We start from the raw sequence: 57,671 nt of genomic DNA on the forward strand, positions 1-57,671 counted from the left end.
CATTCTGATTATTTGATGCTAACTTTGCTGTTCCGTCACCTTGATGTACATCAGCATCAAATATTAGTACCTTGCTGATATTATCATTTTGTAACATGGTTAATGCGGCTAAATATAAATCGTTAATCATGCAAAACCCAGAGCCAAAATTAGCAAAAGCATGATGATAACCACCCGTTAAATTTAGTGATTTTCCATGTTGTAAGGCTAATTGTGCGGTCAATATAGTGCCACCAACAGCTGTTAGTGTTCGTTCAATCAATTGTTGAGACCAAGGGAAACCTATCCTTCTCATCGCTTTAGGATCTAATTGATTATTAATCAACTGATGTATATAGGTGGGATCATAAACGGTTTTAACATTATCGGGATTAACAGGTGTTGGTTTTTTAAACCAATTATTAGGAACTCCATTTGCGACAAGTGCATTTCGTATTCCAACATATTTTTCTATTGGAAATCGATGTCTAATGGGTAATTCAAGTTGGCTATAAATAGGGTGAAATACTAGTGGTGTCATAATTTAACATGCTTATGTAGTTGGCTCAGGAGTTCATTAATTTCGTCATCTTCGAAGTGTCTAGTCGAAGATCCATTGTCTGGCGTTTTGGATTCCCGACAAGACATCTCGGGAATGACGGTATTTTCTCTTTCTTGATTGATCTACATAGGCATGTAATTTAATTTATAGAAGATTTAAAAAGCTATAATGATAATAACTTAAATATCGAGCATTTAACCTTATTTTCGATATCTATCACATTTTATCTTAAATACAGGTATCCATTTCCTTCGCAGATGCTTTTTGAAGATGACATTTATAAATAGAGCCAATTTAAAAGGAAGGAAAGTGTTACCCACATGAGTAAAATCAACGGAATACCCACACGCATAAAATCAGAAAACTGATAACCACCAGCATTCATCACCAATAAATTAGTTTTATATGCCATTGGTGTTGCGTAACTTAAGTTGGCACCAAATAGAACGGCTAAAATAAATGGCTCGGGTGAAAGGTTAAGTTGACTAGCAACAGAAATAGCAATGGGAGTGCCAATAACCGCAGCCGCATTGTTAGAAACGATATTGGTTAATATGGCTAATAACAGCATTAAAGCCGATAAAATTCCTCCCGGAGGCAGTCCATACGATAAAGCGACAAAAACCTGTGCTATATATTCAGCGCCTCCTGTTGTCATCATCGCGGAGCCTAAAGCCAGTGACGCGGCAACAATTAATATAACTTGAGTACTTAAGGCTGATGCGGCTTCTTCCCAATTTAAACATTTAGTGAGTAATAATATGAGTACACCGCATACTGAACTAATCTCAATAGGCAAAATCCCCAATGCTGAAGATAAAACGACGGCGAGTAATGTGCCTAATGCCACCGGCGCTTTGCTCGTTTGAGGTAACGATTCAGCGCCATCTATTATTAACATGCCTTGTTTAGCTTTTAATAAATCAATTTGCTCTGTTTCTCCTTGTACGAGTAATACATCACCAATCTTCAAACGCGTATTTCCAATGCTATTTCGCCCCGTTTCCATTGCTTTACCGGCTCTATGTAATGCAACTACTGAAATAGCATATTTGCGAATGAAATTTGCTTGTTGTAAGGTTTTTCCTTCAATACCAGAGCCCGCAATGATGACAATCTCTGCTAAGGTTTGTTTGTCAGCATTTAATGGATGTTCTTCATCAACTTTATGCAGCCCAGAAAATAAGGTTGCGCCTAACACTGTCTCGAATTCTTTAAGGCGATCAGGGTAATCGTGAACCTTCAATCGATCACCAGTAACAAGTACCGTATCAGGTAAAGGTATGATATTTCGATAGTCTGGACCGCGTTGAATACATTCTATTTTGAGCTGTCCATCGGTCAATTTAATTATTTCGGCAATGGTTTTATCGTTAACATCACTTTCTTCGTTTATATTAAGATAAGCACTAAATAATCGAGGAGACGTATCAGGCATTGATGGTGTTCTATTCGGTAAAAGTTTAGGCGCAATTAGCCATAAATAAAGTACAGCTACCACAGAGGCAATAAGTGCTGGCTGAATAAAGTCAAATAATCCAAATTCAACTGCCCCCATATTTTTTGCAATACTCACGACTAATAAATTAGTTGAGGTGCCTATTGTGGTGGTCATTCCACCCACCAAGGTTGCTAATCCCATTGGGAGTAACATGGGGGATGAGTCTGTTTGAGTGCGTAAAGATACGTTGATTAAAATAGGCAGTAATAGCACAACAACGGGTGTGTTGTTTATAAAGGCACTTAACCCTCCACCAAGAATAAGTGTTAACAATAATGACAAGCTAGGGCTTATTTTCCATAACTTAGCCAAATATCGACCAATAGGCTCCAAAGCCCCTGTACTGACAATACCATGACCAATAATCATTAATGAGCAAACGGTAACTAAGGCCTCATGGCCAAAACCAAAAAACAATGAGCTTGGTTCGAAATGGTTGCCATCGACATAAAATGGAAACAGTGCAAACAGTAAACACAGTATTGTTATAACAGCCAACGAAGAGGTTTCTAAAGGGGTATCTTCTCGGCGAAATAAATACAACGCAAATACGGTAATCAATAAAACGGCTAATGCGTGGTTATTGGGTAGGTCTGGAATACTCAAAAGGGATACCAAGTTGATTAAATTATTTAGCCTATACGGTCAGTAATTATACCCGTTACCAATCAAGTGGAGCGGGTATAGAAGCCAGTATAGACCCAAAATCTATTTAACATACAGACTCTTGTTTTAATAATAGATAATTTGTGAATAACTAAGCAATACAATAAGCATGAACGCTTAGTTAAAATTAACCTACCTATGCGCTTGGCTCAGGTTGATTTTACCTGTGATACAAAAATAACTATTCGTAGTTTATAATACTATGAAATTATGGGATATTGCTGATAAGAGACCATACTAAGCTATTATCGCTTTATCTATGGTCATCGTATGAATTAAAGGAGCTAATTTGTCTTTTACAATTGAGCAGTTACATCTAGGTCAAAAAGATCATTTCGAAAAAACCTTCTCCAATTCCGATGTGATGTTATTTGCGGAAATTTCAGGAGATAGGAATCCCGTACATATTAATGACATTGCAGCGAAAAATAGTGTCTTTGGGCAACGTGTTGTTCATGGCGCGTTTGTATTAAGTACTATTTCGGCATTGTTAGGGGAAAAGCTGCCAGGTGAAGGCACGATATATCTGGGGCAAGAAAGTAAATTTATAGCGCCAGTTTTTATCGGTGATACGGTAATAGCAACCTGTGAAGTGGTTGAACTGATCAAAGAAAAAAACATTGTTAAATTACATTGCACCTTAGTTAATCAAGATGGCAATGTGGTCGCTGAAGGGAAGGCAACCGTGATGCCGCCTAAATTTCAGCATTCATAAAATGCCTGAAATGACAAACGCTACCTTAATGTAAATAGTAGCGTTTGTGATAGAGCAAATGTGTTTTGGGGCTTATTCCATTAACCACATTCTCGCTTTACGCCCTGGTAAGTAAAACTTATGCCATTGGCTATTAATGTTTTGTACATCAACACCTTCAACTACATCACGGTAATTTTTATTCCACCATAAATTGTGTTCTGCGGTATTAACCCACACATCTTGGCCGTTATCACACTTGTTAATACCCACCACACCAATGTGGTCACGTTTGAATAAAATAATACAGTCGTTAAAGCTCATCACTTGCATACCATGGCCTTGCGCGGTGTTATGAAACTTCACCATGCCAGCAACGTCTGAACGTTTGTATAAATCTAACCAACGGTTGTTGTCGTTACTTTCGTTATGATCTGAGTACATCATCGGCGTACCGCCATCACGGCCCATTATGTAGGCGTTGGCTAACACTTCATCGGTGGCATTCAATATTTGATACCTAAAACCTTCATTGGTTGGAATATCATGGGTTATTGAAAAGGTTACCGCTTTATCAGGTGTTAATGCTTGTCCATAGGCTGCTGGGTCAACAAGTTGATTCATTGAACCACCAAAACCAAGGGCACCACGCAGTGAGGCAAATAATGGGAAGTCATAAGCACTATGGCCAGTGTCATTTAAATAAGGCGCTAAGAATGCGTCGTAGCTATTGTCGCCGGCGCCGCCAGAGGTAATGATTTCACCAAAAACATGTACGCCATTTTTGATGTCGTTATTAAAGACCGCATTAATGTGATAGTTGCTCATGTGTTTTGCTGCATCAACACGAAAACCAGTAACACCGATAGTTTTTAACGCTTTTAAGTAAGCTTGTTGCTGAGATACTACCCAGTTATTCGGGTCTAAATCAGGTAATCCAACATCGCCATTGCCACCACAAAGTCGCCAATATTGTACATGGCCTGGGTTGCCCCAGTCTGTAATACAGCCTGCGGGATGAAAGTCATTTGCGCCATAGCTACCCGTTTGTAAATCGCCGAATAACTTAATTGAATTGTAATAAGTGCTATCAGCTGCATAGGTAGCGAGTACTGCTGTGCCTGGATAGTTTAAATCTGAGCGCTGAGATGATTCATTCGCCATATGGTTGAATACGATGTCGGCGTAGGTTTCAACTCCTTTAGCTTTTAGGGCATTAACCATATCTTTAAAGTCGTTGGTATCGCCTAAAGGGCTATGAATAACTCTGAAGTCTTGTGGCTGATAACGAGCCCACCACTGATCGCCTGAAGATTTATATGCTGGCGAAACAAGGACTTTTTTGTAGCCTAAATCAGCAATCTCTTGCGCTTTGGTCGCAACGTCATCATAGGTCCAATTAAAAGCGTGCAGTATGGTATCAGCGTACGAACCTTGACTGAATAATAGTGAACTGGCGATGATTGATGCTTGGGTAAATTTATTCAATAGGGGGGTAGTTTTCATGCATTCCTCGTTTATATTATTTTTATTGTTGTAAACTTTTAGGGCTGAAAGTTACTACTGATTAAGCAACTAAATTGAGCGTAAATTAAGAGAAGATAGTTATCAATCCCCCTACATACGTATTCATAAGAGAATTTAAGTTGCTCAGCGAAACGTGGACACCAGCACTTTTGCTTAATTATTCTGCGGAACAATTTGCTTAGCAAGGTCAGTTTTCGCATAAGTTTGATAGTCACTCTATACTTCTTTTATTACTTTCTCTGTTGCAAGGAATGGCGAACATATGGATAAAACAGATAGCATTGATATTGATAAACAAGTCAATACAGATGAATTATTTGGTCACCCTAAAGGTTTGTATATTTGTTTTGCTACTGAACTATGGGAGCGATTTTCATTCTATGGCATGAAGTATTTGCTGCTCTTATATTTAACTAAATACCATTTGTTCTCTGACGGAGAAGGCCTGGAAGTATTAGGCTCATATGCTGGTTTAGTTTACACCTTGCCCGTTATAGGCGGCATGTTAGCCGATCGCTATCTTGGCATGAAAAAGTCAGTGATATTCGGTGGAATCCTACTCTGTTTGGGGCATTTATTGATGGCGGTAGAAGGCCATCAAGCGGTCCAATATGCGGCAGGTACCATGTTAACGTCAGATATCACCCTAAATAATGGCGCGGTACTTACTGCAGGTACTTTATTAACACAAACGATTAAAATTCAAGATTTAGCGGCGCTGAATGTTTTCTACTTTGCACTATCGCTTATTGTTGTTGGGGTTGGTTTTTTAAAACCCAATATTTCTACCATAGTAGGTCAACTTTATAGTAAAGATGATCCCCGTCGAGACTCGGGTTTTACCATTTTTTATATGGGCATTAACCTTGGCTCTTTTGCCGCCACTATTATTTGTGTTTACTTAGGGGAAACCTACGGCTGGCGTTACGGTTTTGGCGCTGCGGGCATAGGTATGTTGTTTGGTTTGGTGACGTTTACTAAGGGCCTTAAATATTTACGTGGTTTGGCAGAGCCGCCAGATGTTGCCGTATTGAGCGAGAAAGTTTGGGGTTTGATCAGTAGAGAGTACTTAATCTATTTTACGGCTATTTTAAGTTTGTCGGTATTTTGGCTCGTTATTCAACATGAACCCGTAGTTTTTGCGGCTCAGCAGATTTTATTGATTGTTTCTGGCGTAGGGTTAATCGCTTATGCGGCATTAAAAGGTAGTAGAGAAGAGTTCCATCAAATGCTGGTGCTGATGGTGTTAATCGGTTCTACCATTGTTTTTTGGGCCTTGTTTGAGCAAGCTGCTGGGTCGATGACGTTATTTGCCGATAGAGTTGTTGAAAGAAATATTGCTGGCATTGAAATATCTGCTGGTCAATTTGGCTCTCTCAATGCGGGTTTTATTATTATGTTGGCCTTACCTTTTGCTGCATTGTGGGTATGGTTAGAGAAGTTTCGGCTAAATCCAAATCTTCCGATAAAATTTGCTTTAGGTATTATTCAAGCAGGTTTAGGTTTTGGTGTTTTGGTGTTCGGGGCACAATTTCCCGATGAGGCTGGGAAAATCAGTTTATGGTGGTTAGTTTTAGCTTATCTAATTCATACTACGGGTGAGTTGTGTCTTTCTCCGGTAGGTCTTTCGGCAGTGACTAAGCTTGCGATACACCGTGTGGTAGGTTTATCAATGGGCGTGTGGTTTTTGGCTACGGCGCTGTCTGAAACGCTGGCCATGCGTTTAGGAAAATTAGCGGCCATTGATACCCAAGGTGGAGAGCTTAATAGTGTGAGTGATAATCTTATTATTTATACACAGCTGTTTGAGTTTTTAATGTGGATTGGTATTGGTACAGGCGTAGTGGTTTTACTGATATCACCGCTATTAAAGCGTGGTATGCATGGCGTTCGCTAATGTGCTTTAGCGATAGGACTATCGGTAGTAACGAATTAATGGTGCTTAAAGTAGTGATAATAAGCATGAACCGAATACCCTATGATAAGTGCTATTGCACATAATCCAACGACCAAGGAAAGTGTTGTCATAATTGCCTCTGCTTTACGCTTTTGTCTCTAGGATTAAGTATAGCAAAGATGGAAATAGTTAATGAAATGACGAGAGAATTTATTGTTGTTTGAACGCTATGTGAGCATTGTCAGCCCTGCAGTAAGATTAACCTCACATCTTAGTACAGGGCAGAGAATGACCATTGAAACATTTACTATTAACTTAACGTAAGACTTAACGTAAAACTGAAGGTAATTTTAAGACTATTACCTTGCTTTGAATTCCAATACCGTGGCGTTAATACAAAATCTTGGTTGTCCATTCGGACCATCTGGAAATACGTGGCCCAAATGAATACCTGAGGTTTTAGAGCGAATTTCTGTGCGTACCATACCGTAACGGTTATCAGGTTTTTCAATAACTGAACCGTCAACTGCTTTAGTAAAAGATAACCAACCAGAAGCAGAGTTAAAACGGTCGTCAGTATCAAATAATGGTGCACCACTTAGCTTATCTATAAAAACGCCATCAGGAGTGTTCTTGAATATTTCATATTCTTTACAAAAACGTCCATCAGTACCTTCGTCAAACGCGACATTAAAGGCTTCACTTTTCCCTAATTTAAAAGCGCCTAATGCTTTATAGAAATAGTCAGGGCTCATGTATCCTTGCTTACCAAATACCTCTTCACCGTCTTCAATAAATATAATAGTGGGAGTCGCCCAAGTTTCAGTCTTAATCGTTAGGCCTTTAAGTTGGCTAGCTAAACGAAAGTTTATTGCAATCGAACCTTTGTAATCATTAGCGACGTTCTTTTTGAATTTCTCACAATAAGGGCAATAATTTTCTGATTCAATGACAATAATATGTTTGCCAGTTAGTAAGGGCGTATTATCAATTTTTTGACTGGCTAGTCCCGTTTTACTGGCATCAGCATCAAACTTAACGCCAGTAGAGTGATCTGGACAATAACCATTTGGGTTCTTGGCTAAATAATCCTGATGATATTGCTCAGCTTCAAAAAACTTACTAAGTGAACTTATTTTTGTGGCGATATTTCCAAAATCTGCGTCATTTAATAATGTTTGATACTGAGCCGTTACTTTTAGCGCAATGTTATTTTGTTGCTCATTACTCGTTAATATAGTTGAACGATATTGCGTGCCAATATCATTGCCTTGACGGTTAAGCTGCGTTGGATCGTGTCCCTCATAGTAACTTTGTAAAATAGTTTCCAAACTAACCTTTGCGCTATTAAAAATAACCTTAACGACTTCTGCATGGTTATCTTCATTGTATTTATTTTTTCTCTGCGTAATTTCTCGATAACTAGCGCTGACATTCTTACCATCGGCATAACCTGAGATAGCATCAACAACACCTGGAATTGCCTGATATCTTTTTTCAGCGCCCCAGAAACAACCAGCACCAAGTACGATGCTATCTAAATGCGTGGTTGCAGGCATTTCTTTTGTTGAGTTTGATGATTTTGGCATCATGTTTTCGATATCACTTTGCGTATTGGTTGAGTTAACCGTTGAGTTTGTTGTTGAATACTCAGTGGATTTTGGTGCCACAGCATAAACGGTAAGTATCGAGATTAATGCGAGAGCTATGATGAACAATATATTTTTCATAATTTTATCCTGACTCAACCAGTGAAGAGCGATTGATTTGTTAAACTTAACCTAAAGTATAAATGACTGATATCGCTATATGGTCACTGAATTATCACAATTTCATCACAATGGTGAGATAACAGCTCAAAGTGTATAAAAGTGTAAACCTATGCTGGAATTAGCCGCGCCAAAGGCCGTGCGCTAGGTTACAATAGGCAGCGAATAATGAACTTGATGTATTCAAAATTTCGTTCAGTCAGAACATCAATACGTAACAATAATAATAAAAGATTAGAATTCAATAAATGATTAAACAATTTTCCTCTATACCGCGTGTGTTAGTCGCATCATTCAAGCTATTCGCTGTGATTGCATTTTTGTCTACGTGTTCTTTGGCTCAAGCAAAGACAGCTAAATCAGGGAAATGGCATGAAGCAGACTTTGTTGATGCTTATTGTCAGGGAGAGGTTGAGCATGTCTTAGCGGATAAAACGCTGGTTGATTGTTTAACGGCTACCCACGCGATTGAATATGATTGGGGAAAAAATGGGCTGAGTCTTTAGGGCAGGCGTTATTTTATTCAGCCATGACAGGCAAAAAAGCGGGCATTGTTTTAATTGTTAATCCAAGAACCAAAGATAGATTTTTAAAGCGTTTAAACAAAGCTATTGCTGACAATAACCTTGATGTTGATGTCTGGACCATTACCAACCAAAGAACTTAGTAATACCAATCAGACTAACTAAGTGATCTCTTTAAATGGTCTAAATATTCAATAACATCGTTGCTTTCAATCCCAATAGCCAGCTATTACTCAATCAAGCGCCTTATTCTTGAAAATTTACCCTCATTAAAATTTGAACCATTAATTAATCTGATTGGTATAAAGCTCACGTTTTTGCTATGAATCACATTGTTTAGAAAAGTGAGATAACCAGACTACTGGAGAAAATATCATATCCAATTCTGCCTTGACCAGTTGATGGTCATGTTGACTCGAAAACCATAAAACGATATTTTCATGTTCTCCTACTTCAACCACTTTAGTTGTTGTTATTTCCCCCCACTTTTCATGCACAATGATTTCCTGTCCGGTTACTTCAAATTGATAACGTTCAATTCTTTTACTCCCTTGGCGAAATAAGGTAAAGCGTGACTTTCCTTGCAGTAAATTGAGCCGAATTTGTGCACCTAAGGTATCTAGGTCATATAAAGGATTATTCTCATTTTCGTTTTTATGTTGGTAGTGAGAAACTTCAGCATCTAACGTTACCGTTGATGAAAGCCCGTTATCAGACATCTCAGCGATCATTTCTCTTGATTTAAGGCCAGTTAGTTTTTGTGAAAAACTGGGGGTTAAAAAGTGATTAGACTGAGGTGAGTAGTACATAGCGCTTTGTTGTTGGTAGCTTGAATCAAGCCAAAAAAAAGTCACTTCACCGAATGACGTTACGGTTGCTTTTCTAGCCGCTGCGCTGTTATCCCACATTATTTTTCGGTGTAAATAACCCACTTTTCCCCCAAGAAAGTAAACATCATATTCAAACGTTTTATCACACTGATGAAAGTCACTAAATGCTTTTGTAGTAAATGGACTAATCACACTGGCTTGTATTTGGGCTGTAAAGCCAAACAAACAAAAAACCAAGAGAGGTAAAGCGGGTAATGCTTTTAATAACGGGACTGTTTTGTTAGTTAAGTTACCTAAGTCTTTTAATTTTATCAGCTTGTTCAATTCAGTCATCATTATTGGTTAGTACTAATTTAGAAAATATAGGCGATGTAGATGCTTATATTAACGCGAGTTATGTACTGATTAATTGTTTCATTTTGCAATTTGCATTTTCATATCGCAAAACCTCAGTAACTTGCTACTCAGTTAATACATACTTACTATGTAAGTGTTTGAATTTTATAGTTATGTATTATTGGTGCACTTTTTGCTCTCTACATAGATAGCAATAATAAATTTTATGTAGAGGTGAAGTTCACTATGTTAAATTCAGTCAGAAAAAACACAGTTAAAGGCATTATTCTTGCCATAGGTATGACCAACGTTGGCTTACAGGCACAATCTTTTACTGAGTGCCCAGCAGAAGCTTTTTTAATTCAGGATAAGTTAGCAAACTTATATAGTGTTCAGCTTGCTACGGGATTTTACGAGAAATCGTCACCTGTTGACTGGAACCAACAAAAAATGAATGCACTGGCATTTAGTGTGCATGACCGCTATTTATACGCATTCAATTACTACTACGGCACTATCGTTCGTATTGGTTCTGATTTTCAGGTCGACCCTATCCCGCTAGCTAATCTTCCTGATAAAGGTTTCTATGTGGGTGATATTGCTGTGGTAGAAGATGCTTATTATCTATATCGCCCTGGTGGTAATTATGGTTTGTATCGCGTTTCATTAGATGAAGGCAGTGACGATTATTTGCAAATGGAGAATATTGTTAGCGGCACTAGCCTCAATCTCGCTATTTATGATTTGGCTTTTCATCCGGATAACGGCTTTGCTTACGCGGTTGATCGCTGGGGTAATCTTTGGAAGATTGATGTTGAAGCGGGCACTTCGGTAAAACTGAGTAACGTGGGTGAGGGCGGTGTATTTGGTGCAGTGTATTTTGATGTTACCGGTAACTTATATATCAGTCGTAACAATGACGGTAAAATTTTTAGAGTTAATACCAATTGGGCTTATCCAGTAGCTGAATTTTTTGCAAATGGCCCTTCTTCTAGTAATAACGATGGTGCACGTTGTGCGCTTGCCCCTATTATTTCTCTTGATGCTCCTACAACCGATTTTGGTGATGCCCCTGATTCTTATGGCTCTAGTATAAATAATAATGGTGCGCGCCATGATGTAGGCGACGGTACCTTATTTTTGGGTGAAACCGTGGAGAGTGAACCGAATGCTTACGCAGACGATGGCTCTGGAGTAAATGACAATGACGGTATTGATTTTGTAACCGGTCTTGAATCAGGTAAAACCTCGATTGTTGATATCACCTCTTCGGCAGATGGCTTTGTGAACGCTTGGATCGATTCAGATAAAGATGGAACGTTTGATGCTGATGAGCAAATTATAACGGCAGAAGCGGTGAGTTCTGGCAGTAATATTGTTGCTTACGACGTGCCAACTTGGAGTGAACCCGGCTCAACTTGGGCGCGATTTAGATTAAGTTCTCAAGCATCTTTATCGCCTATTGGTGGTGTTTCTGATGGTGAAGTGGAAGATTATGCCATTGATATTGCGGAGCAAGATGTAACCGCAACTCATTATCCTTCTGCAGGCGGTTGGGCAACACTGGCTTTTGAAGACAATTGGCCACTGGTAGGTGATTACGATATGAATGATTTAGTTGCGCATTATCGCCTGTCATCATACGACGTAGAAGGAACTTTAATGCGCGTTAAAATAGAAGGAGAGATCGTAGCCATTGGAGCATCTTACCGTAACGGTTTTGCCTTTAGACTACCTGGATTACTGCGAAATCAAGTAGATACTGGTCGTTTAATTTTCAAGATAAATGGAGTTGAACAAGGTGTTACGCCACTTGAAGTAGATAGAGATGAAGCGATTTTTATTATCGCCAATGATCTCTGGGATTTTGTTACTGCCGGTGAAGACTGTAAGTATTATCGAACAGAGGCGGAGTGTGGTTCAAACATTCAAATGACCTTTTCATTGGAAATTCCTATGGAAGCTAATGTAAACAAAGTTGATGTAGCAGATTTCCCTTATGACCCCTTTATCTTCTCTACTGAAGGGCAAGAAAGAAACTACGTATTTGGGGAGGCGCCGGGTAGAAGGTTTGAGATACACCTTAAAAATCAAGCACCGACAGAAGCCTTTCAAGCGAATTTCTTAGGTCGTGGCGATGATGTTTCAAATGCTGAAATTGGAGAGTACTTTATTAATGCTAATGGTATGCCGTGGGCTATTAGCATTCCTTATGAGTGGGAGCATCCAGTAGAGTATATGGATATTAAATATGCTTATCCAAACTTTCATAGCTTCGTTACTTCTTCAGGTGAATTAAATGTAGATTGGTTTACCGTTGAAAATAGCGCTACTAACAATGTATTTAAACAATAAGGAGAAACCCATGAAACTTACTAACAATACTTCGATATTTCTAATGAGTTTACTAATGATGGGGTGTGGCGGAGGTGGAAGTGACGATTCTTCGACGCCTGATCCTGTTGTAGTAGCAGTTGAAGAGCCCGTGGCCGAAGTGCCTGAACCTCCAGTGGTAAGCACGATTGTCGAGCCAGATCCGAATGCCACTTATGAGTCAACGGCTGATCTTATTGTCTCAAGAAAATTTCTTCTTAAGCCAGAATATGCCTTAGCGGTCAGTTACAAGAATGACGGTAATCGCAATGCTTATTTATCATTGTGTACCGACTTTACTGATGGAGAAGAGGGTATTAAAGTAAATTATAATAGCTGCTTACTACGTACTTCTATTCAAAGTGACTACGCTGGCACATTAACCGTTGCAAACGATAAGAATCGTTTAGTGATGGCTATCTGGTATTTTGAAGACATGAAAAACCCAAGATATGAAGTATGGGAAAATGACACGGATGCTAACGGTGTAAGAACATTTGAGGTTAATTAATGGAATGACTTTGATAAATAGAGTGACTAATAACTCATAATGATAGTGACGTTCCTTTCAGGTTCATTATTTAAAACGCCTCTTTTGGCGTTTTTTATTGTGCAGATATAAATACTGCTAATTTGAATAATTTTCCTTGAACCGTTGTGCTTTACATAAAATTACTACACCAACACTATACTCGCACTGAACCCTCCAATGCGAGTACCTAGTTATTAAGTTAGATACGTCCGTTTATTATCTGAATATTTACCTTAAATATAACGCTTAAATACCCATATTCATGGAAGCATTTTTTCTATGGTCTAGAATCTTATAATAAGTATTTACCCGTCACCAATCAAGATGCAAGTTTCAGAGTGCTTCTTCGATGGGTTTAAAGTCACTTTATACGGCGTTAAATAATCAAACCATAGAATGACTATGCTTAAATTATTTGCCTTGTCTAAAGTAATTTTAATTCCCACTGAAGTCCTGCATCTTGAATGGTAACGGGTATAAATTACGTTTTCATTAAATGGGTTGTCAGGCAATGTTCATCATATTTAATGAGCTATGTGTAGGCTGATTAGGGAAAAATTATGAGTGAGAATAATAAGAAAAAAGCATCAGATTTATTTGTGCAAGCATTGGAAGCTGAAGGAGTAGATCACATTTTTGCTGTACCCGGGGAAGAGAACCTGGATATGGTTGAGTCCTTACGTAAATCTTCCATCAAACTGGTATTAACTCGCCACGAACAAGGCGCGGGTTTTATGGCTGCGACCTATGGTCGACTTACTGGTAAAACTGGTGTTTGCATGGCTACCTTGGGTCCTGGTGCTACCAATTTGTCTACCCCCGCAGCTTATGCTCACTTAGGTGGTATGCCGTTACTGATGATTACCGGACAAAAGCCAATTAAAAAGTCAAAACAAGGTCAGTTTCAAATTATTGATGTGGTTGGCTTGTTCGCGCCTATTTGTAAAATGTCTAAACAAATTGTACATGGCGATACTATTCCTTCCCTAGTGCGTGAAGCCTTTCGCCTTTCAGAAGAAGAGCGACCGGGAGCCGTGTTGTTAGAGTTACCTGAAGATATTGCTGCAGAAGACTGCACTGAAAGTGTGATGACACCGCACAAACGATATTATGCCAGCCCGAGTAATGTGCCACTAGAAGAGGCTGTTGCGTTAATAAAGGCCGCTAAAATGCCATTGATATTAATTGGCGCTGGTGCGAATCGTCAAAATGTTCGAGCAGCCATGTGTGACTTTGTCCATTCGACCCGTATTCCATTTTTTGTCACGCAAATGGGTAAAGGGGTTGTGGATGAACGTTCAAGTTTATTTTTAGGGACTGCAGCATTATCGGCGGGTGATTATTTACATTGCGCGATTGAACGGGCAGATTTGATTATTAATATCGGACATGATGTTATTGAAAAACCGCCATTTTTTATGGAAGAGGGCGGTAAGAAGGTTATTCATGTTAATTATAAATCTGCGCAAGTTGATCAAGTCTATTTTCCACAATTAGAAATTATTGGCGATCTAGCCGCTTCCGTTAATGCGTTAAAAGACAAACTTGGCGGTGAGGTTGAGTTTGACCGAGGCTATTTTGAAATGATAAAACTCGCCATTGATGTACATATTAAAGAAGGGGCAGACGACGCACGTTTTCCTATTATTCCTCAGCGTTTTGTTGCCGATATTAGAAAGGTTATGGGTGATCAAGATATCATTGCTTTAGATAATGGTATTTATAAACTTTGGTTTGCACGTAATTATAAAGCTTATCAATCCAATACCGTATTGCTTGATAATGCACTTGCCACCATGGGAGCAGGTTTACCTTCAGCTATGATGGCTGCCATGTTAAATCCAAACCAACGCGTGATGGCGATATGTGGTGATGGTGGTTTTATGATGAATTCACAAGAGTTAGAAACGGCAATTCGTCTAGGATTGAACTTAGTAGTAACTGTTTTAAATGATAATTCATATGGCATGATCCGTTGGAAGCAAGCCAGTGCTGGTTTTGCTGATTGGGGCTTAGAATTTAATAATCCTGACTTTGTTAAATACGCAGAAAGTTATGGCGCAACAGGGCATAGAGTCACGTCAGCTGAGGATATTATTCCTACTTATGAAAAAGCGTTTTCAGCTGGGGGTGTTCATCTTGTTGAGTTACCTGTTGATTACTCTGAGAATCAAAAAGTTTTAATTGATGAATTGGCTAAAAAGGTTTGTTTGATATAACGCTTCATTTTTAAGAGGCAAACAATTTTTAACTTAATTTTGAAGGAAATATATCATGGACAATGTAGAACAAAATGATGTAGCAGAAAATAACAAGGTACCTGAAACACTCGATGTTGTTAATCCATATGATCAAGCTTACATAGCGTCTCTAGCAACCGTAATGTGGGATGATATTGATAAATATTTATCAACGGCTCATCAGCTTTATAAAGATTGTAATCAGTGGATCCCGGCATATGAGCGTGTCAGTATTCTCAAAAAAGTGGCGGTGTTGATTTCAGAAAGAGCCGATGAATTAGCCTTTTTAATTGCTAATGAAGGAGGAAAGCCGCTGGTCGATGCGCGAGTTGAAGTCACCAGAGCCATTGATGGCGTAGAGCTTTGCGCAAAAGAGATTTCAAAACTAACCGGTACTCAAATCCCGATGGATTTAACCCAAGCGGGTGCGGGCAGAATAGCCTTTACCACCAAAGAGCCTATCGGTGTGGTAGTAGCTGTTTCTGCGTTTAACCACCCATTGAATTTAATTGTTCATCAAGTGGCTCCGGCCATTGCTGCAGGTTGTCCCGTGTTAGTTAAGCCAGCACGCGATACGCCATTATCTTGTAAAGCATTTGTTGATATTTTGCATGAAGCAGGATTACCTCCACAGTGGTGTCGTTTTGTTGCTTGTGATATTCCAACCTCTGAAAAAATGATCACCGATCCAAGAGTCGCATTTTTTAGCTTTATTGGTTCGGCTAAAATTGGTTGGATGTTACGTTCTAAATTAGCACCTGGTACACGTTGCGCGCTAGAACATGGCGGAGTTGCCCCTGTTATTATCGAAAAAAGTGCCGATGTTGAAGCGATGATCCCAAGTTTACTTAAAGGTGGCTTTTATCATTCAGGACAAGTGTGTGTGTCAGTGCAACGCATTTATGCGCCTAAGGAGATGGCCAAAGCTATTGCACAATTGTTGGCTGACGGCGCTGCAAAACTTGTTGTGGGCAATGCTATTGATGAGAAAACTGAATGTGGCCCACTTATTCGCCCTAAAGAAGTTGATCGCGTTGCCGAGTGGGTTGATGAAGCCGTAGCTGCTGGCGCAACTTTAGTTACAGGAGGTAAACGCTTGGGTGAGAGCACTTATGCACCAACCGTGCTGCTTGAGCCGCCAGCGGATGCGAAAGTTTCGACTATGGAGATCTTTGGTCCTGTGGTTTGTGTTTATGGTTACGACGATATCAATGATGCCATTGAGCAAGCTAATTCATTAGATTATGCCTTTCAAGCTGCGGTGTTCACCAAAAACCTCGATGTCGCAACCAAAGCAATACGCGAATTGGATGCTACTGCGGTGATGGTGAATGACCATACGGCTTTTCGTGTTGATTGGATGCCTTTCGCTGGGCGAAAACAGTCTGGCTATAATACTGGCGGCATTGCTTATACCATGCATGATATGTCTCAGGATAAAATGGCGGTGATTAAGCTCTAAGCTTTCTGCCTTCAAACATTACTCCATTAATCAAAGCCCTGTAGAAGGGCTTTTTTGGCCCTAAGGTGATATAGCTTCAAAAGTTAACATGCCTATGTAGTTAACTCTGAACCTTACTGTAAACGTCATCTTCGAAGTTTCTGATCTACGTTCCCTCCTTTTTTAGGAGCTGGATCCCCGATGAGTACATCACAAGGATGACATCCCTGAGCTATGTATACAGGCATGAAAGTTAATTAGACTCTATCGTGGTCGATACTAATAAGGATGAAATGGCTTGTATATATGAAAAATCATATATACAATATTTAGTATGTTGTTTTTAGCTTAATTTTCTATGACAAATACAAGTAGACAAAAAGTTCTTTTTCTTTGTACGGGTAATTCTGCCAGATCACAAATGGCTGAAGCATTACTGAAACATAAAGCGGGTGAGCACTTTGAAGTTCATAGTGCAGGTACTCAACCTGATGCCGTTGATGTTCGAGCAATTGATGCATTAGTAAAGTTTGGCGTAGATACTAAGGGATTAGCTTCTAAAAATGTAACTACCTTTGAAGGTATTGTTTTTGATTACGTCATTACACTCTGTAATAAAGCAAACAACGAATGTAGAAGTTATCCTAATGCAGTAAAGCAATTAGCATGGGATTTTCCCGATCCCAAAGAACGCGCGGGTAATAATCCATTTTCTACCACATTAACTGAGCTTAACAGCCGTTTATCTATGTTTCTATCGGTAGAAAAAAACGCTATTAGCCCGGAAAGTACTCCACAAATAAATTCGATTACGGAAGTGAATAACCAACTCACTGACTTTGAACCAATCTCTTTTTATAAATGCCTGACCGATGATATTCGCTTAAAAGCACTTATGTTGACGCATTATCATGGCGAACTTTGTGTTTGCGAATTGATGGAAGCGATGGAAGAAGGTAGCCAACCTAAGGTATCTCGAAACCTTGCCGTCCTTAAAAAAGCCAAGGTTATTACCGATAGAAAACACGGTCAATGGGTGTTTTATCGTATTAATCCTGAACTGCCGTTATGGGCTAAGTCTGTGATTGCAGAGACGACAGAAAATAATATTTCGCAGATACATAACGAACTTCAGCGTTTAGCTAAAATGCAAAATAGACCTGATAGAGCAAATTTTTGTAAATAACTATTTAAGGATATATTGGATGAAACTACCGTATAACCTCACAACTAAAAATTATTTATTAAGCAATTATAATTTAATTAAAGTGCCCGTTATGTTGTCATTAGTTTATTTTATTAATCAGATACAAAGCTGGTTTGGGGAAACGCATGTTTGAGGTATTTACCGACTTTGCTACCTGGTTAGTTGTTGATGTACTAGAGATATCAAAATCAACGAAGTTAGGTGATGCGCTTCATTTTTTTATCGAAGATACCACTAAAATATTCTTTTTATTGCTAGTCATGATTTACGTTATTGCGCTGATAAGAGCTTCTATGAATGTTGAACGTGTTCGTGATTATTTAGCAGGCAAGCATAAAGGTGTTGGTTATCTCTTAGGCTCTAGCTTTGGCGCAATAACGCCATTTTGTTCCTGTTCAAGTATTCCAGTCTTTTTAGGTTTTACCTCGGCGGGTATTCCTGTTGGCATAACGATGTCATTTCTCATTACGTCACCGTTAATTAATGAAGTAGCTGTTTTGTTGTTACTCAGCTTATTAGGATGGAAATTCACACTACTTTACGTCGTTGTTGGCATGTCTGTTGGTATTTTAGGTGGTGTATTCCTTGATGCGATTAAAGCCGAACGTTGGTTGCAATCTTTTGCCGCAAAAGCCTTAGAACGTGGTAAAAACCTATCTTCTACCGTTAACTCAAAACAGATCAAAAAGTTATCTTTACAAGAGCGACATACTTTTGCAAAAGAGGAGATGTTAGAAATTTTTGGACGAGTATGGAAGTGGGTAATTATTGGTGTAGGCCTAGGCTCTGCTTTACATGGGTTTGTTCCTGAAGGTTGGATTGAAGAACATTTAGGTAATGGTCAATGGTGGTCAGTTCCTTCTGCGGTATTACTTGGAATACCCTTATATTCCAATGCTACCGGCGTTATTCCTGTGATGGAAAGTTTAATTAAACAGGGGCTTCCTATTGGTACAACCCTCGCTTTTTGCATGAGTACCGTAGCTGCAAGCTTCCCTGAGTTTATTTTGTTAAAACAAGTAATGCAGTGGCGATTATTGGCAGTGCTTTTTGTACTTCTACTCGTTGCGTTTACATTAATTGGTTGGATTTTTAATTATCTGACTCCCTTTATTTACGCTTAAATTCAACAAGGAAAATATGATGAAAGAAATAAAAGTACTCGGAACTGGTTGTGCTAAATGTACAAAAACCGTTGAAGTAATTACAAAAATAGCGAATGAATTAAATATAGACGTACACGTAGTTAAAGAAACCGATCTTGAAGTCATTATGGGGTATGGCGTAATGAGTACGCCTGCGGTCATTATTGATGAAATAAATGTACACAGTGGCTCTATTCCGCACAGGGAAGATATTGAATCATGGTTGAGAAAATAATTTAATCAATGTCGTGCTCGACTCATTAACAACAAAAAGTCAGTACAGTCTGATTATTTTACTTTTTATTTATAATTTCTATCACACTATTTAGGACAGGTTTATGACAATTAAAATTGGTATTAACGGTTTTGGCCGTATGGGACGCTTATCAATGCGTGCAGCATTTGATTGGGATGATATAGAAATCATTCAAATTAATGATCCAGCGGGAAATGCTGAAACAATGGCACACCTGATGACATTTGATTCAATCCATGGGCGTTGGCACCATGAGGCGACGCATGAAGGTGATTCAATCGTTATAAACGGTAAAGCAATTTCATATACACAAAACACCGCCACATCAGATACTGATTGGTCTCAGTGTGATGTAGTTATTGAGGCTTCGGGGAAAATAAAAACTAAAACTCTATTAGAAGCTTATCTAGCACAAGGCGTAAAGCGTGTTGTGGTGACAGCGCCAGTAAAAGAAGAAGGAGTGTTGAATATCGTTATGGGCGTGAATGAAGAGCTATATGACAAAGCCATTCATCCTATTGTTACAGCGGCTTCATGTACCACTAATTGTTTAGCGCCCGTGGTAAAAGTTATTCATGAGAAAATAGGTATTAAGCACGGTTCAATGACTACTATTCATGACATAACCAATACGCAAACTATTTTAGATGCACCCCATAAAGACTTACGCAGAGCGCGTGCGTGTGGCATGAGTTTAATTCCGACAACCACTGGCTCTGCTACCGCTATTACGCATATATTCCCAGAGCTTAAAGGAAAGTTAAATGGTCATGCGATACGTGTTCCTTTAGCTAATGCATCAATTACTGACTGTGTTTTTGAGCTTGCTCGAGGCACAAGCGTTGAAGAAGTGAATCAGTTACTTAAAGAAGCAGCTGAAGGTGAGTTAAAAGACATTATGGGATATGAAGAACGTCCGTTGGTGTCAATTGATTATAAAACGGATCCGCGTTCAAGCATTATTGATGCCTTGTCTACGATGGTTGTAAATGACACTCAAGTAAAACTCTATGTTTGGTATGACAATGAATGGGGTTATGCAAATAGAACAGCCGAATTGGCTCTTATGGTTGGACTGGCGGACAAGGTTTAATTAATAATGGGGCTTTCATCACTCAAAGGGTTATCACCTGCATTGTCTAATCAAGTGAAGCAATACTTGGTGATAACAGGTAATTATTGGGCGTTTACCTTAACAGATGGCGCGTTACGCATGCTTGTTGTGCTGTATTTTCATCAGTTAGGTTACAGCCCGTTTAATATTGCCATGCTGTTTTTATTTTATGAAATCTTTGGTGTTATCACTAACCTTATTGGTGGGTGGTTAGGCGCAAGGCTTGGGTTAAATAAAACCATGAATATTGGTTTAGCCTTGCAGATAATCGCGCTGGCTATGTTGGCCGTTCCTGCTGAAATGCTAACCGTTATCTATGTCATGGTTGCTCAGGCATTGTCAGGTATTGCTAAAGATTTGAATAAAATGAGTGCTAAAAGCTCGATTAAATTACTGGTGCCTGAAGGAGCAGAAGGTAAGCTCTATCAATGGGTTGCTATTCTGACTGGCTCTAAAAACGCCTTAAAAGGTGTTGGGTTCTTTTTAGGTGGATTATTACTTACTTTACTTGAATTCAACGGTGCAATTATTTTAATGGCTTCACTATTAACTATAGTGTGGCTATTTAGTTTATTCGCATTGAAAGAAGATTTAGGTAAAGCGAAAAACAAACCTAAATTTAAAGATATTTTCTCTAAAAGTGCGTCAATCAACATACTCTCTGCTGCACGACTGTTCTTATTTGGCGCGAGAGATGTTTGGTTTGTTGTCGCATTACCTGTGTTTTTAGCGGTATCTTTTGATTGGGACCATTGGGCCGTTAGTGGGTTTATGGCAAGTTGGATCATTGGGTACGGTCTCGGTCAATCTGCTGCGCCATTAGTTACAAATAGAGGTACCTCAAAAACGACAGGTAAGGGCAGCGGAATACAACAAGGTAACGCTCCTACGGGCAGAGATGCATTCTTATGGGCGAGTTATTTAACCCTAATACCTGCGGCTATTGCTTTGGCATTACATTTCAATTTTCACGTGCAAGCTTCTCTTATTATCGGATTACTCATCTTTGGTGCAGTTTTCGCTATCAATTCTTCCCTACATAGTTATCTTATCGTTAGTTATGCTGGAAGTGATGGTGTATCCCTTGATGTTGGTTTTTATTATATGGCTAATGCCATGGGCAGGTTAATAGGTACCGTGCTGTCAGGATGGGTATATCAAAACTATGGTTTGGAAGCTTGTTTGTGGATATCAAGTGTATTTGTTGCAATGGCTACCTTGCTGTCTCTAAAATTAAAGCAATAGTTAACTAGACTCTTCTAATGAAGCTCGCTCCCATGCAAGCATGGCAGTTTTACGTTCAATGCCCCAACGGTAATTGCCAATTTCGCCATTATTTTTTATGACACGATGACAAGGTATCAAGTAACCAATGGTATTGTTTGCGAGGGCAGTACCTACGGCTCTGGCAGATTTTGGAGAGTCGATTAGTTGTGAAACTTGTGAATAGGAAAGCTGTTGTGAAGAATGAGTATTAATTAATGCTTCCCAAACCTTTATTTGAAAGTTCGTTCCTTTGAGTAATAAATGAATTTTTCCTCGTTCAAGCGATGATGAAAAAATGCCGTTGCCCATTTGCACCGCTTCTTCTCTATTGGGGGTAATACTGGCGTTGGGCCATTGTCGATATAACTCATCAATCACTGGTTGTTGCTTATCTTTTATAAACTGAAGATAGCAAACGCCTCTTAACGTCCAAGCTAAAATTGCCTCACCAAAAGGAGTTGAACAAACACCGTATTGAATCATCACACCTTCACCACCTCCTTTTAATTCACCGGGTGTCATGCCTTCGCATGTTACTAAAAGATCATGTAATCTTCCTGAGCCAGAGAGTCCTATGCTATGGCTTGCATCAAGTAAGTTATTGGTGTTTTGTAAAGCGTCTAAAGCCGCTTGCTTAGTAATAAACTGTAAAAATCGTTTAGGTGAAATGCCTGCCCACTGAGAAAACACTCGTTGTAAATGATGTTCACTCATATGTACCGAACCAGCAATATCTAGAAGTGTCGGCTGTTTATCAAAATTCGTATTGATGAACTGTATCGCTTTTTCAACAATTTGGTAGTGACGATGTGACTCAAAGTTATCCATTTTTCAGTCCCTTTTTATTAAAAGTAGTTGTTGGAGAAAACCTGTACGCAAGTACCGTCCCACAAACCGCCTAAACTGAGTAATCTCGTTAGAGACATAATACATTCCAAAACACGATAATGTATTCATTCTTAACTAAGGTCGTTTATTACTCAACCCGATTCTTGCGAACATAAGAAACACAGCGCAATTTACTCATATTGCATCATTAGATGTTTTTTTGCTCCATCGAGGATAAAAATAATGATGTTCTATTTTTAAATGCAAACAAGGCTTAAAAATAATAGCTTTTGCTATCGAGTTTCTAGATAATCCACATTTTTGAAAGCAGTGCTAACGTTAGCGTTGTTAACTGAGTGTTTTTCTATGCATGAAATTAGTGGTCGATGGCGACTGGGTTTGTTTTTATCTCTTACTACGGCGATTTTATGGGGCATTTTGCCTATCGCCTTAAAAGGGCTTTTACAGTATATGGATGTAAACACCATTACCTGGTATCGCTTTCTTATTGCTGCAGTATTTTTAGGCGGGTATCTATTAGTCACTAAACGTTTACCTTCATTATCGTCGCTAAAAAATAGACGAATAATGGTGTTAATGACACTGACCATCGTTGGCCTATTAGCAAATTACATTATGTATATGATGGGACTGGAATTGACATCGCCTGAAAGCACGCAGGTTATGATTCAAATAGCCCCAATGTTATTACTTATCGGCGGTGTTTGTGTTTTTAAAGAATCATTTAATACCAAGCAAAAAGTGGGCTTATTAACGTTCTTTTTAGGACTGTTGTTATTTTTCAATCAACGTTTTGAACAATTACTTAATTTTCATGGTGATTATGCGCTTGGTCTCTTCTTCATTATTCTTGCAGCAATTCTGTGGGCTATTTATGCACTAGCGCAGAAACAATTGTTGAAACATTTTGCCTCAGAAGAAATCATGATACTCATTTATTTATCGGGCACCTTGGTGTTTTTACCATCATCTGTACCTTCGTTAGTATTAGAGTTAGATACTATCGGCTGGTTACTGTTAATTTTTTGTGGGGCAAATACCCTTGTGGCCTATGGTGCTTTTGCGGAAGCTCTTGAGCATTGGGAAGCATCACGAGTAAGTGCAACGTTAGCAGTAACACCGTTATTAACGTTAATGTTTATGCAACTTACCAACTACATTTTGCCTGAAGCAATAGCTATAGAGCCACTAAATACACTCAGTATCATTGGTGCCGTCATTTTAGTGATTGGTTCAAGTGTTACGGCATTGAGTAAAAATAGAAACAAGCCAGCGAATTAGGATCTACTGCGGTAATGGTTAATGACCATGCCGCTTTTCATTTTGGCTTTTAAAAATAATTAAGCCTCGATATCGAGTTCGAGTGATTGTTCGCGGCGATTGTGTGACCGTCTTTCGTAGTAAATAAAATGTAGCTTTAACATGTTACGGCGTTCGCTGTGGTGCCGATGTTCTTTTAAGTAGCAGCCATTGACCTCTACCGTTTCAATCACCTTAATATACTTCATAGACTGTTTCATATTCGATAACCTCAGCGTTAGGGGTGGGTAAATAATCCCGAGCTTCCAAGTCATAGTATTAATTGTAGGTTATTTTTTGTACGATTTCTTTAGTTAAAGATGATAACAGTAAGAATATTCTAGTCAGTATTCTAGGATTTCATGAGGAAGTTTTGTTGGCTTTTGTCAGCATTAATTTAGCTTTCAACTTAGAAAGTCGCTAGTTCATCTCAAAGACGTTTATTTAAAATTGATGCTTTGTTATAAAAATGTAAGTTAGCCAATACGCTATAACTTAATTGGTAACGAGTATAGAAATACACGCGATTAAAATTATCGACGAAGTCATCTACTACAGTCACCTATTAAAGTAGGAATATATGTTGAAAACCTTTAAAAAAATTATAATTACTCTTTGTCTGATTGGTTCAACGTTCAATAGTGCATGGGCAAAAAATGAGAGCTTTGATTTTTCGGTGACACCGATTTCCGATAATGTCTATAGTATCGTTTCACCATCATTTGGTTTACCAACACCTGAGAATAAAGGCTGGAATTCCAATAGTCATTTTGTTGTTACCGAAAAAGGAGTGCTGTTATTTGATACAGGATCTTCTGAAATCATTGGTAACGAAATTAAAAAAGCGATTAAATCAGTCACGGAGAAGCCGGTTCGTTGGGTGGTTAACTCCCATAGTCATGCGGATCATTGGTTGGGTAATGCAGGATTTACAGATACGGGCGCTGAGATAATTGCAAGTGCTCGAGCGGTTACAATAATGAACGAAGACGGACAAGGACCGGTAGATGCTTTTTCTCGCATGACCGAAGGGGCGACTGGTTCCACTCATGTTGTGTATCCATCTTTATTGTTGGCTCAAGGAGAAAAGCGTAATTTTGGTGGAGTGGATGTTGAGTTCATTTTCTCAAATGATGCACATTCTCCAGGTGATGTTTTAATGTGGTTACCCGAACAGAAAATTATATTTGGTGGAGATGTTTTGAGTTCGCAATGGATGCCGATTCTTACTTACCATGGTGATGTACCTAACTTGATTGATACTCTTAATGATGTAGTAAAGTTGAACCCTGAAATTGTCTTAACGGGACATGGTGAAGCGACGACAGGCAAATCGGTGAAACGCGATGCTGATTTAGTTGCGGGTGTTTGGAAACTTGTAAAAGAGGGTTACCAAGAGAATAAAAAGCCTAATGAAATTATACTAGATGTTAGTGAAAAGCTGGGACCACTATATAGACCCTTATATGATAATTTCGACTCGGAAATTAAACGCTATGTAGGGCTGATGTATAAAAGACAGCAGTAAACATTTTATTAAGAGCTTAGCTTTTGCAAATATCATTGATTATTAGCACATGGCTGTTATGCCAGTGCTAATAATCGAACTTAAAAAGCTCGTTATGCCACCATTTTTCTTTATGCCATTTACACTTAGGCTTCAGGTGATTTTTGGCAAGTCTGTATTTTACTTTGCTCTTCTTCATCGCTGACGAGTACTTGTTTAAGCAGTTCCATACGTTGTTTAACGGCAACCCCATAACTATGATCATCACCCCATACTTCAGATAAAACATGCATTGATTCTCTATCATGCTCTGAAAATAATTGACCTGCACGTTTAGCACTTTCTTGGCTATTTCCGAGTAATTCTAGCGCTGAAACACCTAAGCCTAAGGCTGACTCGAACGTTTCTCGTTTAATGGTTTTTACCCCAATACGCATTAACTCATAGGCATGATGTCGATCAATCGCACGGGCGACAATTTGTAAATTAGGATAATGTTTTTGAGCAAGCTGGGCTATTTCAATGATTTTATCGGCATCATCAATGGCTATTACTAATAATTGTGCTTCTTGCGCGCCCGAAGCTTCTAATAAGTCTTTTCGAGCGGCATCGCCATAAAAGACTTTATTACCAAATTTTTTCAGCAGATCTATTTGCGTTGGACTGTGGTCTAGAATAGATAAGTGATAGCCTTGAGAGCCAAGAAGGCGACCGACTATTTGACCAAAACGACCATAACCGGCAATGATAACGCTTTTTGTTGCTTCAATATCTTCTGGTTTATCAAATTCTCTAGCATTTTCTGCTTCCTTATCGAGTACTTTTTCATAGAATATCAATAAAACAGGCGCCATCAGCATAGAAATGGCGACTACCAAGGTAGTAATTTTACTTTGTTCTGGCGTGAGTATTTGTAAGGAAGAGGTGAGTGATAGCAGTACAAAAGCAAACTCACCCCCTTGCGCTAAGGCAAGTGTAAAGAGCAGTTTTTGCTTTTTTTCCATTTTGAATAAAATAGATAGCAAGAATAAAACAGCCGCTTTGATAGCAATTAATGACACCACTAACAATGTCACTAAACCCAGCTCTTCAAACAATAATGGAAAGTCTATTGATGCACCGACAGTAATAAAAAACAAACCAAGTAAAAGCCCTTTGAACGGTTCAATATCTACTTCCAATTCATGTCTAAATTCACTTTCGGCCAAAACCACACCGGCTAAAAATGTTCCTAGGGCAGGTGATAGACCTATCTTTTGCATGATTACCGCAATCACTATCACAAGAAACAAAGCAAAGACGGTAAACAACTCTCGTAAGCGTGTCTCGGCGATATAACGAAATAAAGGTGCTGAAACATACTTACCAGCCAATATAATGGCGGCAATCACACCGACTGATATCGCTGTTTGAATGTACACCGGAAAATGTTCAATCAAGTTCCCGTGAGAGCCTGAGTCGCTAATGTTGTCACTAAATGCTAATAAAGGGACTAATGCCAAAATGGGGATCACAGCAATATCTTGAAAAAGTAAGACTGAAAAGGCGTTTTGACCCGCTTCTTGTTTTATCCAACCTTTTTCATTTAATGTCTGCAAAACAATGGCGGTTGATGAAAGTGCCAACATTAAGCCTATGGCAAGCGAGGTTTGCCATGCCAGTGACAAAATGGTGTAGCAGGCCGCAGAAATTAATAGGGTTGTCACCACAACTTGCAAGCCGCCTAAGCCAATAATGGAGTGTCTTAACTTCCACAAACGAGAAGGCTGTAATTCAAGGCCCACTAAAAATAGCATCATCACAACACCGAACTCGGCAAAATGCATTACATCAGTTTGATCGCCTACTAACCCCAATAAAAATGGTCCAATCAAAATGCCAGCTAGCAAATAACCTAGTACGGAGCCTAAGCCGACACGCTTTGCTATGGGCACCGCAATTATTGCCGCGGCGAGATATATCACAGCCATTTCTAACATCGCTTACTCCTGATAGGTTTTTATTTTTTTGTTAATACTAAGCCATGCAAACTTTATTATTAACACTATGACCAATAATAGCTTGATTAATGGGGATTAACTTTAATTATTAATGCTGTCACCATTTTATGGTGGTGGATATATTCAAATAAATTGTGACTCTAATCCTAAAAAAACTCTAAAATAATAGGGTTGAGTTAACGTTTATCTTGGGGGAAATAATTATAATAAAGGGCTTCTTTATACGCTTAGTGGAAGCTAGCAACTAGTTAATCCTAAGGTCCGCTTCAAGCTCACTGGGGACATTAACTGTTCCATAAAGTTCTTGGTGCACTTTTACCTGAGTTAAACGCATAAGTCTGTCAATATTTAGGAAACTTGTTACAATGCTCTTTTTTGATTTTAGGTAGACTATGAATAATAGTAATGATCCGCTACACGGCGTGAAACTTGAACAGATTCTAACCGAACTGGAGAAGAAAATTGGTTGGGATAAGATGGGTGAGTTACTTAACATTCGTTGTTTCACCAATAAACCGCGTCTTAAATCAAGTTTGAAATTTCTGCGTACAACTCCTTGGGCACGCAGTAGAGTTGAAATTTTATATCTAAAAACATTTTGTAGTAAGCATAAAGAAACGGGGAAATTAATCAGGGGGATACTCGCCCAGAATACAGCAGTAGCAGAAACGACTTCCACCAAGCCCGCTTCCTTTGTTTGGCCAACATCGAAAAATAAATAGACTTATGCCACAATATAGTCTTTAACTCCTGATAAAGACCATACTTAATCTGTTCAGGTAAGTGCCTATTTCATACGAATAATTGCCACATAACATTAAATGTTTACTCCTTTGCTTTCGATGTTTTAGGTACGCTTAAGCTCAATAACGAATACTCAGGGCTTGTACCATTCATTACTGGCTATATTGCTTTCGAAGAGCTGAGCATACTGACTGAACGCCTTAATGTTTAGGAGGTAATATGACTACGTTCACTACTGAATTTACTGCTCATATAGGTATTGATTGGGCAGATAAAAAACACGACTTTTGTATTCAAGGTGTCAATCAATCGACCCGTGAATTTGGAGTTTTAACTCACTCACCAGAAAAAATAGATGACTGGGTACAGTCTTTACATCAACGATTTGGAGGGCAACTGGCCATATCTATTGAGCTGACAAAAGGACCGATTGTGTATGCTTTGCAAAAATACAACTTCATCACAATCTTCCCTATCAATCCCTTGCTGCTAGCTAAATATCGTGAAGCATTTACACCGAGCAAAGCTAAAGATGATCCAACAGATGCTGAGTTAGCTTTGGATTTAATGATTAATTACCCTAAAAAAATCAAACCCCTTGCTTTACAAAGTACACCAATACGGAAGCTCATGTACCTGGTGGAGCAACGACGCCGATTAGTTGAGGATAGAAGACGTTTTGGGAATCGATTGATATACGTCCTTAAACAATACTTTCCTCAATTATTAGAGATGTTTAGCCATCGAGATTCGGAAATGTTTTGCAATTTTATTCATCGCTGGCCTAGTTTGCAAAAGTTGAAAAGAGCAAGAGCGGATACCATAAGAAAGTTCTTTTTAGCTGCTGGTGGGCGCTCAGTGCCACTAATTGAAAAGCGGATTGAGATCATTAATCATGCTCAATACATCACCGAAGATACCGCTATAATTGATTCACATCAGCTTCTAGCAATATCAATTTCAGATCAAATAATAACAACAGTTAGAGCTATTGGCATGTTCGACATCGAGATAGACAAGTTATTTCATGAACAACCAGATGCAGAGTTCTTTGAATCTTTACCGAGTGCAGGCCCTTGCATGGCACCACGGTTACTCGTCGCCTTTGGTGAAAATAGAGATCGGTTTACGACTGCATCAGAAGTACAAATGTACGCTGGCGTCGCTCCTGTAACCGTCAGAAGCGGACAAAAATCATGGGTACATTGGCGCTGGCAATGCTCAACATTCCTTCGACAATCATTTATAGAATGGTCAGCTAAAACCGTTCATTCATCTTATTGGGCAGGTTTGTATTACACCCAACAAAGAAGGAAGGGGAATTCTCATCAGTCGGCGGTAAGGTCATTAGCGTTTAAGTGGATCCGGATTTTATTTCGTTGCTGGAAGTCGAGAACGAACTATAGTGAAACGAAATATCTGAAGTCACTCAGAGATAGAGAGTCGCCACTATTATTGTTAAAAATAGTTGACTGAAAGACTCAGGGCGTGATGAAGACATTAGTATTTGAAAATTTTTGTATGTTTTGATCTACAGCGGAAATGGCTTAACAATCACATTCCTCTAGCAGCTTCCCGATAGTTGACGTTCCCCATAGATAAAAACTTTAAGCTTTTGATGATGACTTTTTACCAATAAGTCATTCAGCCTCTATGTTAACTAAGCTACCATTGCCGTCAGTCGCGAAGTTGCATTGGGATGACTTCAAGGCTCTAAGCTGCCATTGAACTTCCATCACTTGATGTTAACTTTGAGTCTATAGCGTTCATCAATTCAGACTTTAATACCGCTATTTTGCAATTTCACCTTAAGAGTAGGTGGTTATAAAGTCATTCTTATGGCACTAAGTTTAGTTCTTTAGAGCACTCTTAACTAAATTTATAAATTCTGGTTCGTTTGCAATTGTTGAATACCAATAGTTAGTTTCTATAAGCGGCAGCATTGCGATATTTATAGGTAATATTATCACTCCTTTGTTTTTTAGCATTAATGCGACTATTTCTTTTGCTGTATATTGACCAGACAAAATGTTGTAAGTAAAACATTTTTCAACTAAAGCAGGATAGCCATTACAATTTTCATAGCCATGCTCAATTAAGGTTTGATTATAGCTTTCAAAATCCATGCTATTTTTGAGTTTTTCATTTAAGTAAATAGCATAAATACTATAATCAAGTTTATTGTTTAGATTAGGGATAACACCTTCAATGAAACCTACAAAGTGTTGCTCATTTTCAACATAGCTGTTCACATCTTTGATGTCACCTAATAAACTTTTGCTAAATAATGTAATTGATTTTGTTCGTAAATTATCCATATGACCAAAGTCTACTTCTTGATATTGTATTCCTTTATCTCTCACTAATTTTGCCAACTCAACTGCTATCAAGTAATCGTCACCAATTTTCAAAGCCTGTTCAAAAGTAATCTCATTGAAAAAAGAACCTAAAGAATTTCTATAGTATTTTAAATTATCATCATTAGATTTTTTTATGATTTTAAAAGCAGATGAAATATTATTTTCAGCAATCAATCCAAATATCTCATCCCTAATACTTTGTATATGTTGAGGTTGTAATTCTCTGCCTTTATCTATTACCTCTCTCATCTCAGCTAGACGGTTTTCTTTCTGATAAAGGCTCATCAAATTGCTTCTTGAAGAGGTATTTAAGGGGTCTTTAGATAAAACACTTTTATGCATTTCAATAATGTCATTCCTAGACAAGTGCGAATATATATTGGCGTAATAAGCATAAATAAACTTTAACTCACTGCTTGAAGGGAACTCACTAACACTATGTTTAAAATACTCAATAGACTGAACGTTATAACCCTCGCCTGAAAGCCACATGCCAATGGCCATACTTTTTTCAGCAAACTTCTCTGGAGACGATAGTAAATCTCTAATCAATAGTTCAGCATTTTTTTGCTGTTCAATATTTAATGCTCTTATGTAACGATTATATCTTGCATAAAGGTTATAAAGTTGAGCCTTAGCTAATAAAAAATCATGGTCTAGTTCAATGGCTTTTTCCAGTAACTTCTCGGCATCTTTTATGCCTGAAGGAGTACGTTGATGAAATAAAGGTAATGATTTTAGATAAAGCTTATAGGCTTCGGGATTATCTGATTTTGCTAAAGCAGAACTTTGAAGGTCACCTTTAAGGATGTTGAGCTTCAATGCTTGAGTAATAGCAAATGTGAGTTGATCCTGAAGAACAAAAACATCTGTTAACTTTTTGTCGTAAGTTTCCGACCATATGTGATGCTGGGTGGTCGCATCAATTAACTGAGCAGTAACTCTTAGTTTGTCTTCTGATTTTCTGATGCTTCCTTCTAAAATAAACTGAGCACCTAATTGTTTTCCAATTTGGTTAATATCCTTTTTTTCATTTCTAAATTGAAAGGAGGATGTTCTAGCTATAACTTTAAGGCTAGATATTTTTGTTAATGAGTTTAATATTTCTTCGGCAATACCGTCACCAAAATACTGTTGAGTCCCTCCAGGGCTCATATCTTTAAAAGGTAATACAGCAATGGTTAAGTCTAATTTTTCATTGATTTGAAAAGTAAAAAACTTGTCATAAACAATAAAACTTATTAACAGAGCTATTATAAACATTAAAGATGCATTGAGTTTTTGACCTGTTTCTTGACGAATAGATTCATCTTCCTCGACATCTTTAGTGAACTTCATACCCTCAGGGGTGAGTTCAAATGCCCAAGCTATTACGCACGAAATAGGAAAACCAATAATAAGAACAACAGTAACGATTGTTCCAAACATTATAGGTAGATTAAGAGAGGGGGAGATAACAGCGATAATTTGCAACACTAGCCAAGTGGTGAGTAAATAAACACTCGCTACTTTAAAGATATTTCTACGTTTTAATTCAGTAAAAAACTTCATATTCCCTGTAATTTTAAGTTGTTTTTCTTTGTTAGATTAAAGTAGCACCTTAAAAGGTATGATTCAATTTTTAGACAATTATGAAACTAACTAATGGTTGCAATGCTGGAGGAGAAACTTCTTAATTTAAAGGCTCTATGACCGCTTTAGTGGCGTTGTTGCCAGTCATTGGGGTATTTTGGTTAAGTGAAACATATGTCTTCTGAAAGCTCAAAGCTGCTAGTGGGAATACATCTCAGAACGCTAATTGATAAAAAATGGTTGGCAAAAGCTTATCGACGGTCTGGACTGAAAAGCATTATTAAAGTTCACACTCAAGTTCATGATAAATCAACAGGCAAAGATACAGCAGAAACCCGTTGGAATATTAGCTCGTTAGATTTGCACGTAGTGCAAGCGCTCAATGCGGTTCGTAGTCATTGGCAAGTTGAAAGTATACATTGGATGCTTGATATGACCTTTAGAGTAGATGAATCGAGAATATGTAGAAAGCAAGGTCCTCATGTATTTAATGTAATGCGAAAGATAGCGATGACACTATTTAAACAAGATACGACTAAGTTAGTTAGTATGGCGAGAAAAAAGAAAATGGCAGGGCTTGACGATGATTATCGCTCAAACCTGTTAGAATCTGGGATTAAAATGCGCTAGCCGTTTATGCTTCTACCCTCAAACACAGATTGGTCTGACTAAGTATAGGGCTTCGCGCTATTATGGTGGCTTACCCACCAATACCGCCGAAACAGATTACGGTTAGTTGTGTACCTCTATCCTCCTATGACTTCCTTCAGACTCACCGTCAGCCAGTAACGCCCTTGCCAACTTCGCTGAGCAAACATAAAAAAAGGCCCATAAAGGGCCTTTCAACTTTCCGTTAGTTGTTAACTAGCGGTTATCTACTTCAACTAAGGTAGCGCCTATCAGGCCTCCTGCGTCAGAGTGACCTATTACTCCAAAATGCCATTTTCCATTGGTTGCACCGGTCCAGTCTACGCCAATTGTCTCCGTCGCACCCAATGTTGCTGAACTGGGTGCACTGGCAACTGTCAGACTGCCGCTAGCCATGGGAACTACCCAGCTGTAAAGTTCATAGTCAGTGCTCCCGCCTGGGGCAGACCAACCGTGAACCCAAAGGGTGTAGGTGTCATCTCCTGGAAGTTCCATTTCAATCAACTCATCGGTACCACCATTGGCACTCACGCCAACGATATTACCAACAGAGTCCAAAAGGAATATATCCAGATCTGCGTTCGGATCAGCTACGCCGGGGATCGCAATTCGTAAATACGCCGCACCACTTACTACAATAGCGTGTGCGTTAGAGAATGTATCGCCTGGGTCAAATATTTGATCCGGATCCTGAACAACGCTGTCGATATCAACAGTGGCTGCAGTCAAACCATAGCCGCTGGCCGTGTAATCACCAGTGTAGCCGAAAGTCACGTCAATGCTTGCGCTGCCAGTCTCACTGCTTCCAGTGATGTTAGCAGGTGCTTCAAATAGAGCCCCCTTGACTGCAATTGGGCTGTACACGGAATAATGATCATTTGAATCTCTCCAAGTGATGGAGCCGTGGGCCCACTCGCCTGCAGGAGATGCCGTGTTGGTAATGGTAACTGCATAAGTTGCCGACATACCGGATTTAAGTTTTATGCTGGCTGGCAACACCGAAACCTCATATCCAGCAGGAGCATCAACGTCAACGCTGTAAGTTCTCCAACCGCTATCTTTGGCGACCCCAGTAACAGATCTATAAACGGTTTTGCTGCCGATAACATTGGCTATACCGATAGAAGGCAGATTGAGATTAGCCGGGTCAGTAGGAATCCCTAAGGATTCCAAAAAGCCGCAGGTTCCCGGACTAAATATGCCGAGCTCGGCGCCACAGCTATAAGCTGCATACTCGAACAAACCTGCTTGATAGGCAAGGCCGGGCTCAAATATCGATCCCTTGTTTGCTTTGCCGCCGGGGTTAACATGACCAGCGCCCATATCAAACGCATCAGCTGGAGTCGCTTCGTCTTCCTTCATCACATCCTGATACGCGGTGGTCATCAGGGCCGATTTGGCGGTAGATGGCGACCAGTTAGGGTGAGCTTGTTTGATCATTGCAAACAAACCAGCCACATGAGGGCTGGACATGGACGTTCCGGATATCATCTGAAACAGTTCACCACGGCCTTCGGATGCGGGTGTTTGGCCCGCAATGATGTTAACACCGGGAGCTGTTACGTCTGGTTTGATAATATCCCCAGATAACAGGTTGGGGCCTCGAGATGAAAAGCCAGCCATTGAAGGTGCGTCTATTTCTGTATAGGTGCCACCCATTATTTGGGCAACCGCAGTTGAGGCATCGTTAGAGATATAGCCTTTGATAACTAGACCGTCTGTATTGTTGATATGCACAGAGGGAACCCAGTGTGAATCAGTAACTTGACTCTCGTCGTCGTTGGCATTGTAGAGGATCATGCCTGCGCCACCAGCAATATTTACTGCCTTACTTTTGTCTACACGGGCAATAGCCCCCCGAAGACACAGGACAATTTTCCCGGCCACTGCCACTGGATCTAAAACACCGGGAATGCATAGTTCACTCCCCGCTTCTGCAGAATCGATTAGTGCTAATTCAGCGGTGCCTGCAGTGATTGAAGCTCCAAAAAATTCCCACTCTCCGACTGAAGAGGCCGAGCCCTGATAAGTTCGATTCTGGGTGCTGGCACCCACAGAGGTTACCCACGGTGTTGAGGCAGGGGAACCTGTTGTAGCTGGGGCTGGACCGCTGTTACCATTCGATGTCGCAACAAACACTCCGGCATTCTCGGCAAACAAAAAGGCAACATCATCGGGACCGATTGCAAAGCTACTTGATCCGATGGAGTAGTTGATAACGTCTACACCGTCAGCTACTGCCTGGTCAATAGCAGCTGCTAGGTCAGATCCAAAACCGCCCAGATCACCAAGCCCTTTATACATAACGATGTGAGCTCTTGGGGCAATGCCTGAAATCAGACCATAGTCATTGCCTAACATATTCGCTGGGACGTTTGCATTTCCGCCTGATGTTGAAGAAGTATGAGTTCCATGTCCATCTTCGTCTCTAGCAGAGTCAAACTCATCACTCGTTGCGCCCACGATAAGGCGATAAGTGTCCAGCATCTGTCTGGCACCAATCAGTTTGTTGTTACAGCTGAAGGCAACATCATCTGGACGGTGTCCCGTGTTGCCAAATTCGCAATTTGGACGCGAGTCATCAAGTAAAATAGGGGGGGTGCTGTAAGATCCGTCGTCAGTAAACGACGGATGTTCTGGCCAGATTCCGGTATCAATTACGCCGATAACGATGCCTTCGCCGTCATAACCTTTAAGCCAGGGACCCGCCGGACCACCTAAATCAAGAAAACTGGGACTGTTATCCGTCATCTTCTGGCGCAATACATCGGGCATAACTTTCGCGACACCATCCTGCGAGGAAAGAGCTACGGCTTGCTCGTGAGTCATTTTGGCACTAAAGCCGTTAAGAGCGATGCCGTAGTCATGCACCTTGTCTTTAGATTTGACATTAGCCTTTGCAAGAGCCGCGTCGTGGGTCTTGCTGAGCATGCTGGTGTATTTACGAACATTAGCGCTTTTGGGGTTTATCTTTTTATTTTTGCCCGGTTTAGTGGCCTTAAAGCCCTTGATATCGCCCTCATAAGCAATTGCAGGGTTCAGGTCCATAATAACAATGTAGGAGCCATACTCTGATTTGGGGATTTCTTTTTTTCCTTTGGCGCTAACGCCTTGGGAGATCACGAACATTAGTATAATTACCCACATGAGTGGGAGTATATTTTTCATAATAATAGTTTCCTGCCTGTTTTATTATTGAGTTGTTATTACATCTTTAAATTTTAAATTAAAAGAAGACATCAATAGCTACTGGCTACTGTTCGTGTAATGAACATTACCAGTGTAGTCAAGATACGAATCATTTCCAGTTAGCATGCTATGAGTCAAATGACTATTTTGGTGAACAGGTAGATATATTAAATATTTATTCTACGACTGTTTTGTCGCTTTGGGTTACAGAGGCTATGACTGCTATGGTGGCTTAGTTCACATTCAGGTTTAACGACTCATTGACAAAAGTCATCATCAAAAGGCACATGTTTTTATCTATGGGGGAACGTCCGTTATCAGGAAGATGTTTACATGATGTGGTTGTTCAGCTATGTCGGCTATAAATCAAAACATACAAATATTTCAGTATGAACATACAAATGCTAAATTCCGAAATGTGGCATGAGTCGCCCTTTAAATTATGTAATATATTCATACTACGGATAAGTATACCGCTCTACTTACCTCCTTATGGACAAACTTTATTGTCGCTGCACATCTATCTCTTCGCTCGATGGGGTGGATGAACTTCTCGTTACTACGACCCCTATATTTCGAATATTCGGTCAACAAGTCATACTTGGCATGTAAGCAGCAAAATGCCTATTCTCAGAATCAAGTTCAATACCTAAATAGTTAGTATAGAATTTTATGTAAGACAAAAGGAACCTGTTAACTTTTACATGTGATAGCCGCAATTTTCCGGTCTTATCTGGCTCTGCAGACATACCAGGAAGACCACCGAATGTTTTTCGATTAGAAGCTTTTGTGATAGCAAATGTATAACTTTCTTCCATCAATAGGCAGAAAAAACGTTTCAAAGTACCGAATTCAAACTCTACAGGTCCACTAGCCGCAATAGTAATGCCGAGACGCACCTCAAGTATTTTACGATGTAACGCGGACAACTTAGTAAGCCTAAATTTTTCAGAGTCCAGCAGCCCCGTTGAGCGGAAATTTGGTTGTGCCATGAGTTCACGCATTATCCCCCTAAACGGAATTGCGGCAAAACAACCCCATATCCAGTTATGCCCGTCGGGGTGGTAAGCGTTCGCGAATTGTGTTTGATGTGAAATACTCATTCGCGGTAATTGAAAATCGTGGAAACGAGCATCGAGATCATGTATGTCTCGATGGCCACCAGATGTATTTATTTGGTCGCTATTTACAAGAATTGGGCCCCCAATAAATGAATGAGAGAATATGCTCAATTCATGTAAAGTATTTGGGGAATCTACGCCTATTTCTCTAACCGCGGCATAAACATGTGTGATTGAAAGGAAACCCTCTTGTTCCTCATTAAAGGTCCATTCACCATCCCCATCTCTGCGATGATAAAGATGGTTCTTGATTCTTTTGAATCTATGTTTGGGCACCGCCGTAATGATCCGCCTACCGTTAGGATCGATAGATATTTTTATAATATTCGCCTGTCCTGACTGGAAGTCAAATGTATGGAAATGAATTTCTTCCCCCTTATTTTTAGCCTCAAGCATCTTCATACGCTTCGAAATTCTCTTAGAAAATCCAAGGCCATGGCGAGAGTAGTCGAAGCCAGCTACCAATATGAACTGTTTCAACATACTTCAATCACAGCTTTACGCATTAATTTCGGGTAAATCACTCCCATCCCCCAATACCACTAACGAAGTAGGAATAATTACTATCCACGGCACTCCTATCGCCTTAGCACCTATTGAAAATTGGGTTACTCCTTGCAAAGTCGGTCCAATATCGTCATCCAGCATAATTGTTTGCTGTTCCTTATTCACCGATTTAATCATATACGTTTTGCCATCGATATTGATTTCTCGATTAACATCATCGTTATCAAATAAGGTGTTTTCACCGGTAACCTGCGCTTGGGGATCTCCTGTTACATAGGAAAGTGTTCCCTTAGATTTAAAATAAACAGCACCTTGTTGCGCTTTCATTTCTTCGGTGATTGAAAGGAAGGGATCTACTGACTCTTCTTCGTTATCTATATCAAGACACGAGATAATTGTAGCACCCTCATTTCCATCCCACGGGAGTTTACCAGTGGAGAGGTATGTGTTTACAGCATTTACAAATCCTGGTCGAACGGCAATATTGAGACGACATGAGCCTGCTTGTAGGAAAGCTTGAAAAATAGGATCAGTGTCTTCTATTCTGCTTGTGGTAGGCCAATCCTTCTTTTTCCCCCAATAATAAGGGTAAAAGAGATATTGTAAATTCTCCCACTCGAAGGCCTGCTCTACAAATCTTATTTCTTGTCCCTCGCTCCATGCCTCATCAACATTTTGTTGTGGGTATCCATATTCACCTACATTCTCTTGCATGGCGTCAAATTCAGCAAAGGTCTGCCCTGTCATTTGGGTAATAACTTGGCGTTTTAATTCATTAAGGATGATTTTTTGATTTTCTAACGGGTTTTTACCTTGAATATCTACACTGCCAAAATTTTCTTCGCCGGATATGGCTTCTTCGTATTCTTCCTTGAGCATTTCGTATCTGTTCATAATAGCGTTGAACGTTGATATTTGCCACGCTGTCATCGTGGTATAGGTTCTTTTACATTCCACTTCCAAAGTGGCCGTGAACAAGCCCAAATACCTCAATGACATGGCAACAGGTAGTATCATTTCTTCATTATCTAATATGAGTGCTATATTCTGTATATCCGCCAGCGAAGGGGCAGGTACTAACTCTCCATCTACTATGGGCTGATTTCCCCCGACATCAATATTTAACTGGCTCTTTTGTACAAAGATACTTCTTCTACCTATAGCAATCTCGCCATAAACATACGCATCACTCGTATTCAAATTTAGCCAAGCTTTTTTGGCTTGATATCCGGGCGGGATCTTGAGCGTCATATCTGCAAATCCCGCAAAAAAAACCTGTTGCTCAAAGGGCTGTTCCACCGCAATCTTAAAAACGTCTTTATCATACGCAGTAGATACTGTTACAAATTTGGCTGGTGGTGGTTCAATATCTTGAATATTATAAGCCTTCACCCAGTCTAGATAACTTTCCACGGTCAGAGTACCTGGTGATAGCGGGATATACTTGCCTCTGATGCAGTATCCCGGTTTCAAAGGCTTGGAAATAGTACTACCTTCTTTTGGACGACGTGTTGCTAGATACCTTATGAAAGCAGCAGGCTCTGGAATTATTACTTCGATAAGCTCCCGTTTGCCGTAATTAAATACCTGGGCTTCATATTTTTTGTTTACCCAGCTATAGATTCCATTAATATGTTCAGCGTCAGCTTCCTGGTTTTTAAAGGAATGTTCATTAATAACTTCAACTTCATCAATGGTAAGCATAGTACGCTTTTCTTTGATTTTTTCCTGTATGCGATGAACACTTCTGTCGACCACTTCTTTGCTATAACTGGTCGAAAGGCTCTCTGTTTTAGAGCTAGAGTTGTCCGTCGCAATGCCTGCGTTTGCACTAAATTCTACAGAGATACCGTAAGTTCCACTGACTGTAAGTCCTGCTTCTTTTTGAGTACTCTCCTGCATCTCTTTATTAATTTCTTTTTGAAGCTCAAATCGAGTAGTCGTTTCCAGATCTCGTTCTGTCTCTTCTTCCCTGTCCAGTTCAAATGAAGTAAACTCTTCCGTTTTGTGTAACGTTCGATGGTTGCGTGAACGCTTTTCACTGGCCATAACATTTTCTATATGTGCTATCTCACCAATTTCGTAGCCTATCAATTTTTGCTTGACGACTTGTAACTCTCCAACACCCAAAGAATTGAATCGACAAAGTTTAAGAGGATAATCGGCTTGCTTAATGGGATCGTCTTTGGACGACAAAGGACAATCTCCTGATGGAAATTTAATGGGGGGAGCATCTGGATCATAGTATGCTTCATCGGCTTGGCTGCCAACATTAACATTGTATTCGCCAAACCTCGACATAACAGTATTTGTGGGCACGGCATGGAGGTTGTTGGCAATGTTAAGATTTCGTTCTTCTAGTCGAGTAATTGCAAAAGAGGCCTCTATTTTATCTGAATTACTACCAATCGCCTCTAGACGTTCTTTTGTTTGTTGACTAATATTTTTGGATATACCTTGTGCGAGAATTGATTGAAAATCGATTCTGTTTTTTTGTGGCTTTCTGGCAGGAATGCTGACTTTGTTTGATACGGGTAATAACCCAAGCCATCGACCAGCTCTTTGAATAATTCCGCTATAAACAGCAGGAATTTCCTGCGCTTTAGACTCAGGAGGAGCTTTCTCAAGTTGTAACATGCGGCGCCTTTCCCAGTCTTTATCATAGGCTAGAGTTAGTTCTTTAATCGCACTGTTATTGCCATCGTATTCTTCAACTGCCTTTTTTACTCGTTCCTTATTTTCTTTAATTTGTTCCGTATTTTCGTCGTCGACCTTTGGTAATCTTTCTGATGATCTTTTCGAAACGATAAGCTTTGATACAGTGATTGTTTTCGCTAAAGCTTCATCAATCGACTTATCGTCAGAGATAGCCTCATTTTTTACCTGAGAAATTACATGTAGGCTACGAATTGCACGTTCAATACTCCTAAGGTCTGCCTTTTTTTCCTTACCCAATAACAGAGTAGCATTGAAACTGTCATCAAGCCGACTCTTCCAGTTTACTAGATTTTCATCTGTGATATTCAACCTATCCAATTCTGTTTTGACAATAGAAAGCTTACCCTTGCCCGTTTTACTATGCATTTTTACAGCTAAATCAGAGAGTTCCGCATTAAGACTTTTCAAACTGGAAGTATAGACTGTTGCATCATCACTGAGTTTATTGTTCACATAATCATTTGCGATCTTCACAATTACAGGTAAAGGTGAATTTAGCTTGTTTTCGTCATTAAGCATTTGTAAAAGTACACTGGAATCTTCACCATTCCCACTGGCATCAATTCTAGCCGCATCTACATCACTCACATTATCCGGCTCTCTGATTGCCATAAACCTGAATACATCTGAACGTTCCATACGCATTATATTTATCCCTTTATTATTCGTAGATATATAACTGCAACGAACTGTAAAATATTGCCGTATTGATAAGCATATATGTAATTTGTGATTACGTGATATTGAGTTTAGCTTGTTAATTTTGAAATACTAGATCCGTAAATGATAGAAGTGATTGATAAAGCTAATACTGATTTACTTAAAAAAACGTATGTGGATATTCGAAAATTTCAAGATTAGACGACTATGGTCATATTAGTTGGGCATTAATATCTAAAACCAGTCTATTATGACTACTATATATATGAGGGAGTGGGGATTTATTATCATTTACTTCGGTTTAGCTAACAGATGAATCATTAAAATTAACTAGTGTAATGTCTGCTTACTTATCAAAGTGAACATAAAACGGGATGGTTTTGACCCGTGAATTAGGTCAGCAGTGTTGCAAAAGCGGAAGTTAGCTTTTGAGTTAATAACAGCAGAGCAGAGATTCTAAAACTTCCTTTTTCATTCAAAATTCACATCCATCCACAACTAAAACTTTTGCATGGCGCTAGATCTCAAATCGCCAAAGCAGACATTGGAATTTTTAAGTTTTGAATAAATATAGAGTATTAAGTCTAAGACGCAATCGCCCCCAAAACGACTTCTAAAACAATGTTCGCTTTGTGAAAATTCAAAATTAAAGACCTGGCGCCATGGTTCTTATTTTTGTAAGTTGGCTAATAACTTTTCACAGCTTGCTTTGAGTTGCTGTAATTCAGCTATTTGAAGTTGGCTTTTACAGAAAATCGCTTCTGGTACTGATTCAGCCTGACTTTTTAACTGTTGGCCTTGAGTGGTTAAAAATACCAATCTAACACGCTCATCTTCATCACTACGTTCGCGCGTTATAAAGCCTTTTACTTCTAAACGTTTTAGTAAAGGAGTTAATGTACCTGAGTCGAGATGTAAGTCATGGCCGAGATCCTTCACGTTAATACCACTTTTCTCCCAAATTACCATCATGGTTAAATATTGAGGATAAGTCAGATCGAGTGCGCTCAGTAGTGGACGATAAGAACGAATTAACGCATTTGAAGCGCTATAAAGTGAAAAGCAAACTTGATTCTTTAATAATAACTGAGGCGTTTCTGCTCCATTTTGATCGCAAGCTGTTGTTGATAAACTCATATTATACCTCTGACTAAAAAAGATTGTGCACAATATACTTGTATTTTGCTTTTTAATCGAGCTATAATCACTAAAATTGAATTGCCCGCAATCTAATTGCGGGCAATTATAGTAAATGCCTAACTAATTAAATATGTTCAAAAGGAAATCATTATGACAACGCTATATACAACAACAGCAACTGCTTCTGCAGGACGTAACGGACAAGTAAGCACAGATGATAATATGCTCGATCTTGCACTAAGTTACCCAAAAGAGATGGGAGGAACGGGCGCAGCAACAAACCCTGAACAGTTATTTGCAGCGGGTTACGCTGCTTGTTTTTCAAATGCCATTTTACATGTAGCGGGAGGGGAGAAATTAAAACTAGTGACAGCACCTGTAACTGCAGAAGTGGGTATTGGTCCTAATGAAGCGGGTGGTTTTGCATTAAGCGTTTCATTAGCGGTAACGTTAGAACTGGATGATGAGCAAGCAATCGCATTGGTTAAAACTGCACATCAAGTCTGCCCATACTCAAATGCCGTTAATGGTAATATTGATGTGAAACTGACAGTCAATGGCGCTGCATTATAATTCGCTTTATTTAGATAGTCATTAAACAGTAACAAACAAGGATTGAAAAAATGAACACTATGTTATTAACGGTTGGACGTGTTTTACTCGCATTATACTTTCTGGTTCCCGGTATCATGAAATTTGTATCTTGGGATATGCATATACAGCTAATGGAAAAACACAATATGCCATTTGTCCCTGTGTTATTAGCATTGGCGGGTATTTTCCAAATAGTCGCTGCTTTGATGCTAATTGCAAATCAATTTACCGGAATCGTCGCATTGTTATTAGCAGGCTTGGTGTTAGTCATTAATATTTCGTTGCATGATTTTTGGAATTTTTCGGGTCTAGATGGCGCACATGAAATGCAAAATTTCATTAAGAACTTAGGCATTTTTGCGGGATTATTGGTACTTTCTGGTCATTCCTTGCCGGCATTTTTACAAAAAGAAAAGTAATGTTTTTAATTTTCATAAAGTTTATGAGTAATCTAGCTGCTTAATAGTTATTAATTTATCAAAAGGTTCGAAAACACAAATGATCCATAACCTCATTACCCCAAGCCTTACTGCTTTTATTCTAATTGCAGGTGCTACAGCAACTTCTAATGCCGTAGCTAATGAAAATAAAATTCAAGCAAATGATTTCGTTGAAATATTTGTAAAGCTAGGTGGAAAACATCCAGGCTATAGAAAGGCACATGCTAAAGGTTTGTGTGCCTCAGGCACTTTTTTACCAGCGCCCAATAAGCACTTCCAAGGTTCAGCACTGTTGTCCAACGGTGAACTGCCCGTATCTATGCGCTTTTCATTAGGTGGTTCTAACCCAACTAGTGATGAAAAAGCACCCGGCACTCGCGGTATGGGTATGCAAATTGAACTACCTAATGGCTCTTTACATACTTTCACGGGCAACAACTTCCCAGTCTTTGCAGGTAAGGATCCAGAAACTTTTCATGGCTTTTTATCAACATTACTTCCTGATGAAAATGGAAAGTCTGACTCTGCCAAAACAATAGCATTCATTCAGAAGCACCCGAGCGTGCAAGCTAATGCCATGTGGAATCAAACAGCTAAAACACCTGCATCGTATGCCAATACAGAGTTTTTTGGCATCCACACGTTTTACTTTGAACAATCAAATGGGCATAAAACTAAATTTCGCTGGAACATTAAGCCGAGCTTAGGTGTAAAGACAATGGAAAAAGCAGAGGCGGCTAATAAGCCAACCGAGTTTTTAGCTGATACTTTTGCTCAACAACTTAAAAACGAAACTGTTCGTTTTACAATTATGGCAAGCTTAGGTGAAGCTGAAGATAGCGATATTGACCCATCACAACAGTGGCCTAGTGAACGTCCTCAAGTAGCTCTTGGAACAGTGACGGTTACAACTAGTGGTGGGGGTGCATGCAAAAATACTAACTTTGATCCTAATATTATGTCCGCTGGTTTTATGCCAAGCGCAGATCCAGTTTTAAAAATACGATCACAAGCTTATGCTATATCTTTTGGCAAAAGATTGAGCGGTCAATAAATAACTACCAAATATAATTATTTTAGGACATCCGTTTGGAATCAATGGGGTGTAGTCTTAGCTATACCCATTGGTTGAAAGCTCAAGTGCCAATCAATGTTGCAGTCAAAGAAAATAAAAAACGTCTAGCTAAGTTCAATGTCAGCTATCGTATCTTAGTTAACATTTAGCCAGTGACTTCTTCAACTAGCCAATTGTGGACATTAAATCTTTGCAAATTCAGGAGCATATTTAGGGCAATATTAGCCAAGATTTTTTGCTCACTTGTGGGGCGGGTTTAATCTCATTGCAGACGGTGGGCTTTCATCCATCAACACTAACTATTGCAGCCATAGTCTATTGTTATGTTTTTTAGCCTCAAAATATATAAGTGATATCAATAGTGAACTGACTATAATATAACCTAAATTGAATGAGGCTTTCCAAAAGTAGGAATAATTACTTTTAGAGGATCCATGTTTAATTTCTTAATTTCTTCATTAAGAGTCTCAATTGGATCATTATATCCCTCATCAGTTAACTTAAAAGTCCCAAAGTGAATACCGATCATCTTCTTACTTTCTAGGTCTCTAAATGCTTGTAGAGACTCCTTTGGGTTAAGGTGGGCATCTTTCATGAACCATCTAGGTTCATACGCTCCAATTGGAATCAAAGAAAGATCCGGTGCACCAAGTTTCTCTTTAATTTTTTTAAAGAACTTCCCGTATCCGGTGTCTCCTGCAAAGTAGATCTTATAATTATTTTCAATATAGAACCCACCCCAAAGCATTTCCCTTTTATCGAATAGACCTCTGGCTGACCAATGCTGGGAAGGAACAAAAGTAATCTTAGTATTATTAGCTGTTATATTTTGCCACCAATCCAGATCGACAGCGGCTTCAATTCCATTCTCTTCTAGAAATGACTTTGTTTTCAATCCTGCAACGAACTTGGGAGCATCTCTATCGTTTAATCGCTTGAGCGTATCAAGATCTAGATGGTCATAATGATTATGAGATATAAGAACGATATCTATTGAAGGCAGATCATCAAAGGCAATACCAGGTTTAACGACTCTTTTGGGTCCAGCAAATTGAACAGGTGAAGCTCTGAGTGAATAATGAGGATCAGTTAGTATGTTTAAATTATCAATCTGAATAAGAACTGATGCATGGCTGATTACAGTAATTATTGGCTTTACCGATCTTTGGCTAGAGGGTTTAAACTGCTTGGAGTCAATTTCATCTGGCCAAGGAGTAGACTCACTTATAGCCTTAATTTTCCAACTGAGTAGGTCAAATATACTTTTATCGTCAAAAGGCTCAATGTTATCAAATTTAACACCGTCAAAAGGGGCATTAGTCTTTGTATAGGGTTGAGATACACAGGAGGATAGTAAAACGGTAAATATTAACGCTGAGAGTTTTTTCATTTAGCTTGCTCATTTTTTTCTTAGTATTTATTTAAAACCAAAAACATATTACGTAACGTATAAACTTAGATATTAAATTAAAGGTTGATGAATATGTTTTCAATATTTAAGGAAGACCCAATTAAAAAATTGGACAAACTTTATGAAAGTAAACTTGAAGAAGCTATGTATGCCTAGCGTAAAGGCGATATAAAATCATACGCAATGATCACAGCTGAAGCTGAAAAATTTAAAATACAAATTTTAGAACTACAAGCATCTTCAAAAACATAACAGCTTATTATGGAGACTTCTCAGTAATATGGTTCGAATAATTTATTAGAAAATATATCGCCACAAATGTATTCAGAGAGTCCGAAAAGAGCACAGTGGCAATTCAACAGTGAACGAGCTTTGTTGGTTCAGTTGACCTAGATAAATATTCAAAATATTTATTCCTTCTTGGCACATAGAGTTTATACGATCCACGAACTAAAAAAGTTCACACACTTAACTATAAAATAACATCTCACAGCGTTTAAATTCGCTAGTTATTGATGTTAATGTCCGCTTTCCTATCTTTGTTAACATTAAGCTAGTGATCATTTTTATGGGGCAAGATCAACTAGCCACAAGCTGACATTAAGCTTTTGTGCACCCACAATCATTTTAACCAAAATTTCTGCCCACTTGTGAGGCAGGTTTAAGCTGTGAGTTCATCTAGAAATGCTCATTTTAGCTTTGAACGGACATTAATTGCTTTTATTTATCTAATTTGAAATGTTCAGTTAAATATAAGTTATGGAAGTCCAAGCCTGCATGCTCTTATTAGAAGTAATGCTTTCTTACAAAAGCCATTTAAGGAATAACTTCCCAAGTAAATACTGTGATAAAAATAATTATTATAAATTTGCATCTGGTCACTATTATTGTCGCAGTAATTTTATTTGGTGGTATATGGGGATTTTGGGGAGTGTTTTTTGCTATTCCACTTGCGACTTTAGTAAAAGCGGTTTTAAGCGCTTGGCCTTCAAATAACGAATTTCCAGAGCAGAAAAAATGCTAATCGATTAGCATTCCGCTTGGTTATGGTGCACTTTTTTGATAATCATCCATAACTTGTTCAATAGTCTTGATGCCAAACATTACTTTATTAATGAACGATTCCGAACTATGAATCAAGTTAAAGTTAGGATGCTTTGACCAAATAGTTTTTAATTTATTATCAAGCTCAATAGCGGCCTTTTCTGACTCATTGCGAATAGGGTTGTTACTTTTAATGCTTTCACCTGATTTAGCTGCGCTTTCGAAGAAAATGACTGCATCGTAGCGTAAAAGCTCTTCTTCAATACTGGTATTCATAGAGGTGAAAAAATTTTCATCATTTTCTGGCCAGTATGCTAATCCATCTAATGAGCCACGGTCGCATAAAATAATACTGTTTTGAAAAGTAGTACGTTGAATATCTTCTAAATGCTTTTGTAAATTAAAAATTGCAATTTGTTGTGTTTTTAGTATCTGGTCATTAGTTGAGCGTTCAATACCACCACTGAATATCATTGTTGCCGCTTCAGGTACGGTTGCTATTTTCCCTAAAAATTCACGACGAATTAAGTCGAGAGCTGTTGTTTTACCGCCACCAGGACCGCCAGTAAGTACGATACGTTTTTTTATATTAGCAATATTCATGGGCATTTATAGTGAAGATATTTTTATCACTGTAGCTTGCGGCTAAAACCCCTTCAAGCTTAATTGTAAATATTTATAGTCAAACAATGCATATTTACATCTGTGGAGAACGTCCGCTTTCGTATCTTTGTTAACATAAAACAGGGTTGTTTTGACCAGTGAATTAGGTCAGGTTTGTGGCACAAGTGACGTTTTTCATTTACCAAGCAACTAAAAGTAGTTTCTTGGTAAATACATGAACAACTTACTAAGGTCATTTAATACAAACACTTTTATTGCGCTAAGTTTTGTTGTTATACATTTTGTCGAATCCAGGAATTCGGGTCTCCCAAATTGGTCTTTTATCACCAACGACTTCTTTAAGCGTTTCGATAAATAATTTGGTTTTTAAGGGGGAATTTCGATGCGGATATACGGCATAAAAAGTTCCGTAATCAGCTAAATTGATATGTGTCATGATTGGTATAAGTTTGCCTTCTAGCACCTCATTCTCAATCATTTGTGCCGTTGTTACTGTGAGCATTTCTCCAGCTACGGCAGTATTGATTAGCATTTCAACTTCATTAACCTTATAAGCGGTATTTAGCTGAATAAATGCTTCATTTCCTGTGTTATCAAGGTATTTAATTTTATCAATCAATAACCCCTGAGCCGAATATACCACTGCGGGTAGGCTTTCTAGCTTGGGTATTGTGGTTGGTTTTCCGTGTTTTTCAATGAATGAAGGAGCGGCGACGATTAACAGTCTATTTTGCGCTATTTGTTTAGCAATTAAGTTGGACTCTTTTGGTTCTCCAATTCGAAAACCTATATCAAAACCTTCACCCACTAAATCGACTATTCGATCTTCTAAAAGCAATTCTATGCGAATATCTGGGTACTGCGCCTGAAACTTCAAAACAGCTTGCTGCACATATTGTCGACCAAACAGGGTAGAGCTGGAAATTTTTAGCTCTCCTCTGGGCTCACTGTGATAGTTTTCTGCTAAGCGTTTTGAGTTATTGAGTAAGTCTCTCAGTTGCTTTGCTTGATTCACCATTTCAGAGCCTGCGGCCGTTAATGATAATGAGCGGGTAGTACGATTTAATAAATGTACGCCAAGCTCTTTTTCAAGCTTCCCTATTTGCTTAGAAATAGCAGATCTGTTGACATTTCTAAGCTCTGAAACTTTTACAAAGCTACCTAGTTCTGAGACTTCTAGTAAAAGCAGCAATCGGCTAGCGAGATCCATACTCACCTCATTGGTTCCTGTTTGGAATCAGTATAGTTCATTTTACCTTGTTTTTAGATACTTATCTTAATCGTATTATAGCTGCGTAAACTCGACGTGACGGATTAATTGTCGCAGCACTAACTATCTGATGAGGAAGAATAAAATGAAAAAATTAATGATAACCCAAGAAGCTGGCGTGGCTACTGTGTTAATTAAAAACCCTCCTGTAAATATTTTAACGATTGATTTAATTAACGAGTTAAACGCATTTATTCTGTCATTAAAAGATGATCGTGAAACTAAAATTGTTGTTTTTAAATCGTTTCATGAGGCATTTTTTATTGCCCACTTAGATCTTAATGTTATTAACGGAACGTCAGGTGGACAAGCCGCATCAATAGAGTTTAATCACATGATTGCTAATATCAAAGCGATGAAGCAGCTCTCTATTGCTGTAGTTGACGGTGTGGCTCGTGGTGGCGGTAATGAGTTTGTTATGGCATGTGATTTAGCATATGGCACGGAAAATTCGGCTTTTGCTCAACCGGAATTATATATTAACATTCCAACGGGCGGTCAAGGCGCAGTGCAGTTTGCTCGCCGTTTAGGAAAGGGTAAAGCACTTCAAGCATTACTAACTGGCGCTGACTTTACAGCACAACAAGCCGAAACTTTAAATATAATCACTCAGTTTGTTCTTAAAGCTGAGCTTGATGCATTTTTAGCGCAATTGTTATCAATCATTGTCGGCTGGGAGATTCGCGACATTGTGATGTATAAAGAAATTATTGCCGCCTCAATCAAAGATGAAGCTGTCGGCACAGAACTTGAGTTACGATACTTTTTAGAACGAGCGAAAGAAGAAAAAACACAAGCCATCATTGCTGCATTTCTTAAACATGGTGGTCAAACTGAACGTGAGGCTAATGACATGCAGGGCATTTTTGTAGATACGGCTGTAGAGCTCTCAAAATAGAGTTGAATCACAAAACAGTGTGGCAACCTCAAAAGGTAGGTTGCCTCTACCATCTTATTAACTGATTATTAAATTCAAAGATTATGCGTACTAACAGGGTAGATAAAATATATTACATCAGTTTGATCACCCATTACCTCTAATAAACCCCAATCAAAATAACCGCAAACGAATATCCTTTCGTCTGTCGACATACTTAGCTGTAGGCAGCACAATTATCGCGGCGGCGAGATATACATGGCTATTTCTAATGTCGTTTACTCCTGATAGCTCTTGTTTTTATTGACGTTATCTAATCGTTCAGTCATTAACCAATGATACTTTGATGTGCGCTGTTATATTGAGTTTTAGCTTTTGTGGTGCAAGTAACCATAAGTCCCATGACGAACAATTCACTAAGCTTATGTAATTTAAGGATAATAATAACTGGCTTGGATTTTGTATTAGGTTTTAATGAAAGAAGCAATTGTGATTACATAATTGTAACTAAAAAAACACCTAGGTTGACAAAAACATGAGCCTTAACAATAAACAGGTTAATAAAAAGAACTTGTTGCATAAAAAATCAATGGATCCAGTAATAAAAGATATCACCGTACTTTTAATTGAAGAGCAACCAAACGTTAGTTCTATGCTAAAAAATGCATTAATGGATTTTGGTTATCATATTACTAAACACATCTCCTTTGATGACAATATTATTGAACAAATTGATTTGTGTAACCCCAGTATTCTTATTCTAGCAACTGACTTACCTAGTGAAGAAATTTTGAAAGAACTCGCAGAAATAAATCAATTATTACCTTTGCCCATTGTTATATTTGCTGAGAATGATTCTCCTAATGTGATTAAAAATGCGATTAAATCTGGCGTAAGTGCTTATGTGGTTAATGAAATATTACCTCAACGACTCAAAAGTATTATTTCAGTTGCAAACGAACGCTTCAAAGCTGTTCAGTCTTTACGTAATGAACTTAAACAGGCGAAAACCCAGTTAGAAGGCAGAAAGTATATTGAAAGGGCGAAGGGGCTTATCATGCAACAAAAGAACATAAGTGAAAATGAGGCTTATAGTAAGCTCAGGAAAATGGCAATGGATCAAGGATGTTCATTGGCGATGGTGGCAAAAAATATTATTGATGTTTGTCAGTTGTTATCAACATCTAAAGCATAGCGAGTGTGTTCTGATATGGTGCATTTCATTATTATTGTGCAGTTAAAGTCGCTAATCAAAGGAAATAATTGCTTTTAGCCCAGTAAAAACGATGAATTTAATATTGGCACATTATCTGCTTTGTAATAAGTAAGACGATAAATAAGTATTACTTACTTTATCGAACATAGTATCGAATTAGCGATTGGACTGAATACAGAAACAAGTACAAAGCTAGGTACACAAAAGAATAAAATTGAGTTAACACACAGAATAAAATGTTTTTATCAACGGCGATAAAAATAAAGTAATGCCAATCAGATTAATTAAGGGTTCAAATTTTAATGAGGATAAATTTTTAAGAACAAGGCGCTTGATTGAGCAATAGCTGGCTATTGAGATTGAAAGCAACGATGTTATTGGATATTTAGACCATTTTAAAAGATCACTGAGTTAGTCTGATTGGTGTAATAAACCTAGCAGCAACGGCGCTGCGGGATAATGATAGGCATAAGCCTTACACTATACGAGCAATGGCGCTCATCAATAAGCAACCTTAACGGGTTGACTATTGGTGGGCGTTTTTTTTTGATTTTTTATTAGTTTTTAATATTTACTATTTAACATTTTTATAAATCCTACAAGGAATTCATTATGAATTGGAAAAAACCTATAACCTCTAGCCTAAAAAGTTTGTCGCTGAGCATTGCACTCGTTTGTGCGGGCACTTATATCGCTCATGCTGAAACGCTTGGCGAACCAGAAAAAGAAGAGTTGAAGTTCGGTTTTATTAAATTAACTGATATGGCGCCGATTGCTATCGCTTATGAAAACGGCTACTTCGAAGACGAAGGTTTATATGTCACGATTGAAGCACAAGCTAACTGGAAAGTACTATTAAATGGTGTGATTGATGGCACGTTAGATGGTGCGCATATGCTTGCGGGTCAACCTATTGCAGCCACTATGGGATACGGTACTAAAGCACACATAATTACGCCTTTTTCAATGGATCTAAATGGTAATGCCATTACCGTTTCAAACGATATCTGGAAAAAAATGAAGCCAAACATTCCTAAAATGGCGGATGGCAGACCTGTTCATCCAATTAATGCTGATTCATTAAAGCCCGTTATAGAATCGTTAGCTTCAGAAGGTAAGCCCTTTAAGATGGGCATGGTCTTTCCTGTTTCGACACATAACTACGAGTTACGTTATTGGTTAGCTGCCGGCGGAATACACCCTGGTTATTATGCTCCACACAAAGGGGATAACTCAGGACAGATTGATGCACAAGCCTTGCTTTCAGTCACTCCGCCACCACAAATGCCATCAACAATGGAAGCCGGTACTATTCATGGTTACTGTGTAGGCGAACCTTGGAACCAACAAGCCGTGTTTAAAGGTATTGGTGTACCTGTGGTGACTGATTATGAAATATGGAAAAACAACCCTGAAAAAGTTTTTGGTATCACAGCCGCTTTCGCTGAAAAGTACCCGAACACTACTATTCGTTTAACACGTGCGCTTATTCGAGCCGCTAAATGGTTAGACGACAACAGTAATGCGAACCGTCCTGCAGCAGTGAAAATATTGTCTCAATCTAATTATGTTGGTGCTGATTACGATGTTATTGCTAACTCAATGACAGGTACCTTTGAATATGAAAAGGGTGATAAACGAGCAGTGCCTGATTTCAACGTATTCTTTAGATATAACGCAACCTACCCATATTACTCTGATGCTATTTGGTACCTAACGCAAATGCGTCGTTGGGGACAAATTTCGGATGATAAAAGTGATCAATGGTACAAAGACTTAGCAGCAAAAGTATATCGTCCTGATATATACGCTAAAGCGGCTCAATCATTAATTGACGATAAGTCAATTCCTGCAAATGAGTTTCCAGACTTTACTAAAGAAAACGGTTTTAAAGCACCACAACAACACTTTATAGACGATATTGTTTATGACGGAAATCAACCTAATGCTTATTTGGAAAAATTTAAACTGGGTCTTAAAAAGGGTGACAAGCTTTAAGCGCATTTCTTTAAAGATAAGTTTTAAAGGTAAGCCTTTAATGACTTATCTTTAAAGGAAAATCGTTAAGAATTCGCTAAAAGCTAATGATAGATAAGGAGTCACGAATGAGTTTAACAACAGTAAATTTAAGTCAGTTAACTATTACCGAGCAGGTGATGAAAGTTTCTAAAAGTATTTTAAGTAAAATCACTAATGCGATGTTACTGCCTGTTATTGGCATAACAATATTTCTATTTTTATGGTCAATATCAGCACAAAGCATTCATACCTCTTTAGGTACGTTTCCTGGTCCCAATGCGGTTGTTAAACAATTTTCTTCTTTGTATAGCGAACATGTAGCAGAACGAGAAAAAGCTGAGGCTTTTTATCAGCGACAAGAAAAGCGCAATGTAGCAAAACAAGAAAAGAACCCTAATTATGTCGGTAAAATAAGAGCATACACAGGTAAGGAAACATTTTTTGATCAAATCCTTACCAGTTTATTCACGGTAACTTGCGGCTTTTTAGTCGCCGCAATTATAGCCATCCCGTTAGGTATTTGGATGGGGTTAAATAAACGTTTAAATTCAGCAATAAACCCAATTGTGCAAATATTTAAGCCGGTATCACCGCTTGCTTGGTTACCTTTAGTGACTATGGTTGTCAGTGCGCTTTATGTCTCTGATGATCCTATGGTATCAAAGTCATTCTTAACATCATTAATTACCGTTAGCCTGTGTAGCTTATGGCCTATGGTGATCAATACCTCGATTGGTGTTTCTTCAATAGACAGTGACTTACTTAATGTGAGTAAAGTACTGCGCTTACCCACATTAACGCATATTAAAAAAATTGTAATACCTGCGTCAATCCCAATGATTTTCACGGGGATGCGTTTGTCATTTGGTGTCGCTTGGATGGTACTGATAGCTGCAGAAATGCTGGCGCAAAATCCCGGTTTAGGTAAGTTTGTTTGGGATGAGTTCCAAAATGGTAGTTCAGATTCTTTGGCTCGTATTATGGCAGCAGTTATTGTGATTGGTTTCATCGGCTTTTTATTAGACCGAGCCATGTTGGAACTGCAACGAAAAGTCTCTTGGGACAAATCAAGCGCAAGCGTTTAAGGAAAAATTATGAATTCATCAGCTTTAGAAAAAAACACGCCACCAGCTTTTTTAAATATCAGCCAAATAGACATGGTTTTCCCGACAGATACTGGCGGCTTTACCGCGTTAAAAGGTGTTGACCTAAAAATTGATAAAGGTGAGTTTATCTCGCTTATTGGTCACTCTGGCTGTGGTAAATCAACGGTGCTTAATATAGTCGCCGGTCTTTATCAAGCCACAAAAGGTGGTGTGTTACTGCAAAATAAAGAAGTGAATGAACCGGGTCCTGAGCGCGCGGTGGTGTTTCAAAACCACTCATTATTGCCTTGGTTAACGTCCTATCAAAATGTTGAGTTAGCGGTAAGACAAGTTTTCAAAAAGACTATGTCAAAGGGAGAGATGAAAGAGTGGATTGAATACAACTTAAAACTTGTACATATGGACCACGCTATGCATAAACGGCCAGATGAAATATCGGGTGGTATGAAACAGCGGGTTGGTATTGCACGTGCCTTGGCGATGCAACCGGAAGTTTTATTAATGGATGAGCCCTTTGGCGCCCTTGACGCCTTAACCCGAGCACATATGCAAGACTCGCTCATGGAAATTCAAAACGAATTGAACAACACCGTGATAATGATCACCCATGATGTTGATGAAGCAGTCTTACTTTCTGATCGTATTGTGATGATGACCAATGGACCAGAAGCAACCGTGGGCGAAATTCTCGATGTTAAACTCGAGCGACCACGCAGTCGATTATCCCTTGCCAAAGATATTGAATATAACCGACTTCGCTCTGAAGTATTAACCTTCCTCTATGAGAAACAAAGAAAGGTAGAAAACATAAGCAGTAAAACTGTGGCGCCAAAGGTAATCCCAAGAAAACGTGCTAACGAAAAATAAAACAAACTTAAAATAAAATATGAAAGGAAAATTAACACATGACATTGAATAAAATCGCTTTATGTCTATCTATAGCCTTAGCAGGTAGTTGTTCATCTACGGCTTTTGCCAAAGAAGCTACGTCAAATTCAGCTAAGTCAAGTTCAATAGCGGAGGCTATCAGTAATGGTAAATCTGCTATTAATATAAATCTACGTTATGAAACCGTAGATCAAGACAACGCGCTAAAAGATGCTGATGCCCTTACGTTACGTACGCGCTTAACTTACGCAACGGGCAATGTCGCAGGTTTTTCTTCTTTAATTGAATTTGAAGATTCTCGCACCGTGCTTGGTATTGATGATTACAATAATACTTTAGGTAAAAATACCGATTATTCAGTGATAGCGGATCCTGAAACAACAGAGCTTGACCAATTTTTGCTGCAATACAAACAAAAATCACTGGCCGTCAAAGTGGGTCGTCAGTTGATTACTATGGATAACCATAGATTTGTCGGTCATGTTGGCTGGCGCCAAGATAGGCAAACCTTTGATGGGGTAACTTTAGCTTATCAACCCATTAAAGATTTAACGTTAGATTATGGTTATATTACCAAACGTAATAGAATTTTTGCAGAAGCTAAAGATATAGATTCTAACGATCATCTGCTTAATGCTGCTTATCAAACCACATTAGGTAAAATTACCGCTTACGGATATTTATTAGAAGTTGATAATGATACCGATAATGGCTTAGATACTTTCGGTCTTCGCTTTAATGGTGGCACGTCAATTGGTGAACAGAAAATATCTTACCAGTTAGAATATGCACAACAAGACGCTGACAATGCGGTCATGTCCTATTCAGCAGATTACCTCTTAGCTGAGCTAAGTAGCTCATTTTCAGGAATTGGGATGAAAGTTGGTTACGAATTACTTGGCTCAGATGATGGTAATTATGGTTTTTCGACGCCTTTAGCGACATTACATAAGTTTAATGGTTGGTCAGATCAATTCTTAAATACGCCAAAAGAAGGTCTAACGGATTTATATGCTAGTGTTGGCGGTAAAGTTGCAGGCGGAAAATGGGCCGTTATCTATCATAAATTTGATGCCGATGAAGCTTCTGCAACCGTTGATGATTTAGGCTCTGAAATCAATGCTGTCTATTCAAAGAGTTTTACTAAAAATTATACAGCTGGTATTAAATTAGCCGCTTATTCTGCTGGTGATACAACAGCAGGCAAGGTTGATACAGATAAAATATGGGTATGGCTAAACGCTAAGTTTTAATGAGATACCCGTTACTATTTTAAGCTGAACTCTGGGGTAGTAACGGGGATATAGCTAAAAGAAGTTTTGATTTAATCATAACTTGAAAGTGTGACGTGTATTAATCACTCTCTTGTCTACTTGCATAAAAGCAGGCAAGAGATAACTCCCCCGCGCAGCCTTTATTCTGTATTAGATTATTCTGGAATGACCAATTTGTCTTGAGTTTTAAGCTCGAAATCACTGGCATCATGGCGTTCATGCAATTGTTCGTCTAACTCACCCCAAGTACGGTTGACCATTATTCCACGCTTAACCGCTGTTCGTTGGCTAATTTCTTCAGTCCATCGTGTTAAGTGTTTATACTCTTGGGTCTGCAGAAATTCTGCCGCCTCATAAACTTTATTCTGCATCAAGGCCCCATACCAAGGCCATATAGCGATATCGGCAATAGTATATTGATCGCCGCACATGTATTTATTATTAGTCAAATGTCGGTCTAGCACGTCAAGTTGTCGTTTCACTTCCATGGTAAAACGTTCTATCGGGTATTCAAATTTCTCGGGTGCGTAAGCGTAGAAATGACCAAAACCGCCACCTAAATAGGGGCCACTACCGACTTGCCAAAATAGCCACGACATACATTGTGATTTAAGTAACGGCTCTTTTGGTAAAAAAGCATCAAACTTCTCTGCTAAATACAGCAGTATCGCGCCAGATTCAAAAATGGGCAGTTTATTTTCGCCGCGCTTGTCGCTACTAATATCAGCAGAAGTATCTACCAAAGCGGGAATTTTAGAGTTGGGATTTACTTCGACAAACCCTGAGCCAAATTGATCTCCTTCCATGATTTCAATTAAATGCGCATCGTATTCGGCTTCTTTTATGCCTAATGCTAATAATTCTTCCAATAGAATCGTAATTTTCACGCCATTAGGTGTCGCTAACGAGTACAACTGAAGCGGATGCTTACCTACGGGCAATTCTGCTTGATGTGTTGCGCCAGCAATAGGTCGGTTAATACTGGCGAACTGGCCACCACTTTCTGTCTTCCATTGCCATATTTTTGGTGGTACATAAGTAGATTCAGACATATTCAGCTCCGTAATTATGGTTGGTGATTTTAGATTATCATTAAAACTTGAAAATTAAGTAGTTTAATTAATAGGTAACTTAGCATTGATTTAAGGTGACTTTATAGTTAATTCAGGATATTGCTTTAAACGTCATCTTCGAAATCGTTGATCGAAGAACCATTAATTTTTAAGCACTGGCCACCCGATTAATACCCCACGGGGATGACGTTCCTGAGTCATCTGCATAAGCACATAATTCAATTGATATTGGAATAGACATAACTTAACTCTGTTTCATTTCATCAGCACGATATTTTTAATTATCCATCAAATATTATCGCTTAACATAGCAAGGTTAACAGCGAGTTTTATTCGTTTGTGGGAACTTAAGCAGTCGTCTTGAAATAATATCAATGGCGACATTGAGCAGCGCTGTACACGTGATAAGCACTAGTGCATTACTATAGCGTATTTCACTGAAATTACTGTCGATATAAAACCCTAAGGTCATAATTCCCAAAATGCCAAACACTGCGGTTTCTCGTACTATGATTTCAAAGCGATAAAACATTAACGCCATCATATTGGGATAGATAGTAGGCATAATGTGGTAGTTAAACTGATTT

General features: G+C 38.8%; 44 protein-coding genes and 2 pseudogenes (2 of these 46 only partly in view). 29 read left to right on the forward strand and 17 right to left on the reverse strand.

The annotated features are described in order from the left end of the window. Both CXF79_RS09725 and CXF79_RS09730 read right to left on the reverse strand, forming a co-directional pair. On the reverse strand, positions 1–520 hold the 5' portion of the coding sequence (locus CXF79_RS09725; protein ID WP_101154790.1) for a histone deacetylase family protein. It extends 380 nt beyond the left edge of the window; the window shows 520 of its 900 coding nt (coding positions 1–520); it begins with the start codon at positions 518–520; its stop codon lies off the left edge, out of view. Between the two features lie 298 nt (positions 521–818). Next, entirely contained in the window at positions 819–2,648 is a 1,830-nt protein-coding gene (locus CXF79_RS09730) for an SLC13 family permease (RefSeq protein WP_101154791.1), read from the reverse strand. Positions 2,649–2,997: 349 nt separating this feature from the next. Here CXF79_RS09730 and CXF79_RS09735 point away from each other — a divergent pair, with 349 nt between their 5' ends. Beyond that, complete coding sequence (locus tag CXF79_RS09735) at positions 2,998–3,423, forward strand: MaoC family dehydratase (RefSeq protein WP_101154792.1); 426 nt, start codon at positions 2,998–3,000, stop codon at positions 3,421–3,423. Between the two features lie 72 nt (positions 3,424–3,495). On the opposite strand, the gene CXF79_RS09740 is transcribed toward CXF79_RS09735, so the two are convergent. Beyond that, positions 3,496–4,908, reverse strand: a complete 1,413-nt coding sequence (locus CXF79_RS09740) for an alpha-amylase family protein (RefSeq protein ID WP_101154793.1) — start codon at positions 4,906–4,908, stop codon at positions 3,496–3,498. A 283-nt stretch (positions 4,909–5,191) separates the two neighbouring features. Between CXF79_RS09740 and CXF79_RS09745 the strand changes: the two genes are divergently transcribed. After that, positions 5,192–6,826, forward strand: a complete 1,635-nt coding sequence (locus tag CXF79_RS09745; protein WP_101154794.1) for a peptide MFS transporter — start codon at positions 5,192–5,194, stop codon at positions 6,824–6,826. A gap of 359 nt (positions 6,827–7,185) precedes the next feature. On the opposite strand, the gene msrA is transcribed toward CXF79_RS09745, so the two are convergent. Further along, a complete protein-coding gene (msrA, locus tag CXF79_RS09750; RefSeq protein ID WP_232769206.1) occupies positions 7,186–8,418 on the reverse strand; it encodes a peptide-methionine (S)-S-oxide reductase MsrA in 1,233 nt (410 codons plus the stop codon). Between the two features lie 425 nt (positions 8,419–8,843). On the opposite strand from msrA, the gene CXF79_RS09755 reads away from it, so the two are divergent. Next, positions 8,844–9,101 carry a hypothetical protein gene (locus tag CXF79_RS09755; RefSeq protein WP_101154796.1) on the forward strand — a complete coding sequence of 86 codons (258 nt, stop codon included), beginning with the start codon at positions 8,844–8,846 and terminating at the stop codon, positions 9,099–9,101. Then, positions 9,074–9,262, forward strand: coding sequence for a hypothetical protein (locus CXF79_RS23375; protein ID WP_157825864.1), 189 nt, complete (start codon positions 9,074–9,076; stop codon positions 9,260–9,262). Before CXF79_RS09755 ends, CXF79_RS23375 begins: the two co-directional genes overlap by 28 nt. A 177-nt stretch (positions 9,263–9,439) precedes the next feature. Here CXF79_RS23375 and CXF79_RS09760 read toward each other — a convergent pair whose 3' ends face one another. Continuing rightward, complete coding sequence (locus CXF79_RS09760; RefSeq protein ID WP_101156247.1) at positions 9,440–10,273, reverse strand: DUF3108 domain-containing protein; 834 nt, start codon at positions 10,271–10,273, stop codon at positions 9,440–9,442. Positions 10,274–10,531: 258 nt separating this feature from the next. On the opposite strand from CXF79_RS09760, the gene CXF79_RS09765 reads away from it, so the two are divergent. The 9 genes from CXF79_RS09765 to arsJ all read left to right on the forward strand — a co-directional run bounded on the left by CXF79_RS09765 (position 10,532) and on the right by arsJ (position 21,838). Further along, positions 10,532–12,640 (forward strand): LruC domain-containing protein, encoded by a 2,109-nt coding sequence (locus tag CXF79_RS09765; protein WP_101154797.1) that lies wholly within the window; start codon positions 10,532–10,534, stop codon positions 12,638–12,640. Between the two features lie 10 nt (positions 12,641–12,650). Then, positions 12,651–13,169 carry a hypothetical protein gene (locus tag CXF79_RS09770; RefSeq protein WP_101154798.1) on the forward strand — a complete coding sequence of 173 codons (519 nt, stop codon included), beginning with the start codon at positions 12,651–12,653 and terminating at the stop codon, positions 13,167–13,169. 581 nt (positions 13,170–13,750) lie between these two features. Beyond that, positions 13,751–15,409: an acetolactate synthase large subunit gene (locus CXF79_RS09775; RefSeq protein ID WP_011044122.1), complete on the forward strand. Its 1,659-nt coding sequence runs from the start codon at positions 13,751–13,753 to the stop codon at positions 15,407–15,409. A gap of 55 nt (positions 15,410–15,464) precedes the next feature. After that, positions 15,465–16,892 (forward strand): aldehyde dehydrogenase family protein, encoded by a 1,428-nt coding sequence (locus tag CXF79_RS09780; protein WP_101154799.1) that lies wholly within the window; start codon positions 15,465–15,467, stop codon positions 16,890–16,892. Positions 16,893–17,229: 337 nt separating this feature from the next. Beyond that, entirely contained in the window at positions 17,230–18,057 is an 828-nt protein-coding gene (locus CXF79_RS09785; protein WP_101154800.1) for a metalloregulator ArsR/SmtB family transcription factor, read from the forward strand. Between the two features lie 146 nt (positions 18,058–18,203). Then, positions 18,204–19,202, forward strand: coding sequence for a permease (locus tag CXF79_RS09790; RefSeq protein ID WP_041737070.1), 999 nt, complete (start codon positions 18,204–18,206; stop codon positions 19,200–19,202). Between the two features lie 19 nt (positions 19,203–19,221). Continuing rightward, positions 19,222–19,458, forward strand: a complete 237-nt coding sequence (locus tag CXF79_RS09795; protein ID WP_101154801.1) for a thioredoxin family protein — start codon at positions 19,222–19,224, stop codon at positions 19,456–19,458. Positions 19,459–19,561: 103 nt separating this feature from the next. After that, a complete protein-coding gene (locus CXF79_RS09800; RefSeq protein WP_011044117.1) occupies positions 19,562–20,572 on the forward strand; it encodes an ArsJ-associated glyceraldehyde-3-phosphate dehydrogenase in 1,011 nt (336 codons plus the stop codon). 6 nt (positions 20,573–20,578) lie between these two features. Beyond that, a complete protein-coding gene (gene arsJ, locus CXF79_RS09805) occupies positions 20,579–21,838 on the forward strand; it encodes an organoarsenical effux MFS transporter ArsJ (RefSeq protein WP_101154802.1) in 1,260 nt (419 codons plus the stop codon). Here arsJ and CXF79_RS09810 read toward each other — a convergent pair whose 3' ends face one another. Beyond that, on the reverse strand, positions 21,839–22,687 hold the full coding sequence (locus CXF79_RS09810; protein ID WP_101154803.1) for a methylated-DNA--[protein]-cysteine S-methyltransferase: 849 nt from the start codon (positions 22,685–22,687) through the stop codon (positions 21,839–21,841). 366 nt (positions 22,688–23,053) lie between these two features. On the opposite strand from CXF79_RS09810, the gene CXF79_RS09815 reads away from it, so the two are divergent. Then, positions 23,054–23,989, forward strand: a complete 936-nt coding sequence (locus CXF79_RS09815; protein ID WP_101156250.1) for a DMT family transporter — start codon at positions 23,054–23,056, stop codon at positions 23,987–23,989. 694 nt (positions 23,990–24,683) lie between these two features. Beyond that, on the forward strand, positions 24,684–25,535 hold the full coding sequence (locus tag CXF79_RS09820) for an MBL fold metallo-hydrolase (RefSeq protein ID WP_232769133.1): 852 nt from the start codon (positions 24,684–24,686) through the stop codon (positions 25,533–25,535). A gap of 125 nt (positions 25,536–25,660) precedes the next feature. Here the strand turns inward: CXF79_RS09820 and CXF79_RS09825 are convergent, their stop codons facing one another. Then, the gene (locus CXF79_RS09825) at positions 25,661–27,493 is read right to left on the reverse strand and encodes a monovalent cation:proton antiporter-2 (CPA2) family protein (RefSeq protein WP_101154805.1); all 1,833 of its coding nucleotides are present in this window, start codon (positions 27,491–27,493) and stop codon (positions 25,661–25,663) included. A 413-nt stretch (positions 27,494–27,906) separates the two neighbouring features. On the opposite strand from CXF79_RS09825, the gene CXF79_RS09830 reads away from it, so the two are divergent. Together CXF79_RS09830 and CXF79_RS09835 are read left to right on the forward strand one after the other, a co-directional pair. Then, positions 27,907–28,236, forward strand: coding sequence for a VF530 family DNA-binding protein (locus CXF79_RS09830; RefSeq protein ID WP_011044101.1), 330 nt, complete (start codon positions 27,907–27,909; stop codon positions 28,234–28,236). A 241-nt stretch (positions 28,237–28,477) separates the two neighbouring features. Beyond that, the gene (locus tag CXF79_RS09835; protein WP_101153835.1) at positions 28,478–29,734 is read left to right on the forward strand and encodes an IS110 family transposase; all 1,257 of its coding nucleotides are present in this window, start codon (positions 28,478–28,480) and stop codon (positions 29,732–29,734) included. A 374-nt stretch (positions 29,735–30,108) separates the two neighbouring features. Here CXF79_RS09835 and CXF79_RS09840 read toward each other — a convergent pair whose 3' ends face one another. After that, complete coding sequence (locus tag CXF79_RS09840; RefSeq protein ID WP_011044099.1) at positions 30,109–32,169, reverse strand: adenylate cyclase; 2,061 nt, start codon at positions 32,167–32,169, stop codon at positions 30,109–30,111. A 243-nt stretch (positions 32,170–32,412) separates the two neighbouring features. Between CXF79_RS09840 and CXF79_RS09845 the strand changes: the two are divergent. Then, positions 32,413–32,820, forward strand: a pseudogene (locus tag CXF79_RS09845) (ISAs1 family transposase); the annotation flags it as partial. A 234-nt stretch (positions 32,821–33,054) separates the two neighbouring features. On the opposite strand, the gene CXF79_RS09850 reads toward CXF79_RS09845, so the two are convergent. The 4 genes from CXF79_RS09850 to CXF79_RS09865 form a co-directional block, all read right to left on the reverse strand. Then, positions 33,055–36,006, reverse strand: a complete 2,952-nt coding sequence (locus CXF79_RS09850) for a S8 family peptidase (protein WP_101154806.1) — start codon at positions 36,004–36,006, stop codon at positions 33,055–33,057. Positions 36,007–36,614: 608 nt separating this feature from the next. Beyond that, positions 36,615–37,631: a hypothetical protein gene (locus tag CXF79_RS09855; protein ID WP_011044095.1), complete on the reverse strand. Its 1,017-nt coding sequence runs from the start codon at positions 37,629–37,631 to the stop codon at positions 36,615–36,617. A 15-nt stretch (positions 37,632–37,646) separates the two neighbouring features. Beyond that, positions 37,647–41,018 (reverse strand): hypothetical protein, encoded by a 3,372-nt coding sequence (locus CXF79_RS09860; RefSeq protein ID WP_101154808.1) that lies wholly within the window; start codon positions 41,016–41,018, stop codon positions 37,647–37,649. A gap of 684 nt (positions 41,019–41,702) precedes the next feature. Then, complete coding sequence (locus CXF79_RS09865; RefSeq protein ID WP_011044093.1) at positions 41,703–42,170, reverse strand: MarR family winged helix-turn-helix transcriptional regulator; 468 nt, start codon at positions 42,168–42,170, stop codon at positions 41,703–41,705. A 153-nt stretch (positions 42,171–42,323) separates the two neighbouring features. Between CXF79_RS09865 and CXF79_RS09870 the strand changes: the two genes are divergently transcribed. The 3 genes from CXF79_RS09870 to CXF79_RS09880 all read left to right on the forward strand — a co-directional run bounded on the left by CXF79_RS09870 (position 42,324) and on the right by CXF79_RS09880 (position 44,261). Continuing rightward, the gene (locus tag CXF79_RS09870) at positions 42,324–42,746 is read left to right on the forward strand and encodes an organic hydroperoxide resistance protein (protein ID WP_101154809.1); all 423 of its coding nucleotides are present in this window, start codon (positions 42,324–42,326) and stop codon (positions 42,744–42,746) included. 50 nt (positions 42,747–42,796) lie between these two features. Next, entirely contained in the window at positions 42,797–43,186 is a 390-nt protein-coding gene (locus CXF79_RS09875; protein ID WP_101154810.1) for a DoxX family protein, read from the forward strand. A 79-nt stretch (positions 43,187–43,265) separates the two neighbouring features. After that, a complete protein-coding gene (locus tag CXF79_RS09880; protein WP_101154811.1) occupies positions 43,266–44,261 on the forward strand; it encodes a catalase family peroxidase in 996 nt (331 codons plus the stop codon). 403 nt (positions 44,262–44,664) lie between these two features. Here the strand turns inward: CXF79_RS09880 and CXF79_RS09885 are convergent, their stop codons facing one another. Further along, entirely contained in the window at positions 44,665–45,672 is a 1,008-nt protein-coding gene (locus tag CXF79_RS09885; protein ID WP_101154812.1) for an MBL fold metallo-hydrolase, read from the reverse strand. Between the two features lie 93 nt (positions 45,673–45,765). Between CXF79_RS09885 and CXF79_RS23620 the strand changes: the two are divergent. Then, positions 45,766–45,945: pseudogene (locus CXF79_RS23620) on the forward strand (DUF6435 family protein). A 592-nt stretch (positions 45,946–46,537) separates the two neighbouring features. After that, on the forward strand, positions 46,538–46,717 hold the full coding sequence (locus CXF79_RS09895; protein ID WP_011044085.1) for an AI-2E family transporter: 180 nt from the start codon (positions 46,538–46,540) through the stop codon (positions 46,715–46,717). A gap of 20 nt (positions 46,718–46,737) precedes the next feature. On the opposite strand, the gene CXF79_RS09900 is transcribed toward CXF79_RS09895, so the two are convergent. Together CXF79_RS09900 and CXF79_RS09905 are read right to left on the reverse strand one after the other, a co-directional pair. After that, entirely contained in the window at positions 46,738–47,340 is a 603-nt protein-coding gene (locus CXF79_RS09900; RefSeq protein ID WP_041737897.1) for an AAA family ATPase, read from the reverse strand. 280 nt (positions 47,341–47,620) lie between these two features. Beyond that, entirely contained in the window at positions 47,621–48,571 is a 951-nt protein-coding gene (locus tag CXF79_RS09905; protein WP_011044083.1) for a LysR family transcriptional regulator, read from the reverse strand. 145 nt (positions 48,572–48,716) lie between these two features. Between CXF79_RS09905 and CXF79_RS09910 the strand changes: the two genes are divergently transcribed. The 6 genes from CXF79_RS09910 to CXF79_RS09935 all read left to right on the forward strand — a co-directional run bounded on the left by CXF79_RS09910 (position 48,717) and on the right by CXF79_RS09935 (position 55,990). Beyond that, a complete protein-coding gene (locus CXF79_RS09910) occupies positions 48,717–49,529 on the forward strand; it encodes an enoyl-CoA hydratase/isomerase family protein (protein ID WP_101154813.1) in 813 nt (270 codons plus the stop codon). A gap of 514 nt (positions 49,530–50,043) precedes the next feature. Continuing rightward, positions 50,044–50,703 (forward strand): ANTAR domain-containing response regulator, encoded by a 660-nt coding sequence (locus CXF79_RS09915; protein WP_101154814.1) that lies wholly within the window; start codon positions 50,044–50,046, stop codon positions 50,701–50,703. A 633-nt stretch (positions 50,704–51,336) separates the two neighbouring features. Continuing rightward, positions 51,337–52,722, forward strand: coding sequence for a CmpA/NrtA family ABC transporter substrate-binding protein (locus CXF79_RS09920; protein ID WP_101154815.1), 1,386 nt, complete (start codon positions 51,337–51,339; stop codon positions 52,720–52,722). Between the two features lie 158 nt (positions 52,723–52,880). Further along, positions 52,881–53,828, forward strand: coding sequence for an ABC transporter permease (locus CXF79_RS09925; RefSeq protein WP_101156254.1), 948 nt, complete (start codon positions 52,881–52,883; stop codon positions 53,826–53,828). Positions 53,829–53,900: 72 nt separating this feature from the next. Then, the gene (locus CXF79_RS09930; protein WP_420794796.1) at positions 53,901–54,716 is read left to right on the forward strand and encodes an ABC transporter ATP-binding protein; all 816 of its coding nucleotides are present in this window, start codon (positions 53,901–53,903) and stop codon (positions 54,714–54,716) included. A 38-nt stretch (positions 54,717–54,754) separates the two neighbouring features. After that, on the forward strand, positions 54,755–55,990 hold the full coding sequence (locus tag CXF79_RS09935; protein WP_101154816.1) for an alginate export family protein: 1,236 nt from the start codon (positions 54,755–54,757) through the stop codon (positions 55,988–55,990). Positions 55,991–56,166: 176 nt separating this feature from the next. Here CXF79_RS09935 and yghU read toward each other — a convergent pair whose 3' ends face one another. Both yghU and CXF79_RS09945 read right to left on the reverse strand, forming a co-directional pair. Continuing rightward, positions 56,167–57,063: a glutathione-dependent disulfide-bond oxidoreductase gene (gene yghU, locus CXF79_RS09940; RefSeq protein WP_101154817.1), complete on the reverse strand. Its 897-nt coding sequence runs from the start codon at positions 57,061–57,063 to the stop codon at positions 56,167–56,169. Between the two features lie 337 nt (positions 57,064–57,400). Further along, positions 57,401–57,671, reverse strand: the end of a protein-coding gene (locus tag CXF79_RS09945; RefSeq protein WP_101154818.1) for a PhnE/PtxC family ABC transporter permease. Its footprint extends 1,241 nt past the window's final position; only the last 271 of its 1,512 coding nucleotides appear in the window; its start codon lies off the right edge, out of view — the gene reads right to left on this strand; the stop codon is at positions 57,401–57,403.

It is taken from the genome of Colwellia sp. Bg11-28 (assembly GCF_002836245.1).
Classification (GTDB): domain Bacteria; phylum Pseudomonadota; class Gammaproteobacteria; order Enterobacterales; family Alteromonadaceae; genus Colwellia; species Colwellia psychrerythraea_A.

Excerpts from the sequence above, each read along its gene's own strand:
- CXF79_RS09740 (WP_101154793.1), bottom strand. The coding sequence starts at position 4,908 with ATGAAAACTACCCCCCTATTGAATAAATTTACCCAAGCATCAATCATC.
- CXF79_RS09745 (WP_101154794.1), top strand. The coding sequence starts at position 5,192 with ATGGATAAAACAGATAGCATTGATATTGATAAACAAGTCAATACAGAT.
- msrA (WP_232769206.1), bottom strand. The coding sequence starts at position 8,418 with ATGATGCCAAAATCATCAAACTCAACAAAAGAAATGCCTGCAACCACG.
- CXF79_RS09755 (WP_101154796.1), top strand. The coding sequence starts at position 8,844 with ATGATTAAACAATTTTCCTCTATACCGCGTGTGTTAGTCGCATCATTC.
- CXF79_RS09765 (WP_101154797.1), top strand. The coding sequence starts at position 10,532 with ATGTTAAATTCAGTCAGAAAAAACACAGTTAAAGGCATTATTCTTGCC.
- CXF79_RS09770 (WP_101154798.1), top strand. The coding sequence starts at position 12,651 with ATGAAACTTACTAACAATACTTCGATATTTCTAATGAGTTTACTAATG.
- CXF79_RS09775 (WP_011044122.1), top strand. The coding sequence starts at position 13,751 with ATGAGTGAGAATAATAAGAAAAAAGCATCAGATTTATTTGTGCAAGCA.
- CXF79_RS09780 (WP_101154799.1), top strand. The coding sequence starts at position 15,465 with ATGGACAATGTAGAACAAAATGATGTAGCAGAAAATAACAAGGTACCT.
- CXF79_RS09785 (WP_101154800.1), top strand. The coding sequence starts at position 17,230 with ATGACAAATACAAGTAGACAAAAAGTTCTTTTTCTTTGTACGGGTAAT.
- CXF79_RS09790 (WP_041737070.1), top strand. The coding sequence starts at position 18,204 with ATGTTTGAGGTATTTACCGACTTTGCTACCTGGTTAGTTGTTGATGTA.
- CXF79_RS09795 (WP_101154801.1), top strand. The coding sequence starts at position 19,222 with ATGAAAGAAATAAAAGTACTCGGAACTGGTTGTGCTAAATGTACAAAA.
- CXF79_RS09800 (WP_011044117.1), top strand. The coding sequence starts at position 19,562 with ATGACAATTAAAATTGGTATTAACGGTTTTGGCCGTATGGGACGCTTA.
- arsJ (WP_101154802.1), top strand. The coding sequence starts at position 20,579 with ATGGGGCTTTCATCACTCAAAGGGTTATCACCTGCATTGTCTAATCAA.
- CXF79_RS09810 (WP_101154803.1), bottom strand. The coding sequence starts at position 22,687 with ATGGATAACTTTGAGTCACATCGTCACTACCAAATTGTTGAAAAAGCG.
- CXF79_RS09815 (WP_101156250.1), top strand. The coding sequence starts at position 23,054 with ATGCATGAAATTAGTGGTCGATGGCGACTGGGTTTGTTTTTATCTCTT.
- CXF79_RS09825 (WP_101154805.1), bottom strand. The coding sequence starts at position 27,493 with ATGTTAGAAATGGCTGTGATATATCTCGCCGCGGCAATAATTGCGGTG.
- CXF79_RS09830 (WP_011044101.1), top strand. The coding sequence starts at position 27,907 with ATGAATAATAGTAATGATCCGCTACACGGCGTGAAACTTGAACAGATT.
- CXF79_RS09835 (WP_101153835.1), top strand. The coding sequence starts at position 28,478 with ATGACTACGTTCACTACTGAATTTACTGCTCATATAGGTATTGATTGG.
- CXF79_RS09840 (WP_011044099.1), bottom strand. The coding sequence starts at position 32,169 with ATGAAGTTTTTTACTGAATTAAAACGTAGAAATATCTTTAAAGTAGCG.
- CXF79_RS09850 (WP_101154806.1), bottom strand. The coding sequence starts at position 36,006 with ATGAAAAATATACTCCCACTCATGTGGGTAATTATACTAATGTTCGTG.
- CXF79_RS09855 (WP_011044095.1), bottom strand. The coding sequence starts at position 37,631 with ATGTTGAAACAGTTCATATTGGTAGCTGGCTTCGACTACTCTCGCCAT.
- CXF79_RS09860 (WP_101154808.1), bottom strand. The coding sequence starts at position 41,018 with ATGCGTATGGAACGTTCAGATGTATTCAGGTTTATGGCAATCAGAGAG.
- CXF79_RS09865 (WP_011044093.1), bottom strand. The coding sequence starts at position 42,170 with ATGAGTTTATCAACAACAGCTTGCGATCAAAATGGAGCAGAAACGCCT.
- CXF79_RS09870 (WP_101154809.1), top strand. The coding sequence starts at position 42,324 with ATGACAACGCTATATACAACAACAGCAACTGCTTCTGCAGGACGTAAC.
- CXF79_RS09875 (WP_101154810.1), top strand. The coding sequence starts at position 42,797 with ATGAACACTATGTTATTAACGGTTGGACGTGTTTTACTCGCATTATAC.
- CXF79_RS09880 (WP_101154811.1), top strand. The coding sequence starts at position 43,266 with ATGATCCATAACCTCATTACCCCAAGCCTTACTGCTTTTATTCTAATT.
- CXF79_RS09885 (WP_101154812.1), bottom strand. The coding sequence starts at position 45,672 with ATGAAAAAACTCTCAGCGTTAATATTTACCGTTTTACTATCCTCCTGT.
- CXF79_RS09900 (WP_041737897.1), bottom strand. The coding sequence starts at position 47,340 with ATGAATATTGCTAATATAAAAAAACGTATCGTACTTACTGGCGGTCCT.
- CXF79_RS09905 (WP_011044083.1), bottom strand. The coding sequence starts at position 48,571 with ATGGATCTCGCTAGCCGATTGCTGCTTTTACTAGAAGTCTCAGAACTA.
- CXF79_RS09910 (WP_101154813.1), top strand. The coding sequence starts at position 48,717 with ATGAAAAAATTAATGATAACCCAAGAAGCTGGCGTGGCTACTGTGTTA.
- CXF79_RS09915 (WP_101154814.1), top strand. The coding sequence starts at position 50,044 with ATGAGCCTTAACAATAAACAGGTTAATAAAAAGAACTTGTTGCATAAA.
- CXF79_RS09920 (WP_101154815.1), top strand. The coding sequence starts at position 51,337 with ATGAATTGGAAAAAACCTATAACCTCTAGCCTAAAAAGTTTGTCGCTG.
- CXF79_RS09925 (WP_101156254.1), top strand. The coding sequence starts at position 52,881 with ATGAAAGTTTCTAAAAGTATTTTAAGTAAAATCACTAATGCGATGTTA.
- CXF79_RS09930 (WP_420794796.1), top strand. The coding sequence starts at position 53,901 with ATGGTTTTCCCGACAGATACTGGCGGCTTTACCGCGTTAAAAGGTGTT.
- CXF79_RS09935 (WP_101154816.1), top strand. The coding sequence starts at position 54,755 with ATGACATTGAATAAAATCGCTTTATGTCTATCTATAGCCTTAGCAGGT.
- yghU (WP_101154817.1), bottom strand. The coding sequence starts at position 57,063 with ATGTCTGAATCTACTTATGTACCACCAAAAATATGGCAATGGAAGACA.